The sequence below is a fragment of the Vibrio superstes genome (assembly GCF_003569005.1).
In the GTDB taxonomy this organism is placed as follows: Bacteria; Pseudomonadota; Gammaproteobacteria; order Enterobacterales; family Vibrionaceae; genus Vibrio; species Vibrio superstes.
Map to the genome: position 1 here is coordinate 288,358 of NZ_BCUR01000004.1, position 56,189 is coordinate 344,546.

At 45.8% G+C, this 56,189-nt stretch carries 61 protein-coding genes (2 of these 61 only partly in view); 38 read left to right on the forward strand and 23 right to left on the reverse strand.

The annotated features are described in order from the left end of the window. The 14 genes from rpsN to rplQ all read left to right on the forward strand — a co-directional run. Positions 1–80, forward strand: partial view of a 30S ribosomal protein S14 gene (rpsN, locus tag D5I41_RS09345; protein ID WP_017029090.1) — the 3' end only. It extends 226 nt beyond the left edge of the window; only the last 80 of its 306 coding nucleotides appear in the window; the start codon falls outside the window, past its left edge; the stop codon is at positions 78–80. Between the two features lie 29 nt (positions 81–109). Further along, positions 110–502, forward strand: a complete 393-nt coding sequence (rpsH, locus tag D5I41_RS09350) for a 30S ribosomal protein S8 (protein WP_017029089.1) — start codon at positions 110–112, stop codon at positions 500–502. Positions 503–512: 10 nt separating this feature from the next. Then, the gene (gene rplF, locus D5I41_RS09355; RefSeq protein WP_017029088.1) at positions 513–1,046 is read left to right on the forward strand and encodes a 50S ribosomal protein L6; all 534 of its coding nucleotides are present in this window, start codon (positions 513–515) and stop codon (positions 1,044–1,046) included. Positions 1,047–1,055: 9 nt separating this feature from the next. Next, a complete protein-coding gene (gene rplR / locus D5I41_RS09360; RefSeq protein ID WP_017029087.1) occupies positions 1,056–1,409 on the forward strand; it encodes a 50S ribosomal protein L18 in 354 nt (117 codons plus the stop codon). A gap of 14 nt (positions 1,410–1,423) precedes the next feature. After that, positions 1,424–1,924, forward strand: a complete 501-nt coding sequence (gene rpsE / locus D5I41_RS09365; protein ID WP_017029086.1) for a 30S ribosomal protein S5 — start codon at positions 1,424–1,426, stop codon at positions 1,922–1,924. A 5-nt stretch (positions 1,925–1,929) separates the two neighbouring features. After that, entirely contained in the window at positions 1,930–2,106 is a 177-nt protein-coding gene (rpmD, locus tag D5I41_RS09370; RefSeq protein WP_017029085.1) for a 50S ribosomal protein L30, read from the forward strand. Positions 2,107–2,112: 6 nt separating this feature from the next. After that, the gene (rplO, locus tag D5I41_RS09375) at positions 2,113–2,547 is read left to right on the forward strand and encodes a 50S ribosomal protein L15 (protein ID WP_119009568.1); all 435 of its coding nucleotides are present in this window, start codon (positions 2,113–2,115) and stop codon (positions 2,545–2,547) included. A gap of 20 nt (positions 2,548–2,567) precedes the next feature. Then, positions 2,568–3,902 (forward strand): preprotein translocase subunit SecY, encoded by a 1,335-nt coding sequence (secY, locus tag D5I41_RS09380; RefSeq protein WP_017029082.1) that lies wholly within the window; start codon positions 2,568–2,570, stop codon positions 3,900–3,902. A gap of 39 nt (positions 3,903–3,941) precedes the next feature. Beyond that, complete coding sequence (rpmJ, locus tag D5I41_RS09385; protein WP_000868186.1) at positions 3,942–4,055, forward strand: 50S ribosomal protein L36; 114 nt, start codon at positions 3,942–3,944, stop codon at positions 4,053–4,055. A 147-nt stretch (positions 4,056–4,202) separates the two neighbouring features. After that, complete coding sequence (rpsM, locus tag D5I41_RS09390; RefSeq protein ID WP_017029081.1) at positions 4,203–4,559, forward strand: 30S ribosomal protein S13; 357 nt, start codon at positions 4,203–4,205, stop codon at positions 4,557–4,559. A 21-nt stretch (positions 4,560–4,580) separates the two neighbouring features. Then, on the forward strand, positions 4,581–4,970 hold the full coding sequence (gene rpsK, locus D5I41_RS09395; RefSeq protein ID WP_004398450.1) for a 30S ribosomal protein S11: 390 nt from the start codon (positions 4,581–4,583) through the stop codon (positions 4,968–4,970). Between the two features lie 31 nt (positions 4,971–5,001). Then, positions 5,002–5,622: a 30S ribosomal protein S4 gene (gene rpsD / locus D5I41_RS09400; RefSeq protein WP_119009569.1), complete on the forward strand. Its 621-nt coding sequence runs from the start codon at positions 5,002–5,004 to the stop codon at positions 5,620–5,622. A gap of 24 nt (positions 5,623–5,646) precedes the next feature. Further along, positions 5,647–6,639, forward strand: coding sequence for a DNA-directed RNA polymerase subunit alpha (locus tag D5I41_RS09405; protein ID WP_017029079.1), 993 nt, complete (start codon positions 5,647–5,649; stop codon positions 6,637–6,639). 26 nt (positions 6,640–6,665) lie between these two features. Continuing rightward, complete coding sequence (gene rplQ / locus D5I41_RS09410; protein ID WP_017029078.1) at positions 6,666–7,046, forward strand: 50S ribosomal protein L17; 381 nt, start codon at positions 6,666–6,668, stop codon at positions 7,044–7,046. A gap of 303 nt (positions 7,047–7,349) precedes the next feature. Here the strand turns inward: rplQ and D5I41_RS09415 are convergent, their stop codons facing one another. The 3 genes from D5I41_RS09415 to bamJ form a co-directional block, all read right to left on the reverse strand. Beyond that, complete coding sequence (locus tag D5I41_RS09415; protein ID WP_119009570.1) at positions 7,350–7,844, reverse strand: DUF2780 domain-containing protein; 495 nt, start codon at positions 7,842–7,844, stop codon at positions 7,350–7,352. A gap of 132 nt (positions 7,845–7,976) precedes the next feature. Further along, positions 7,977–9,245 carry an O-acetylhomoserine aminocarboxypropyltransferase/cysteine synthase family protein gene (locus D5I41_RS09420; protein WP_119009571.1) on the reverse strand — a complete coding sequence of 423 codons (1,269 nt, stop codon included), beginning with the start codon at positions 9,243–9,245 and terminating at the stop codon, positions 7,977–7,979. Between the two features lie 151 nt (positions 9,246–9,396). Beyond that, positions 9,397–10,017, reverse strand: a complete 621-nt coding sequence (gene bamJ / locus D5I41_RS09425; RefSeq protein ID WP_119009572.1) for a BamJ family beta-barrel-assembly machinery protein — start codon at positions 10,015–10,017, stop codon at positions 9,397–9,399. Between the two features lie 281 nt (positions 10,018–10,298). Between bamJ and D5I41_RS09430 the strand changes: the two genes are divergently transcribed. Continuing rightward, positions 10,299–10,886 carry a LysM-like peptidoglycan-binding domain-containing protein gene (locus D5I41_RS09430; RefSeq protein ID WP_119009573.1) on the forward strand — a complete coding sequence of 196 codons (588 nt, stop codon included), beginning with the start codon at positions 10,299–10,301 and terminating at the stop codon, positions 10,884–10,886. A 7-nt stretch (positions 10,887–10,893) separates the two neighbouring features. Here D5I41_RS09430 and D5I41_RS09435 read toward each other — a convergent pair whose 3' ends face one another. After that, positions 10,894–11,346, reverse strand: coding sequence for a GNAT family N-acetyltransferase (locus D5I41_RS09435; protein ID WP_119009574.1), 453 nt, complete (start codon positions 11,344–11,346; stop codon positions 10,894–10,896). A 351-nt stretch (positions 11,347–11,697) separates the two neighbouring features. On the opposite strand from D5I41_RS09435, the gene cobA reads away from it, so the two are divergent. Continuing rightward, on the forward strand, positions 11,698–12,534 hold the full coding sequence (cobA, locus tag D5I41_RS09440; protein WP_119009575.1) for a uroporphyrinogen-III C-methyltransferase: 837 nt from the start codon (positions 11,698–11,700) through the stop codon (positions 12,532–12,534). 51 nt (positions 12,535–12,585) lie between these two features. Here the strand turns inward: cobA and D5I41_RS09445 are convergent, their stop codons facing one another. From D5I41_RS09445 to msrA, 6 genes are all read right to left on the reverse strand, one after another. After that, positions 12,586–13,080, reverse strand: a complete 495-nt coding sequence (locus D5I41_RS09445) for a DUF3299 domain-containing protein (RefSeq protein WP_119009576.1) — start codon at positions 13,078–13,080, stop codon at positions 12,586–12,588. Positions 13,081–13,090: 10 nt separating this feature from the next. Then, positions 13,091–14,350: an ABC transporter permease gene (locus tag D5I41_RS09450; protein ID WP_119009577.1), complete on the reverse strand. Its 1,260-nt coding sequence runs from the start codon at positions 14,348–14,350 to the stop codon at positions 13,091–13,093. Then, positions 14,350–15,066: an ABC transporter ATP-binding protein gene (locus D5I41_RS09455; protein ID WP_119009578.1), complete on the reverse strand. Its 717-nt coding sequence runs from the start codon at positions 15,064–15,066 to the stop codon at positions 14,350–14,352. The genes D5I41_RS09450 and D5I41_RS09455 overlap by 1 nt, the downstream gene beginning before the upstream one ends. A 71-nt stretch (positions 15,067–15,137) precedes the next feature. Continuing rightward, positions 15,138–15,839, reverse strand: a complete 702-nt coding sequence (gene zrgA, locus D5I41_RS09460; protein WP_119009579.1) for a zinc uptake protein ZrgA — start codon at positions 15,837–15,839, stop codon at positions 15,138–15,140. A gap of 146 nt (positions 15,840–15,985) precedes the next feature. Continuing rightward, positions 15,986–16,537, reverse strand: coding sequence for a YtfJ family protein (locus D5I41_RS09465; protein WP_119009580.1), 552 nt, complete (start codon positions 16,535–16,537; stop codon positions 15,986–15,988). Positions 16,538–16,611: 74 nt separating this feature from the next. Then, positions 16,612–17,247, reverse strand: coding sequence for a peptide-methionine (S)-S-oxide reductase MsrA (msrA, locus tag D5I41_RS09470; protein WP_119009581.1), 636 nt, complete (start codon positions 17,245–17,247; stop codon positions 16,612–16,614). 140 nt (positions 17,248–17,387) lie between these two features. Between msrA and tamA the strand changes: the two genes are divergently transcribed. From tamA to D5I41_RS09490, 4 genes are read left to right on the forward strand one after another with little or no spacing between them, the layout of a single operon-like run. Continuing rightward, on the forward strand, positions 17,388–19,112 hold the full coding sequence (gene tamA / locus D5I41_RS09475) for an autotransporter assembly complex protein TamA (RefSeq protein ID WP_119009582.1): 1,725 nt from the start codon (positions 17,388–17,390) through the stop codon (positions 19,110–19,112). After that, positions 19,112–22,951 (forward strand): autotransporter assembly complex protein TamB, encoded by a 3,840-nt coding sequence (gene tamB, locus D5I41_RS09480; RefSeq protein WP_119009583.1) that lies wholly within the window; start codon positions 19,112–19,114, stop codon positions 22,949–22,951. The genes tamA and tamB overlap by 1 nt, the downstream gene beginning before the upstream one ends. Before the next feature lie 15 nt (positions 22,952–22,966). Continuing rightward, positions 22,967–23,311 carry a gamma-glutamylcyclotransferase family protein gene (locus D5I41_RS09485; protein WP_119009584.1) on the forward strand — a complete coding sequence of 115 codons (345 nt, stop codon included), beginning with the start codon at positions 22,967–22,969 and terminating at the stop codon, positions 23,309–23,311. 38 nt (positions 23,312–23,349) lie between these two features. Next, the gene (locus D5I41_RS09490) at positions 23,350–23,871 is read left to right on the forward strand and encodes a lipocalin family protein (protein ID WP_119009585.1); all 522 of its coding nucleotides are present in this window, start codon (positions 23,350–23,352) and stop codon (positions 23,869–23,871) included. Here the strand turns inward: D5I41_RS09490 and fbp are convergent. Continuing rightward, positions 23,868–24,884, reverse strand: coding sequence for a class 1 fructose-bisphosphatase (fbp, locus tag D5I41_RS09495; protein WP_119009586.1), 1,017 nt, complete (start codon positions 24,882–24,884; stop codon positions 23,868–23,870). The two genes, D5I41_RS09490 and fbp, sit on opposite strands and share 4 nt — an antisense overlap. Before the next feature lie 218 nt (positions 24,885–25,102). Between fbp and mpl the strand changes: the two genes are divergently transcribed. After that, positions 25,103–26,443, forward strand: a complete 1,341-nt coding sequence (gene mpl, locus D5I41_RS09500) for a UDP-N-acetylmuramate:L-alanyl-gamma-D-glutamyl-meso-diaminopimelate ligase (RefSeq protein WP_119009587.1) — start codon at positions 25,103–25,105, stop codon at positions 26,441–26,443. Between the two features lie 14 nt (positions 26,444–26,457). Next, positions 26,458–27,087: a flavin prenyltransferase UbiX gene (locus D5I41_RS09505; RefSeq protein ID WP_119009588.1), complete on the forward strand. Its 630-nt coding sequence runs from the start codon at positions 26,458–26,460 to the stop codon at positions 27,085–27,087. A 60-nt stretch (positions 27,088–27,147) separates the two neighbouring features. Here the strand turns inward: D5I41_RS09505 and D5I41_RS09510 are convergent, their stop codons facing one another. Continuing rightward, positions 27,148–28,524: a PhoH family protein gene (locus D5I41_RS09510; protein ID WP_119009589.1), complete on the reverse strand. Its 1,377-nt coding sequence runs from the start codon at positions 28,522–28,524 to the stop codon at positions 27,148–27,150. Positions 28,525–28,822: 298 nt separating this feature from the next. Here D5I41_RS09510 and rapA point away from each other — a divergent pair, with 298 nt between their 5' ends. From rapA to D5I41_RS09525, 3 genes are read left to right on the forward strand one after another with little or no spacing between them, the layout of a single operon-like run. After that, complete coding sequence (gene rapA, locus D5I41_RS09515) at positions 28,823–31,729, forward strand: RNA polymerase-associated protein RapA (RefSeq protein WP_119009590.1); 2,907 nt, start codon at positions 28,823–28,825, stop codon at positions 31,727–31,729. Positions 31,730–31,744: 15 nt separating this feature from the next. Continuing rightward, the gene (gene rluA / locus D5I41_RS09520) at positions 31,745–32,482 is read left to right on the forward strand and encodes a bifunctional tRNA pseudouridine(32) synthase/23S rRNA pseudouridine(746) synthase RluA (protein ID WP_119009591.1); all 738 of its coding nucleotides are present in this window, start codon (positions 31,745–31,747) and stop codon (positions 32,480–32,482) included. A gap of 9 nt (positions 32,483–32,491) precedes the next feature. Beyond that, entirely contained in the window at positions 32,492–33,460 is a 969-nt protein-coding gene (locus tag D5I41_RS09525; RefSeq protein WP_119009592.1) for a D-2-hydroxyacid dehydrogenase, read from the forward strand. A gap of 42 nt (positions 33,461–33,502) precedes the next feature. On the opposite strand, the gene D5I41_RS09530 is transcribed toward D5I41_RS09525, so the two are convergent. The 4 genes from D5I41_RS09530 to argR form a co-directional block, all read right to left on the reverse strand. Beyond that, a complete protein-coding gene (locus D5I41_RS09530; protein WP_119009593.1) occupies positions 33,503–33,952 on the reverse strand; it encodes a universal stress protein in 450 nt (149 codons plus the stop codon). A gap of 72 nt (positions 33,953–34,024) precedes the next feature. Continuing rightward, entirely contained in the window at positions 34,025–36,598 is a 2,574-nt protein-coding gene (locus D5I41_RS09535; protein ID WP_119009594.1) for a TRAP transporter permease, read from the reverse strand. Positions 36,599–36,847: 249 nt separating this feature from the next. After that, positions 36,848–37,816: a TAXI family TRAP transporter solute-binding subunit gene (locus tag D5I41_RS09540; RefSeq protein ID WP_017242773.1), complete on the reverse strand. Its 969-nt coding sequence runs from the start codon at positions 37,814–37,816 to the stop codon at positions 36,848–36,850. A 433-nt stretch (positions 37,817–38,249) separates the two neighbouring features. Beyond that, complete coding sequence (argR, locus tag D5I41_RS09545) at positions 38,250–38,720, reverse strand: transcriptional regulator ArgR (RefSeq protein WP_017029051.1); 471 nt, start codon at positions 38,718–38,720, stop codon at positions 38,250–38,252. Between the two features lie 297 nt (positions 38,721–39,017). Here argR and mdh point away from each other — a divergent pair, with 297 nt between their 5' ends. Further along, positions 39,018–39,953, forward strand: a complete 936-nt coding sequence (gene mdh / locus D5I41_RS09550; RefSeq protein WP_119009595.1) for a malate dehydrogenase — start codon at positions 39,018–39,020, stop codon at positions 39,951–39,953. A gap of 117 nt (positions 39,954–40,070) precedes the next feature. Next, positions 40,071–40,259 carry a hypothetical protein gene (locus tag D5I41_RS09555; RefSeq protein WP_119009596.1) on the forward strand — a complete coding sequence of 63 codons (189 nt, stop codon included), beginning with the start codon at positions 40,071–40,073 and terminating at the stop codon, positions 40,257–40,259. A gap of 53 nt (positions 40,260–40,312) precedes the next feature. On the opposite strand, the gene ispB is transcribed toward D5I41_RS09555, so the two are convergent. Next, the gene (gene ispB, locus D5I41_RS09560) at positions 40,313–41,284 is read right to left on the reverse strand and encodes an octaprenyl diphosphate synthase (protein ID WP_119009597.1); all 972 of its coding nucleotides are present in this window, start codon (positions 41,282–41,284) and stop codon (positions 40,313–40,315) included. 268 nt (positions 41,285–41,552) lie between these two features. Here ispB and rplU point away from each other — a divergent pair, with 268 nt between their 5' ends. The 9 genes from rplU to D5I41_RS09605 all read left to right on the forward strand — a co-directional run bounded on the left by rplU (position 41,553) and on the right by D5I41_RS09605 (position 48,140). Continuing rightward, positions 41,553–41,864: a 50S ribosomal protein L21 gene (gene rplU / locus D5I41_RS09565; RefSeq protein WP_017029047.1), complete on the forward strand. Its 312-nt coding sequence runs from the start codon at positions 41,553–41,555 to the stop codon at positions 41,862–41,864. A 19-nt stretch (positions 41,865–41,883) separates the two neighbouring features. Beyond that, positions 41,884–42,141, forward strand: a complete 258-nt coding sequence (gene rpmA / locus D5I41_RS09570; RefSeq protein WP_017029046.1) for a 50S ribosomal protein L27 — start codon at positions 41,884–41,886, stop codon at positions 42,139–42,141. 199 nt (positions 42,142–42,340) lie between these two features. Further along, positions 42,341–43,507, forward strand: coding sequence for an Obg family GTPase CgtA (gene cgtA, locus D5I41_RS09575; protein WP_017029045.1), 1,167 nt, complete (start codon positions 42,341–42,343; stop codon positions 43,505–43,507). Positions 43,508–43,619: 112 nt separating this feature from the next. After that, on the forward strand, positions 43,620–44,678 hold the full coding sequence (locus tag D5I41_RS09580; protein ID WP_119009598.1) for an FUSC family protein: 1,059 nt from the start codon (positions 43,620–43,622) through the stop codon (positions 44,676–44,678). 121 nt (positions 44,679–44,799) lie between these two features. Further along, the gene (locus D5I41_RS09585) at positions 44,800–45,567 is read left to right on the forward strand and encodes a threonine/serine exporter family protein (RefSeq protein ID WP_119009599.1); all 768 of its coding nucleotides are present in this window, start codon (positions 44,800–44,802) and stop codon (positions 45,565–45,567) included. Continuing rightward, positions 45,564–46,040: a threonine/serine exporter family protein gene (locus D5I41_RS09590; RefSeq protein WP_119009600.1), complete on the forward strand. Its 477-nt coding sequence runs from the start codon at positions 45,564–45,566 to the stop codon at positions 46,038–46,040. Before D5I41_RS09585 ends, D5I41_RS09590 begins: the two co-directional genes overlap by 4 nt. A 12-nt stretch (positions 46,041–46,052) precedes the next feature. Next, positions 46,053–46,538, forward strand: a complete 486-nt coding sequence (gene folA / locus D5I41_RS09595) for a type 3 dihydrofolate reductase (protein WP_119009601.1) — start codon at positions 46,053–46,055, stop codon at positions 46,536–46,538. Between the two features lie 5 nt (positions 46,539–46,543). After that, complete coding sequence (locus D5I41_RS09600) at positions 46,544–47,491, forward strand: LysR family transcriptional regulator (protein WP_119009602.1); 948 nt, start codon at positions 46,544–46,546, stop codon at positions 47,489–47,491. 109 nt (positions 47,492–47,600) lie between these two features. Beyond that, the gene (locus D5I41_RS09605) at positions 47,601–48,140 is read left to right on the forward strand and encodes a porin family protein (RefSeq protein ID WP_119009603.1); all 540 of its coding nucleotides are present in this window, start codon (positions 47,601–47,603) and stop codon (positions 48,138–48,140) included. Between the two features lie 17 nt (positions 48,141–48,157). Here D5I41_RS09605 and apaH read toward each other — a convergent pair whose 3' ends face one another. From apaH to lptD, 6 genes are read right to left on the reverse strand one after another with little or no spacing between them, the layout of a single operon-like run. Next, positions 48,158–48,961, reverse strand: a complete 804-nt coding sequence (apaH, locus tag D5I41_RS09610; protein WP_119009604.1) for a bis(5'-nucleosyl)-tetraphosphatase (symmetrical) ApaH — start codon at positions 48,959–48,961, stop codon at positions 48,158–48,160. 12 nt (positions 48,962–48,973) lie between these two features. Beyond that, positions 48,974–49,354, reverse strand: coding sequence for a Co2+/Mg2+ efflux facilitator ApaG/CorD (apaG, locus tag D5I41_RS09615; protein WP_119009605.1), 381 nt, complete (start codon positions 49,352–49,354; stop codon positions 48,974–48,976). Between the two features lie 28 nt (positions 49,355–49,382). Beyond that, entirely contained in the window at positions 49,383–50,186 is an 804-nt protein-coding gene (gene rsmA, locus D5I41_RS09620; RefSeq protein WP_017029038.1) for a 16S rRNA (adenine(1518)-N(6)/adenine(1519)-N(6))-dimethyltransferase RsmA, read from the reverse strand. Next, complete coding sequence (pdxA, locus tag D5I41_RS09625) at positions 50,183–51,169, reverse strand: 4-hydroxythreonine-4-phosphate dehydrogenase PdxA (protein WP_119009606.1); 987 nt, start codon at positions 51,167–51,169, stop codon at positions 50,183–50,185. The genes rsmA and pdxA overlap by 4 nt, the downstream gene beginning before the upstream one ends. Then, entirely contained in the window at positions 51,159–52,469 is a 1,311-nt protein-coding gene (gene surA, locus D5I41_RS09630) for a peptidylprolyl isomerase SurA (protein ID WP_119009607.1), read from the reverse strand. The genes pdxA and surA overlap by 11 nt, the downstream gene beginning before the upstream one ends. A 53-nt stretch (positions 52,470–52,522) precedes the next feature. Further along, on the reverse strand, positions 52,523–54,982 hold the full coding sequence (lptD, locus tag D5I41_RS09635; RefSeq protein WP_119009608.1) for an LPS assembly protein LptD: 2,460 nt from the start codon (positions 54,980–54,982) through the stop codon (positions 52,523–52,525). A 150-nt stretch (positions 54,983–55,132) separates the two neighbouring features. Here lptD and djlA point away from each other — a divergent pair, with 150 nt between their 5' ends. Continuing rightward, positions 55,133–55,978, forward strand: coding sequence for a co-chaperone DjlA (djlA, locus tag D5I41_RS09640; protein WP_119009609.1), 846 nt, complete (start codon positions 55,133–55,135; stop codon positions 55,976–55,978). 9 nt (positions 55,979–55,987) lie between these two features. Next, a protein-coding gene (locus tag D5I41_RS09645; RefSeq protein WP_119009610.1) for a DUF924 family protein crosses the window boundary here: on the forward strand, positions 55,988–56,189 show its 5' portion. The gene runs 344 nt beyond the window's last position; the window shows 202 of its 546 coding nt (coding positions 1–202); the start codon lies at positions 55,988–55,990; the stop codon falls past the right edge of the window.

The window sequence follows — 56,189 nt, forward strand, 5'->3', positions numbered from 1 at the left end:
AGTTCGGTCTTAGCCGTATTAAGGTTCGTGAAGCTTGCATGAAAGGCGAGATTCCGGGTCTTCGTAAGGCTAGCTGGTAAGTGCCACTTAATCATTTGGAGTATAACGTATGAGCATGCAAGATCCGATTTCGGATATGCTGACCCGCATTCGTAACGGTCAGGCAGCAAACAAAGTTGCTGTAAAAATGCCTTCTTCAAAGCTTAAAGTTGCAATTGCTACTTTGCTGAAAAACGAAGGTTACATCACAGACTTCGCTGTAGAAAGCGGAGCAAAACCAGAGCTAGAAGTTACTCTTAAGTACTTCCAAGCAAAACCAGTAATCGAGCAAATCCAACGTGTTTCTCGTCCAGGTCTGCGTGTCTATAAGAATAAAGACAGCCTTCCTTCAGTGATGGGTGGTTTGGGTATTGCTGTAGTGTCCACTTCCAAAGGTCTTATGTCTGACCGCGCCGCTCGTAAAGCGGGTCTTGGTGGTGAGATCATCTGCTACGTAGCTTAAGGAGTAGAATATGTCTCGTGTTGCTAAAGCACCTGTCGCTATTCCAGCTGGAGTAGAGGTGAAGATTAACGGTCAAGAAGTTACTGTGAAAGGCCCTAAGGGTGAACTTTCTCGCGTTTTCAACAACGCAGTAGTAGTTTCTCAGGAAGATAACAACCTAACTTTCGGTCCACGTGAAGGTGTAGCTGGTGCTTGGGCACAAGCTGGTACTGCTCGTGCACTTGTAAACAACATGGTTGTTGGTGTTACTGAAGGCTTTACAAAGAAACTGATTCTTAAGGGTGTTGGTTACCGTGCTGCTATTAAAGGCAACGCTGTAAACCTAACTCTAGGTTTCTCTCACCCAGTTGAGCACGCTGTGCCAGCGGGTATTAAAGCTGAATGTCCTAGCCAAACTGAAATCGTACTAACTGGTGCTGATAAGCAACTAGTTGGTCAGGTTGCGGCTGACATTCGTTCTTACCGTGAGCCTGAGCCTTATAAAGGTAAAGGTGTTCGTTACGCAGATGAATATGTGCGTACCAAAGAAGCTAAGAAGAAGTAAGGTAACACTATGGATAAGAAAGCATCTCGCATCCGTCGTGCTACACGTGCACGTCGTAAGATTGCTGAACTTCGTGTGAACCGTCTAGTAGTACACCGTACTCCTCGTCATGTGTATGCACAGGTTATTGCACCAAACGGCTCTGAGGTTATCGCAGCGGCTTCTACTGTAGAAAAAGCGATCCGTGAGCAAGTTAAGAGCACTGGTAACGTTGACGCTGCTAAAGCTGTAGGTAAAGCTATTGCTGAGCGCGCTATCGAAAAAGGCATTTCAAATGTTGCTTTCGATCGTTCTGGTTTTCAATACCACGGTCGAGTAGCGGCGCTAGCAGATTCTGCTCGCGAAGCTGGTCTGAAATTCTAAGGTAGGGTTGATCGATGGCTAAAGAACAACAACAAGCTTCAGATTTGGCAGAAAAACTAATCGCCGTTAACCGCGTTGCTAAGACGGTTAAAGGTGGTCGAATCTTTAGTTTCACTGCACTAACAGTAGTTGGTGACGGTAACGGTCGCGTAGGTTTCGGTTACGGCAAAGCTCGTGAAGTACCTGCAGCGATTCAAAAAGCAATGGAAAAAGCACGTCGTAACATGGTTACTATCGCGCTTAATGAGGGTACTCTTCACCACGCGGTGAAAGGTCGTCATACTGGCTCTAAAGTTTACATGCAGCCAGCTGCGGAAGGTACTGGTATCATCGCCGGCGGTGCGATGCGTGCAGTACTTGAAGTTGTAGGTGTTCACAACGTACTAGCGAAAGCGTACGGTTCAACGAACCCTATCAACGTAGTTCGCGCGACTATTGATGGTTTGAGCGGCATGAAATCTCCAGAGATGATAGCTGCTAAACGTGGTCTAACTGTTGAAAATATTTCGGAGTAAGCACCATGGCAACTATTAAAGTAACTCAAACTAAAAGCTCAATTGGTCGTCTACCTAAGCACAAACTGTGCTTACGTGGTCTTGGCCTTCGTCGCATCAACCACACAGTAGAACTTGAAGACACGCCTGCAGTACGCGGCATGATCAACAAGGTTTACTACATGGTTAAAGTTGAGGAGTAATCAGAAATGCGTTTGAATACTCTATCACCGGCTGCGGGTTCTAAGCCTTCTAAGAAGCGCGTAGGTCGTGGTATCGGTTCTGGCCTTGGCAAAACAGCCGGCCGTGGCCATAAAGGTCAAAAGTCTCGCTCTGGCGGCAGTGTTCGTCCAGGTTTTGAAGGCGGTCAAATGCCTTTGAAACAGCGTCTACCTAAGTTCGGTTTCACTTCTCGTAAGAGCCTAGTGACTGCTGAAGTTCGTCTAGCTGAGCTAGCGAAAGTAACTGGTGACGTTGTAGATCTTAACAGCCTTAAAGCTGCTAACGTAATCACTAAGAACATCGAATTTGTAAAAGTTGTTCTTTCTGGTGAAATTAACAAAGCTGTGACTGTTAAAGGTCTTCGCGTAACTAAAGGCGCTAAAGCTGCTATTGAAGCTGCCGGCGGTAAAATCGAAGAATAATCTTCGAGGGAAAGGTACAGATGGCTAAAAAACCAGGACAAGATTTTAGTAGTGCAAAAAGTGGCGTAGCGGAACTGAAAACACGCCTTCTATTCGTATTAGGCGCGTTGTTAGTGTTTCGTGCGGGCTCTTTTGTGCCGATCCCTGGTATTGACGCGGCTGTACTTGCCCAACTGTTAGAACAGCAGCAGGGCACCATCGTTGAAATGTTTAACATGTTCTCCGGTGGTGCACTTGAGCGTGCATCTATCTTGGCCCTTGGTATCATGCCGTATATTTCGGCATCGATTGTGGTCCAATTGCTAACTGTGGTTCATCCCGCTCTAGCCGAGCTTAAAAAAGAGGGTGAAGCTGGCCGACGTAAAATCAGTCAGTACACACGTTATGGCACGCTTGTACTTGCAACATTCCAAGCTATCGGTATAGCAACAGGCTTACCGAACATGGTCGACAATCTGGTTGTTATCAACCAAACCATGTTCACCCTGATTGCAACCGTGAGTTTAGTAACCGGTACCATGTTCTTGATGTGGTTAGGTGAACAAATTACAGAGCGCGGAATTGGTAACGGTATATCGTTAATCATCTTTGCAGGTATTGTTGCAGGATTGCCTTCGGCAATTGGTTCGACAATTGAGCAGGCGCGTCAAGGTGAATTGCACGTACTTCTTCTATTGTTGATTGCAGTTTTAGCATTTGCTGTTATCTACTTTGTTGTATTCATGGAACGTGGTCAGCGTCGTATCGTCGTTAACTACGCCAAGCGTCAACAAGGTCGTAAGGTATTTGCAGCGCAGAGCTCTCACTTGCCATTGAAAATAAACATGGCTGGTGTTATCCCTGCGATATTTGCATCAAGTATTATTTTGTTCCCAGGAACATTAGCACAGTGGTTCGGTCAGAACGGCGAAAGTGCGACATTCGGTTGGTTAACTGATGTGTCATTAGCTCTTAGCCCAGGTCAACCTTTGTACGTAATGCTTTATGCATCAGCAATCATCTTTTTCTGCTTCTTCTACACGGCGTTGGTATTCAACCCGCGTGAAACAGCAGATAATTTGAAGAAGTCTGGTGCTTTCGTACCCGGCATCCGCCCAGGAGAGCAGACAGCAAGATACATCGATAAAGTAATGACTAGACTAACCTTAGCGGGTGCTCTATATATTACCTTTATCTGTCTGATTCCCGAGTTCATGATGGTCATGTGGAACGTACGTTTCTACTTTGGCGGCACATCACTACTAATCGTAGTTGTTGTAATCATGGATTTCATGGCACAGGTACAGACTCATCTGATGTCACAACAGTATGATTCTGTGTTGAAGAAAGCAAATCTGAAGGGCTACGGCCGTTAATTCGGTCTTAGTTCCAGATTTCATTTACGGAGTTTAGCAATGAAAGTTCGTGCTTCCGTTAAAAAAATCTGCCGTAACTGTAAGGTTATCAAGCGCAACGGTGTTGTGCGTGTAATCTGCAGTGAGCCAAAGCACAAACAGCGCCAAGGCTAATTAGCAGAATTTTTTACTTGAAAAACAGGGTAGGTTCGAGTATATTCCTCGGCCTACCTTTTGCGTGCAAAAGAAGTAGTATGCCGCAGCGTATCCTCGACGGGCTTTGCTGCGGATAATTCTTTACATAAGTACTAGGAGTGAATAGTGGCCCGTATAGCAGGCATTAACATTCCTGATCATAAGCATTCTGTAATTGCACTAACTGCAATCTACGGTATTGGTAAAACCCGTTCTCAAGCTATCCTAGCTGAAGTGGGTATTGCTGAAAATGCTAAGATCAGTGAACTAACTGAAGAGCAGATCGATCAACTGCGTGATGGTGTAGCTAAATACACTGTAGAAGGTGATCTACGTCGTGAAGTATCGATGAACATCAAGCGTCTTATGGACCTTGGCTGTTACCGCGGTCTTCGTCATCGTCGCAGTCTACCACTACGTGGACAGCGTACTAAAACCAACGCTCGCACCCGTAAGGGTCCGCGCAAGCCGATCAAAAAATAATCGGATAAGGTAGAGAGTACAATGGCAAAACAACCAACTCGCGCACGTAAACGCGTTCGCAAGCAAGTAGCTGATGGCGTAGCGCACATTCATGCTTCTTTCAACAACACAATCGTAACCATCACTGACCGTCAAGGTAACGCACTAGCTTGGGCTACTGCAGGTGGTTCAGGTTTCCGTGGTTCTCGTAAGTCAACTCCGTTCGCAGCTCAGGTTGCAGCAGAGCGCGCTGGCGAAATGGCTAAAGAATATGGCCTAAAGAACTTGGAAGTTATGGTTAAGGGCCCTGGTCCTGGTCGTGAGTCAACTATCCGTGCACTAAACGCTGCTGGATACCGCATCACTAACATCGTTGATGCAACTCCGATCCCTCATAACGGTTGTCGTCCACCTAAGAAACGTCGCGTTTAAGTTTCGTTTCTAGGAATATTGGAGAAAGAACATGGCTAGATATTTGGGTCCTAAGCTGAAGCTTAGCCGTCGCGAAGGTACTGACTTATTCCTTAAGTCTGGTGTCCGTGCGATCGATACCAAGTGTAAAATTGATAACGCACCAGGTGTACACGGCGCTCGTCGCGGTCGTCTATCTGAATATGGCGTTCAGCTTCGTGAGAAGCAAAAAGTTCGTCGTACATACGGCGTTCTAGAAAAACAATTCCGTAACTACTACAAAGAAGCTGCACGCCTTAAAGGCAACACAGGTGAAAACCTGCTTCAGCTTCTTGAAGGTCGTCTTGATAACGTAGTTTACCGCATGGGCTTTGGCGCAACTCGCGCAGAAGCACGTCAGCTAGTTAGCCACAAAGCTATCTTAGTTAACGGTAAAGTTGTAAACGTTCCTTCATTCAAAGTAGCGGCAAATGACGTTGTTTCTATCCGTGAGAAAGCTAAACAGCAATCTCGCATTAAAGCGGCTCTAGAAGTTGCTGAACAACGCGAAAAGCCAACTTGGATTGAAGTAGATGGCAGCAAAATGGAAGGCACGTTCAAGCGTTTACCAGAACGTTCTGATCTGTCTGCTGACATCAACGAACACCTGATCGTCGAACTTTACTCTAAGTAAGGTTTAAACTAAAGAGAGGACACAATGCAGGGTTCTGTAACAGAATTTCTTAAGCCACGTCTCGTTGATATCGAACAGATTAACACGACACACGCAAAAGTAACTCTTGAGCCATTAGAGCGTGGTTTCGGCCATACTCTTGGTAATGCACTTCGCCGTATTCTTCTATCTTCTATGCCGGGTTGTGCCGTAACAGAAGTAGAGATTGAAGGTGTGCTACACGAATACAGCACTAAAGAAGGCGTTCAAGAAGACATTCTTGAGATCCTACTAAACCTTAAAGGTTTGGCTGTACGCGTAGCGGAAGGCAAAGATGAAGTGTTTATTACACTGAACAAATCAGGCTCAGGCCCTGTGGTTGCAGGTGACATCACCCATGATGGTGATGTAGAGATCGCTAACCCTGAGCACGTTATTTGTCACCTAACGGATGACAACGCTGAGATCGCTATGCGTATCAAAGTTGAACGTGGTCGTGGTTATGTTCCAGCTTCAGCTCGCATCCATACCGAAGAAGATGAGCGCCCAATCGGTCGCCTACTTGTTGATGCTACATACAGCCCAGTAGACAAAATTGCCTACTCTGTAGAAGCAGCACGTGTAGAGCAACGTACTGATTTGGACAAGCTTGTTATCGATATGGAAACGAACGGCACTCTTGAACCGGAAGAAGCTATCCGTCGTGCAGCAACTATTCTTGCTGAACAATTGGATGCGTTCGTAGATCTTCGTGATGTACGAGTTCCAGAGAAAGAAGAAGAGAAGCCGGAGTTCGATCCTATCCTACTTCGTCCTGTAGACGATCTTGAGCTAACAGTTCGCTCTGCCAACTGTCTAAAAGCAGAAGCGATTCACTACATTGGTGATCTTGTTCAGCGTACTGAAGTGGAGCTTCTTAAAACCCCTAACCTTGGTAAGAAATCACTTACTGAGATTAAGGATGTGCTTGCTTCTCGCGGCTTGTCTCTAGGTATGCGCCTAGAAAACTGGCCACCAGCGTCAATCGCTGAAGATTAATCAATATTAGTTAGAAGGATTAGGTCATGCGCCATCGTAAGAGTGGTCGTCAACTCAACCGCAACAGCTCACATCGCAAAGCGATGTTCAGCAATATGGCTAGCTCTCTTGTACGTCATGAAGTTATCAAGACTACATTGCCAAAAGCAAAAGAGCTACGTCGCGTAGTTGAGCCTTTGATTACATTAGCTAAGACTGACAGTGTTGCTAACCGTCGTCTAGCATTTGCTCGCACTCGTGATAACGAAGTTGTGGCAAAACTATTTAACGAACTAGGTCCACGTTTCGCTACCCGTCAGGGTGGTTACACACGTATCCTAAAAGCTGGCTTCCGTGCTGGTGATAAAGCTCCAATGGCTTACATTGAGCTTGTAGATCGCCCAGCTGCTGAAGAAGCTGCTGAGTAATAGTTCAGTTAGAACTGAAAAGCCGGGCATCTGCCCGGCTTTTTTGTGTCTGCAATTTAAGAATGAATATTAGTTTGCCTTAATACCAATCGTAGTAAGTAACTGATCATCCTAGCTTGTTAAAACACTCGATAACGGCGTTAGAATTTTTGATTGTAGAATAACTACTTATCAAAAAGTTCTGCCTTGTTATCCAGCGTTTTTCCTACGCTACTTCTGAACACTTACCTACTGTGATTGGTATAACTATAGTCGAATTGCCCATTCATATAAGTTTTAGCGGCAAGGCTAATAAGATAGCCTCTATCCCCACAAACTAGTTAATGAACCTAATAACCCACTGCTTGCGCCCTCAGAGGTCAGGTACTGTATGATAATGGGTGCAAATTGCGATACCAAGGCCGGATCTATTCCCAACCCTTCAAAGGTACTCTTCACTGAATCCATATCGGTGATCATCGACGTCAAGCCGGTTGATCCGGTGAAACTGTTTAGGCCTGGAATTAAAGAGCTTAATTCACTGGAGTTTTCATCCGATAGTTGCGTTTGAGCTAGAGAAAGTAAAGCACCCGCACCACCTGCTGCTTGAGTTGCTGTGACATCCAATTCACTAGAAAGTAGATCTGCCAAGGGGGTACTTTGCGCGGTATTGAGCTGCTCGCCTATCTGAGTGGTAAGCGCTGACATATCTGGTTGTTTCTCTTCATCATCATCTGAACCAAATAGTCCAAATAAAGCATAACTTGGGGTACTTAATACCAAGGCACCAATTAAGGTAGATACAGCTAGTCCCTTCATTCCGTATTCCTCTTTGTTTTAGGTTTCTTAAGTCTAGGTAAGGAATGAGCGCTTTGCTCAGTTTGCTTAAACGAATTGGCAATAAAAAACGGCGTTTAGTAGGCCGTTTTTTATAGTCTCATTAAGTTGAAATTATTGATTTAGTGCTTGCTCTAGGTCGGCGAGGATATCGTCAATATGCTCGATACCAACAGATAAACGAATCATCTCAGGGCTTACACCTGCATTTTTTTGTTCAACCTCTGTCAACTGTCGGTGTGTTGTCGAGGCAGGGTGGCAAGCAAGGGACTTCGCATCGCCAATGTTGACCAGGCGCTTGAAGATCTGTAGTGCGTCATAGAACTTAACACCTGCCTCGTAACCATCTTTCAAGCCAAATGAAAGTATACTTGATGGCTTACCTTGCATGTATTTCTGAGATAAAGAGTAAAACTCTGAATTGGTAAGTCCTGCGTAGCTCACCCAACTTACTTTAGGATGCTGTTGTAGGTAGTTTGCAACCTTAATAGCGTTCTCACAATGACGCTCCATGCGCAAAGAGAGTGTCTCGAGACCCTGCATCAGCATGAAGGCATTCATAGGCGACAAGGCAGAACCAGTATTTCGTAGTGGAACCGTACGTGCGCGACCAATAAATGCCGCTTCACCAAAGGCTTCTGCATAAACCACACCGTGGTAAGAAGGCTCTGGTTGGTTGAATACTGGGAATCTGTCTTTGTGTTGCGCCCAAGGGAACTTCCCTGAGTCGATGATCATGCCGCCCAAAGTGGTGCCGTGACCACCTACGTATTTAGTCAATGAATGAACTACGATATCGGCGCCATGCTCGATCGGTTTGCATATTGCAGGAGTCGCAACAGTATTATCTACGATGACAGGAACACCTTGTTGGTGTGCTAGCGTGGAGATGCCTTCAAGATCGGCGATGTTACCTGCTGGGTTACCGATGGACTCACAGTAAACTGCTTTGGTTTTTCCGTCTATTAGCGCCGCTAGTGTTTCTGGCTTGTCATCTGCTGCGAATCTGACCTCAATACCTAAGCTTGGGAACATGTGGGCAAACAGGGTATAGGTGCCACCGTACAATTGTGGCGTCGATACGATATTATCGCCTGCTTGTGCCAAGGTAAGCACGGCGTAATGTATTGCAGAGCTTCCCGCACTCACTGCTAGACCAGCGATCCCGCCTTCTAGGGCCGCCATACGTTTTTCTAATACATCATTAGTTGGGTTCATGATTCGGGTATAGATATTACCCGGGACGGCTAGATCAAAGAGATCTGCGCCATGCTGAGCATCATCGAATTCATAGGCCACGGTTTGATAAATCGGGGTAGCACAAGATTTAGTGGTTGGGTCGGTTTCGTATCCATGATGGATCGCTAGAGTTTCGTCTTTCATCTGCTTATTCCTATCCTTGTGGAAGAAATAAGATGCCACGTTTTAATGGGGTTCTACAAGAGGGGCTGTGTCGCGTTTTTGAATATAGAGTTTGCACAAAAAAAGGCTTTCCCGTGAGGAAAAGCCTTTTTAAACATAGTCTTTGTAAGAATTACAGGATAGCCAGTAGTTCTACTTCAAATACTAGTGCAGCGAACGGAGGGATTGCAGCGCCAGCGCCACGCTCACCGTATGCAAGATCTTGAGGAATGTATAGCTTCCACTTAGAACCAACAGGCATTAGTTGAAGAGCTTCAACCCAACCTTTGATAACGCCAGTTACTGGGAACTCAGCAGGTTGGCCGCGAGATACAGAGCTGTCGAATACAGTGCCGTCAGTTAGCTCACCGTGGTAGTGAACACGTACTTGTGCGTCAGAAGTTGGAACTTCACCAGTACCTTCAGTCAGTACTTCGTATTGAAGACCAGACTCAAGAACGGTTACTTCAGAACGAAGAGCGTTGTCTTTAAGGAACGCTTCACCGTCTGCAGCTGCAACTTTAGCTTGCTCTGCACGTGCAGATTCAACACGTGTGTGAAGCTCTTGAAGTGCGTTGTTGATCTCGTCAACTTCGATTGCTGGCATGCCGCCAGTCAAAGCTGTTGCGATACCTGCAGCGATAGCGTCAACGTTAAGGCCTTCAAGACCGCTGCCAGCTAGTTGCTGACCCATTTGTAGACCGATACCGTAGCTTGCTTTTTGCTCTACAGTTTCGAATTGAACTTCAGACATAATTGTCACTCTCAGTTTTTTGATATAAAGGCGCAAGCATACCAGTTCTGACCTGCGTTGAAAATTGCTCCTATAAATGCGGGTCAAATTTTATATAAATATTTCAGGCTCTCTTGATCATTTGGAAACCAAGTGTGTAAAAATCAAGTCAGCCAACACTGGAGTAGCTCTCAATTTCAGTTAAATTTCGTTCAATTCTGTTTCATAGAGAGAGTCGGGTGTGTTCATTGAGCGGTTTTTTTTATATCCTGATAGAAATGGATAAGTCGGAGTGATATGGGATGAATCGACGTACCCGCTCTAAGAGACACACAGAAGTATTATTAGACACGTGGAACCAAATAGAGTGGAAAGCACTGCCTTCAAAGATTAAAGGCGGCGTGACTTCGTTACCGAAATTACATCGCAGGGCGTTGATGATCATTGTACCTGTTACCTTGATCCTTGTTTTTATGCCAACCCCAAAGATCACTTCAGGGATTGAAGCTGGCACACCCATCAACGAGAGAGTATCAGTACCCATTAACACCCGTGGTTTGAGTGAGCAATCAGTCAGCACAACAACGACCACAACAAGCGTTGCCGTGGCAGGTGAAGAACCCGTCAAAGAGCAATGGATCGAGTATGAGGTGAAAGCAGGCGACACCTTGGCCAATGTGTTTCGTGAAAACAGTCTTGCAATGACTGATTTGAATGCCTTGGCAAAGATTGAGGGAATCGATAAGCCCCTTAGTCAGATTAAGCAGGGGCAACTTGTACGATTCAAGCGAGATGCAGACGGTCGCTTGGACATCCTTCAGCTTGAGCGTTCTGGTGATTCAGTGATGTTCTTCAGATTATCGGATGGTGGATTCGGTCGTAGTAAGTAACTACTTACTACGCTTTTCTTCGCATATCTATATGCGGGATACCATCTTCAAGGTAAGGGGCTGAGAAAGCCTCAAAACCATGTCTTTTGTAAAACTGCTCTAAATGCGCTTGAGCGCCAATTTCAATGGCTTGATTGGGCCACAGGTGTAGACACTCTGCTACCGCCTTCTCCATCAAGCTGTGCCCCAGCTTTAACTCTCTCACGGATGGGCAAACTACCACTCTACCTATGCTTGTCGCTGGATAAGATAATCCAGCAGGAATGAGGCGAGCGCCAGCAACCACACGGTCGTCAATGAGACCGATGAGATGCTTAACTCCATCAAGTAAATCTTTATTGTCTAGCTCTGGGTAAGCACACTCTTGCTCGACAACAAAGACATCGACACGAAGCTTCAATACTTGGTAGAGAAGTCGGTTGTCCATCTCGTCAAACGAAAGTCGTTTCCATTCAATCATGTAAGTAAGTACCCATTTACTAAAAGTGTGGCTATTCCGAATAGGTTATCACAACTTATACCAATCGTAGTAAATAGCTGGTCATCCTAGCTTGTTAAAACACTCGATAACGGCGTTAGAATTTTTGATTGTAGAATAACGACTTATCAAAAAGTTCTTCCTTGTTATCCAGCATTTTCCCTACGCTATTTCTAACCACTTACTTACTGTGATTGGTATTATCAATCAATTGAGATAGAGTCGGCATGCCTATTTTTAAGTCAATTAAGTAATAACAGATAAAAATATAGAATTTCCAGTTATAAATTGAACGCTGCATAATCGTCCTAACCTCATTAACAGGATGTTAGTATGCTCGACACAGTTGTTCCTCTTACCCCGCGCTCGGCGATTGACTCTAAATTGCCTTATACCACCCTGAAAAAAGGGGAGGTTGCATTAGTTGGAGCAGGTCCTGGTGACCCAGAACTATTAACTATTAAAGCGCTTAATATGCTGAGACAGGCCGAGGTTATCTTGTACGACTATCTCGTATCCGATGAGATCATGTCTCTGGTCTCTAGCGATGCGATCCTTGTTTGTGTCGGTAAGCGAGCGGGCGCTCACAGTGTTCCACAGCATAAAACCAATCAACTGCTCGTCGACTTTGCCAAACAAGGCTATCGTGTTGTGAGGATTAAAGGTGGCGATCCCTTTGTCTTTGGCCGAGGTGCAGAGGAGCTTGAGATCTTGGTGGACAACGGTGTGAGCTTTCAAGTGGTGCCTGGTATTACTGCGGCGTCTGGAGCCACCGCTTATGCGGGTATCCCTCTTACGCATAGAGATTACGCGCAGTCAGCTCTGTTTGTCACAGGCCACCTTAAAGATGAGGACTTTAGTGTTGACTGGTCTACTTTAGCGAGAAAGAACCAAACCCTAGTCATCTACATGGGGTTGATGAAGTCTGGTTTTATTGAAAAGCAGCTTCAGCAACATGGCAGGGCAGAAGATACCCCTATCGCGATTATTGAACGTGGTACACAGTCTTCTCAGAAGGTCATCTATGGCAAGCTTTCGGAGTTAAGTCAGCTGTCTATGCAGGCCGCATCGCCAGCGCTTATTGTTGTAGGAGAGGTGGTTGCTCTAGGGAAGAAATTAGAGTGGTTTAATAAAGACAGTGAGCACAGCCAAGAGTTGGCCTATGTATAACAAAAAGGCCTGAGTAGTAACGACTCAGGCCCTTAAAATTGGTTAGCAGATTTAGTCTTCGTAAGCCTCTAATGAGACCCCATTAAGTAGATAGCCAGTTTGAGCTAATTCACTTTCTATGGTTTGTGCTTTTAGTTCACCAACCACATACACTACGTCCCACAGCTGTTGTACAGGAGCCCCACTAGGGAATTTCACATAGATGATTTGGTTTGGTGGTGGTGGTGGTACGTGAATACAAGCACCAAAGTAGGGTACCAGCAGAAACTCAGTAACCTGATTCGCATCACCTTCGAGTGGGATGACAAATCCCGGGATCTTGACTTGGCTACCATCAAGCTCTGTACGCACCGAACCCACCATAGATTGCGCTTCAGCAGTAGTCCCGTCGTGATTTGAGGCAGATGGCATTCCCTGAATATCAAACTGAGCGCGCTCACTTTCAGGAACCAGATCAATCCAGTTCAGCTGAAGTGGTTCAGCATGGGCCGCAATGTTAAACATTGCTAGCACTGCAGTAGCAAGCCATAGGGCTATTTTTCTCATAACTTCTCTCTTAAATTCGAATTGTCATGCCATCAGCAAGAGACTGACGATATGCCCTAAATGCTGGAATAAATCCGATGACGACTCCGGCGCCTAGTACTAGGCCAATCAATGTCCACTCATGAGTGGTCAGCATATTCAACTCAATACTTATACCATAAAGTTTCTGAACTATGGGTTGTAGTATTAATAACAAGGCGTAAAGTCCTACGACACCCGTCGCAATACCGGCCATGGTTAGCGCAGTAGCTTCACTGACTAGCAAGACAAAGATATGTCTAGGTCTTGCGCCCATGGCTCTTAATATAGCCATTTCTCTACGGCGTTCTTGTAAGCTGGTTAACAAGCTACTTAGCATACCAAGTAGACCTGCGATAACCACAAAGCCTGATACCGCCAGTAACGCTTGCTCTGCAACAGACATCATGCCCCACAGCTCATGCAAAGCAATTCCAGGGAGTATCGCACTTAGAGGCTCTTTATTGTACGTGTTAATTTGTCGCTGCAGAGTAAAGGTTTGTATCTTAGATTTTAACCCCAGCATGAAGGCGGTGATTTCTTTAGGCTGAAAATCAATCTTCTCTAGCACTTCAGCTCCGGGGTTACCCCCCATGTTAGTGCCTGATTCCCACCCCACATGAATCGCTTCAATAGCCTCTAAAGAGACATGTACCGTTTTATCTACAGGTGTACCTGTCGGCGCTAAGATGCCGACGACTTTGAACGGTAGGTTATCGTGTCTTGCAAAGCCAACATCGGCGATGCCGTGAGCGATGATGATCTCTGTTCCTACTTTGTAGCCTAGAGTCTTAGCAACATCTGCTCCGATGGTCGCTTCAAAAAGACCATTGAATGGCTTACCCGCACTGAGCTCTAGATGCTGTTTCTTGCCGTATTTGTAGTGATCAAAATAGGCTTGGGTGGTGCCCATTACCCTAAAGCCCTTATGAGAGTCCCCAAGGGAGATAGGGATAGCCCAGTCTACGGCAGGATTGTTGCTGAATTCTTCATAGCTCTTCCAATCGATATTATTGGTGGCGTTACCAATACGGAAGACGGAGTAGAGTAATAGGTTTACTTGTCCTGAGCGAGCACCCACTATCAAGTCAGTGCCAGAGATAGTGTTAGCAAAGCTGTTTTTAGCTTGGGTACGAATACGTTCTACGCCCAGGAGCAATATGACGGAGATAGCCACTGTTAAAATGGTGAGAAAAGCAGTGGTCTTTCGGTTTGAAAGGCTTTTCCAAGCTAAATGCGCGGTCGCGTTCATTAATTTAAGGCTCCGGTTTTAACTAGGTTGATATCTTGCAGGTTGATACCTGTCTCGAACAGTTTTTCAAGTGTTGGGTCATGGCTAACAAAGACTAACGTAGAGTTTGCTTGCTCTGCCTGCTCCATAAGTAGCTCGATAAAAGCGGTTCGGTTTGCATAATCGAGAGCTGAGGTTGGTTCATCGGCAATGATCAGCTGTGGCTTGCCAATGAGTGCACGCGCTGCCGCGACACGTTGCTGCTGGCCGATACTTAATTCAATCACCGGCTTATTTAATAGGTCTTCGGTAAGGTGAAGTCGCAACAATAGCTCGCGGCCCTGCTGTTTGAGATCGCCGTCGACAGCATTTTTCCTTTGCTTAGAAAAATGGCAAGGAAGCACTACATTATCAATCACAGATAAGTAAGGCAGTAGGTTAAATTGCTGGAAAATATAACCAATGTGATCAGCGCGAAATCTATCCCTTTGAGTTTGAGATAGTGAAGATAATTCAGTGTCTAATACTTTGAGAGAACCGCTTTCACAAGAGGCAATACCTGTCAGGAGACTTAGCAGTGTCGATTTACCGCAACCACTTGGACCCTTGATAAACACATGCTCCCCTCTATTTACCTTGAGTTTCGGTATATCTAGGGTAGGTGTTGGGTTATCTGGCCATGAAAATCGAACATCTTGCAGTTCGATAACGGTGTCTATTTGAGAGTGTTCGGTCACTATGTTTCCTATATCAATATGTTGAAAAGTGACAGGAGATGGCCACTACCTGAGTAGCGGCCATTTTTTGATTAAAGCTTGATAACAGTGTTGCCTTTGGTGAGCTCCGTAGCAATCTGTGAAGAGTCGGTTAGAAGGTTAACTCGAATCGTCTGTGTGCCACTGAATAGCTGGAACCAGTCGCTATCAATCTCGGTAAGTTTGCTGACATCTTTACATTGGTACTGATACGCAATGTTGAACTCACCGTGGCCACCACTATGGTCATGATCGTGTGCGTCATGGTCATGCTCGTCCGCATGATCGTGATGATCGTGAGCGTCATGGTCATGCTTGTCCGCATGATCGTCGTGGTCGTGCGCGTCATGGTCATGCTTATCTGCATGATCATGCCCATCATGATCGTCATGATCAGAGTGGTCATGACCTTCATCACCGCCGAGTGTATGTGAAACTTGTGCAGTGGATAGCTCACAGCCTGCTGCTGAGCTCATTTTTAAGATAGAGTCAGCTGCATTTAGTTGAGCAAGTGCTTTTTCCAGTGCCTGGTGCTGTTCATCGTTGGTTGGTGCGTGCTCAAATCCAACTACGTCTGCACCTGGAGCAAGAATTTCAACAAGAAGGTCTTGGCCATCTTGAGCAATGTTAAACTCAACACTGCCGTGAACGTGAGCACTATGTTGACGGAAGTTTTCTTCAGCATGAACTGAAACGGAGGCTACCGCTAGCGTTACAGCGCTTAGGGTGAATAGTGGCTTAACAGCTTTTATCATTGTTCTAATTACCTAAAGAAGTAGAAACGACGCATTCTAGCGTCGAAATCTTTCAATCATATTTCTCTGCTATCTCTAGTCCCAACCAATTGCGTTGGAACTAGTTAACAGAACTCAGACAGTCAAGCTTCTAAAAAGTTTGAGTTTTATAGGTTTTCTCTAACTAAAGAGATTACTTGTTGTATCTCTTCAGCGGTTAACTCACCCTCTTTAGCCCAAAGGATATTGCCGTTGTTATCTTGAACCGCAATCAACGAGGTTTTTGGTTCAAGATCCCAGGCTTTAGCCACTTCGCCATTTTCATCTAACACGATTGAGGAGTGCGGGAACTCAATTTTGCTGTCCTCTGCACTCGACTTTACAAATGAGCTAGTACCCCAAATAGCATCGTCTTGATTGACTATGGTTGTGGTTTGGTACTTATCCTGCGGGAAGTCGGCTTGGACGATTGCATCTATCATTGGCTTATTTAAAGCCTTAGCTGCAGAGCGACCGGCAATAGCTTGTATTACGCGTGTCTTACCCACCATGCTTGCTGAATCCCATTCATGATATGTTATATCATCGTTTTTTACCATCGCTTCCCCATGACTAGCAACGCTCACCATTGGGGCTTTCTCTCCGGTGGTTAGATTCAGCGCCCATGAAGACAAAGGTAGAGTCATTCCAAGAACTGCGATTAAATGTTTTGCTTTCATAGATCTTCCGTTGTTGTGCTAAACGCGATAGTTGGCTTTAAGTATATGTTAAATCGATTATTTCACACTTAACACTAGTCGTTTTGTGGTGGGAAACAAACTCCCGTACCACCAATTCCGCAATAACCATTTGGATTTTTGGCTAAATATTGCTGGTGGTATTCTTCCGCAAGGTAGTATGGGCCAGCCGACGCGATCTCTGTGGTAATAAAAGGTTTACCTGATTGAGCCAATAGCTGCTGATAGGCAGTTTGTGACTCTTTTACAGTAATCATTTGCTCATCGCTGTAGGTATAAATAGCAGAGCGATATTGAGTGCCTCTATCATTACCTTGACGCATTCCTTGAGTGGGGTCGTGCTTTTCCCAAAATACTTGCAATATGGCCACTAAAGAAACCTTACTTGGGTCGAAGATGACACGCACGATCTCCGTATGACCCGTTTGTCCAGAACAGACCTCTTCATAGGTTGGATTGGGCGTATAACCGCCGGCATAACCGACGGATGTAGAGACAACCCCTGGAATACTCCAGAAAAGACGCTCTGCTCCCCAAAAACACCCCAAACCGAGTAATATTTGTTGGCAACTTTTTGCTGGTGGCATGGTCAAATCTGTGTGGTTTACAAAGTGTTGCCCTGACTCAAGGATGGGATTATCACGACCGGGTAGTGCTTCTTCCTTTGAAATCATGATTTGTTTGTCAAACATGTGGCCTCCTAGCGAAAGTAAGTGATTTTTTAAATTTTTTATCATGGATCAATCCTTTATACTATTTAGTCGCTCCCTTGGGGAATTTTTCTGGCTACACACCTCTGTTTCGTTACAGGAAGTACAGTAACAATTACATAATGAATCAACGCGTAATACGGATATTTATCGCTTTCGCTTTTTTGGTTTTTAGCCAATTAGGTCGAGCTGAGGCTACTCTCAACGTTAATGGACTTTCAGATAAGGCCGAAGACAACGTTGAGGCATATCTGTCTGCAATTCCTGAGCAAGAGTATTCCACGTCCCTTCGTTTTCAGTCTCGTGTTGAAGAGAGCATAGTTCAAGCGGTTAGGGCTTTGGGCTATTACCATCCTGAACTCACCTTTACGGTCAACGAAGAAGACCAAGAGCTTAATGTCGATGTTAAGTTGGGTGAGCCTGTGATTATCGAAGAGTTGGATATTCAACTTAGTGGTGAAGCAGAAGATGACCCAGCATTTGAGGCTTTAATCAAGGCAAGTCAACTTAAGAAAGGTGCACAGCTCAGTCATGGTGATTATGACGCTCTAAAGTCCGGTCTGCGTAACTTGGCGCTCAAGCGAGGCTATTTTGAGGGAGACTTCAGCGTTGCGCGCCTTGAGGTTGCCCCAGATCTGAATCAGGCTTTTATACACCTCCATTACGAAAGTGGTATTCGTTACACCTTCGGCCCTACTAGCGTATCAGGCTCACAAATAGAGCGAGATAGAGTCTTCTCGCTTATCCCATTTGAGCGAGGTGACCCTTATCTTGCTAGTGATATCGGCCAGCTCAACCAAAACCTATCTAGTACTTCGTGGTTTTCCTCGGTCTATGTGGAACCTGATTTGAGCCAAGTCGGCAATGGAAACCGTGAATTACCGATGGCCATTCGTCTTTCTCCACAGTCGCGCCATCAAGTGGAAACGGGTATCGGTTACTCTACCGATATTGGAGTCAAAGGCTCTCTGAATTGGAAACGCCCATGGTTGAACCCTCAAGGGCATAGTTTTTCCAGTAGCTTTTCTCTGTCTAAACCTGAGCAGGAAATTGTAGCGAGTTATAAAATTCCACTGGAAGATGTGCTTCGCGAATACTATCAAATTCAATATGGTATGAAATACCTAGACAACAACGATACGCAAAGCTTTGAATCGAGCTTGGGTTTAGAGAGGCACTGGCAACTCGAGAGTGGCTGGCACCGCACCGCGTTTATTCGTCTACTCAATGAAGATTTTACCCAGGGTAGTCAGGAAGACCGCTTTACTATGCTATTGCCAGGGATTTCCTATTCCAAAACACGCTCACGCGGTGGCGCTATGCCTACCTGGGGTGATAAGCAGACGATTTCCTTTGAGTATGGCGACCCAGCCGTTTTATCTGAAGCTCGTGTATTACGAGTGCAAGGAAGAACCACATGGATTCGCAGTTATGGTGGCAATCACCGCGGTATCTTCTATATCGGTGGTGGTGCCAACTTTACTGAATCTGTGTTCGACCTACCGCCATCTTTGCGTTTCTTTGCCGGCGGTGATAACAACCTCCGTGGTTATGAATACGAGTCGGTTTCTCCTAAGGATAGTGAGGGTAAGCTAACGGGTGCTAAGTTTATGGCCACGACTAGTCTAGAGTATCAGTATCGAGTGTATGGAAATTGGTGGATGGCCGCCTTTGTGGATTATGGTGACGCATGGAATGAAACACCCGAGGGGAAAACTGGTACCGGTGTTGGCATAAGATGGGCGTCACCTGTGGGGCCCGTTAGGCTTGATTTTGCCTTTGGTTTGGATGCAGAAGAGGGTACAGATAAGTTCCAGCTTCACTTTGGTTTGGGGCCTGAGTTGTAATGACGCAAGAATCACAACAAAACGAACAGCAAGCAACAGCGGTAGTTCCGCCGGTTGCTAAGAAAAAACGCTCCTTATGGCGTCGTTTCTTGCGTGCGATTGCTCATCTATCGCTGGGTATGCTCGCTCTGATTTTGCTCGTCATCATTACGTTATGGGTACTGCTTTTCACTAACCCAGGGCTTAATGGCATTATTTGGACAGCGGAAAAGTTTGTTCCTGAGTTAAAGGTAGAGGACACAGAAGGCTCTCTACTTAACGACTTTCAGCTTTACGGCATTGAATATAACAACCCTGACCTGTTTGTCGCATTGCAGGCAGAAAAGCTTGCGCTAGATATACAGCTACGCTGCATTCCCAAGGTTGAGCTATGTATTAAAACCTTAGGCATAGAAGGGGCCAACTTTGCCCTCACCGATATCGCTCCAAGTGAAGAGGTGGCGCAGCAGGAACCCAGTGAGCCTATTACCAGTGTCTCTCTTCCTTTCGGTCTGGGCGTAAAAATTGAGCGCCTGTATCTGAATAGAATCGATCTGGATATCTTGGGTAATAAGATCGCATGGAGAGAGTTCGAGACTGGAGCGCAAATGCGCTTTGATAGCCTTACCTTGAATCCGACGCGCCTTGATGGCGGCCGACTAACACTTGCTACAAGCGAAGGTGAGCCTGAGGTGGCACAAGAGGCCAGCACTGACTCGTCAAAGTCAAAGATTGTTTTACCTGAGGTATGGATCCCTCTTAGCGCCAAGATTGAAGATATTACCGTCACCGACTTTAAAATGACGTCGCCAGAGGTAGAGATAGACCGAGCACATTTGGTTGGTTCTGCTGAAGGAAATAACGTTACCGTTCAAACCTTTGAATTGGCTATGCCACTTGTCGATTTAAATCTAGATGGCGAAGTCGAACTCAAAGAAGACTACCCACTCACTATCAATACAGATGCAAAAATAAAGCAAACCACTCTTGCAGGTCAGACTTTGTCATTAAATGCCGAGGGCAGTGTGGCTGACTTAGCACTAAGTGCAGGGTTGAGAAAACTCATTGTTGCGGATATCGATGCCAAACTAGAGCCCCTAGATCCCGATATTCCATTTGATATCGATTTAAGGCAAGGGCAAGTGCAGTGGCCGTTGCAAGGCGAGGCCGACTACAAGGCTCAAATAGCCTCTCTTCAAGCCAAGGGTATTTTAGACAAGTACACCCTCGACTTAATGGGCGCAGTGCAAGGCAAGACGATTCCTGATGTGGATCTTACTGTGGATGGAGAAGGTAGCCTAGAGCACATAGATCTAGAAAGTATCGATGTCAAAACGCTGCAAGGCGTTATTGAAGGTAGTGTAATGGCGAATTGGGCTAGCCCTATCAATTGGGCCGCTAATCTTCAATTACAGCATATTCAACCTGGGAGTTATTGGCCGGAGGCTGAAGGCGATATCAGCGGGAGTTTAGTAACAACCGGTCGATTGCCAGAGAAAGGCGGTTGGGAGGTTGAGCTTTCTGAGCTTGATATTGACGGCATATTCCGTGATTACCCACTCAATATTAACGGTGTACTTGACGCCAAAGACGCGACAGGTAAGGGAGACTATCGATTTGATACTCCGGGTTTGGTTGTGGCGCATGGGCAGAACAATATCCGTATTTCAGGGGGCCTTGATCAGAACTGGAATCTGGATACCAAACTCGATATTCCAGTAATAAAGCATACAGTGCCAGATTTAGACGGCTCCGCCATTGGATTAATCGAACTTCGAGGGCCCTTCGCTACGCCTGAGGTCATTGCTGATGTCACTGCGAACAAGATTGCTTGGCAAGAACAGCTGACGATTGAGTCCATAACCCTGAAAGGAGATGTTGAGCCATTGCCGACTCCGGGAGGAAAGCTCAACTTGGTTGTTCAAGGCTTGCAGCACCTCGAACAGAAAGTAACGCGCAGTGAGTTTAGTTTTAATGGAACTCAAGAGCAGCACAGAGCGTCATTTAGCATTGACTCAGAGATGGTTAAGGGCGGAGTGAGCGTATCAGGTAGCCTAGAAACCAAGCCTGGTATTAAGTGGAGGGGTGAACTGCAAGATGCCAGCCTGACCACTGTACAAGGTGAATGGAAGTTAGATCATAGTCCAAAGCTTTCCTATGACGTTGATACACAAGTGGCGTTTGTTGAGGCTCACTGTTGGCTGCAGGCCGACTCTAAGCTGTGTCTTGATAAGGATGTGCAAGCTGGCCAATCTGGCGAGGTGTTTGCTAGCGTTCAGAATTTCAATTTCTCCCAGGTAGCATCACTACTGCCAAAAGAGCTTACCTTAGTGGGTAAGGTTGATGCCAATGCCCGTGCAAAATGGTCACCAACAGCCTTGCCTGAGGTTGAGGTTAAGGTTGACCTTCCTAAGGGAAGTGTTACACAACAGCTGGATCGCCCAGTGACAGTTGGGTGGAATAAAGCCAACCTTAAGGCGAGCCTAGTTAAAGACGACCTCAAGGCTGAATGGTTAATTGATCTGACCGACAACGGTGATATCAAAGGGCGCGTTGATTTAGACAAGGTATCCAAAGAAAACAAACAGATAGATGCACGCTTGCAACTCCAGCAGATCACTTTGGATATGCTAGAGCCCCTGTTCGGCGAATTCAGCAAGGTGGGAGCGGATATTAACTCTGACATTCAATTACAAGGCCCTGTTGAACAGCCTAAGATCTTTGGCGACTTTAGAATTGAGAACATTGTCGCCACCGGTGATATCAGCCCTATTGACGTGACCTCTGGTCAAGTAATAGCGAAATTCTCCGGTTATCAAGGTGACTTCGATGCCAAAATCAAGACCGAAGAGGGGGAGCTCTTGATCACCGGTAACAATGATTGGCAAGACATGACAGATTGGCGAGCTAACTACAATATTTCCGCCAACCAATTGCTAGTGGATGTTCCCCCTGTAGTGAAGGCGAAAATTGAACCTGATATTGATGTCGCTATCTCTCCTGGCCTCATTGACGTGAAAGGAGAGGTGAGATTACCTTGGGGAAGAATTACCGTTGAGGAACTTCCACCGTCAGCAATTTCAGTGTCTTCGGATGAGGTGATTTTAGATAAAGACCTAAAACCATTAGAGAAAAGCTCTGATTTCCCATTTGCGATTAAGACGGATATCAAGGTCATTATTGGCAATGACTTTTTGCTAAATGCTTTCGGCTTGAAAGGTGGCCTTGTCGGTGAAATCAATGTCACTCAAAAGAATGAGGCTCCGTTCATTCTTGGAGAGGTAAATATTGTCGATGGTAAATATCGCTCCTTTGGTCAAGACTTAATTATTGATGAGGGTAAGGTCCAGTTTAATGGGCCTGCAGATCAACCGTATCTGTCGATTAAAGCGATTCGAAACCCAGACAATACTGAGGACGACGTCGTAGCAGGTATCCAAGTTACAGGCCCTGCCGATGAACCTAGCATCGAAGTGTTCTCCGAACCCTCTATGCCTCAAGCGAATGCCTTATCGTATATTTTGCGAGGGCAGGATATAGATAGCGACTCTGGCGGTAATGCCATGACGACAGCGCTTATCGGTTTGAGTTTGGCTCGAAGTGGACGTGTCGTCGGTGAGATCGGCGAAGCCTTTGGGGTGAGCGATCTGCAATTAGATACGACAGGTACCGGAGATGATTCTCAGGTCACGGTAAGTGGCTACATTCTCCCTGGCTTACAGGTCAAATACGGTGTGGGTATTTTTGAACCCGTTGGTGAGTTCACATTCCGCTATCGATTGATGAAAGACCTGTATTTAGAAGTGATGTCAGGCACAGATAGCGCCGTAGATTTATTGTATCAGTTTGAATTCGATTAAGCATAGGGTGAAGGTATGCAGCATTTAGTTTTTGTTTATGGAACCTTGAGACGAGATGAAGCGAATCATTACCTTCTACAAGGAAGTGAGTTGCTAGGCGTGTTTGAGACGCCACCACAGTACGCACTTTATGACTTCAGCACGCTACCAGGCATTGTTGAGGGCCACGAGGTCATCACCGGAGAGGTCTATAGGATCAGTGATGAGGTGCTTGCCAAGCTGGATATTTTTGAAGATGTGCCAATTGAGTACAGAAGAGAAACCATCGATACTCCCTTCGGTGAGGCATGGATCTATATTTACCAAGGAACTGAATCAGGCAAAGCGATAGAGTCAGGAGATTGGAACTTACGTAATTAGGCCAATAGGCTCTAATCATATTAAACAAGGAAGTATGCATGAAATGGATGTTAACGGCGTTGAGTTGCGTGTTGCTATGGGGCTGTGTGGGTAAACCGGATCAGATCACTCCGGTAAACAACTTTGAGTTAGAAAGGTATCTTGGCAAGTGGTATGAGATCGCTCGTCTTGATCATTCCTTTGAGCGGGGCATGAATCAAGTCTCCGCGGAATACTCGATGCGCGAAGATGGCGGCGTTAAAGTGTTAAACAGTGGCTATTCCACAGAAGACAAAGAGTGGAACAGTGCTGAGGGTAAGGCCTATTTCGTTGAGTCTGAAGACTTGGGATATTTGAAGGTTTCCTTCTTTGGACCTTTTTACGGCTCCTACATCGTCTTTGACTTAGAAAAGCAAAACTATGATTATGCCTTTGTCTCTGGACCAAATCATTCCTACCTTTGGCTACTTTCGAGAACGCCGCAGATAAGCGATGACATAAAGCAGAAATTTAAAAGCCAAGCTAAAGAGCTTGGCTTTGATACTAGCGAATTAATCTGGGTCGAACAGACGGCAGATTAGTACTGGTCAGGATTATCGCGCATGAAACCGTGCAAGGTTTCTACCATGTCGGTCGAGCCTGCGAAGAATGGAACACGTTGGTGCAATTCTTCAGGCTTGATCTCCATAATGCGACGCTCGCCATCGGTAGCTTCACCACCAGCTTGCTCTGCTAGGAAAGCGATTGGGTTGCACTCATAAAGAAGACGCAGTTTGCCGGTTGGGTAAGCGCGGGTGCTAGGGTAAAGGAAGATACCACCTAACAGTAGGTTACGGTGGAAATCTGATACCAAAGAACCAATGTAGCGAGACGTGTAAGGGCGCTTACCTGCTTCATCTTCTTCCTGACAGTATTTGATGTACTTCTTCACTCCCGCAGGGAAGTTAATGTAGTTACCCTCGTTGATAGAGTAGATAAAGCCCTGCTTAGGAATACGCATGTCTTCGTGCGACAGACAGAAAGAACCGATAGACGGATCGTAAGTGAAGCCGTGAACGCCTTTACCCGTTGTGTAAACTAGCATGGTTGAAGAACCATAGATCACGTAACCAGAGGCTACTTGCTCTGTACCTGGTTGTAGGAAATCACGAGCTTCTGTTGGGCCACCAATCGGAGATAAGCGACGGTAGATAGAGAAGATAGTACCTACAGATACGTTTACATCGATGTTGCTAGAACCATCTAGAGGATCCATCAATACCACGTATTTTGCTTGTTTGTTTATCTCACTGTCGAAAGAAACGAAGTCGTCTTCTTCTTCACTCGCAATACCACAAACTTGGTCACGGTTTTCAAGAGCAGCTTTGAAGGTATCGTTTGCTAATACATCCAGTTTTTGTTGTGCTTCGCCTTGAATGTTTTCTGCACCGGCTGCACCTGTAATATCAACAAGGCCTGCCTTGTTGATTTCACGGTGTACCACTTTAGCCGCCAGATTAATTGACGACAACAGAGACGAGAGATCACCGCTAGCATGGGGGAAGTCATGCTGCTTCTCGATAATAAATTCACCTAACGTTCTTAAATTGGACATGGGGGGTTCCGTTTATTTGTATGACAAGTTCTTTTTTTAGCCAAATATACAGCACAAAACATATTACGACACGCGAAGTAACTGATCTATTTCACAGTTTTCTGACTTTCATCACTCGCAATGCTATGGGTTAGTGTCCAGAATCTGGTTAGAATCAAGTATAAGGCTTATTGGCTCACCTTGGGATAGAGCCACCTCTCAAAGCAAATGGAAACTTTATGCATATTCATATACTCGGAATTTGCGGCACCTTTATGGGTGGCGCTGCAGTACTAGCAAAGCAGCTTGGTCACAAAGTGACGGGGAGTGATGCAAATGTTTATCCTCCAATGAGCACACTGCTTGAGTCGGAAGGGGTTGAGATAATCCAAGGCTACGACCCAGAGCAACTGGAGCCTCGTCCAGATCTAGTGGTTATCGGTAATGCAATGAGTCGCGGTAACCCTTGCGTTGAATATGTGTTGGACAACAATCTTAAATACACCTCAGGCCCGCAGTGGTTACAAGAATTCCTTTTACACGATCGCTGGGTGCTGGCTGTGGCGGGCACTCATGGTAAAACGACCACTTCAAGTATGCTGGCTTGGATATTGGAAGACTGTGGCTATGAGCCAGGGTTTCTTGTGGGCGGTGTGCTGGGCAACTTTGAACAATCTGCTCGCCTCGGCGGCAGTATGTTTTTTGTGGTAGAGGCTGACGAATACGACAGTGCCTTTTTTGACAAGCGCTCTAAGTTTGTTCATTACCACCCTCGTACTCTAGTGATGAATAATCTCGAGTTTGACCACGCAGATATCTTTGATGACCTAGAAGCCATCAAGCGCCAGTTTCATCATTTAGTCAGAACCGTTCCGAGTAACGGGCGCATTTTATCTCCTGCCGACGATGAAGCCTTGAGTGATGTGCTGTCGCGCGGATGCTGGAGTGAAACCGAATTCTCCAGCAAAGACTGGCAAGTGAAAAAACAAAAAGCAGACGGTAGCCACTTTGAGGTGCATTTGAAGCAACAGAAAGTCGGTGAGGTGAAGTGGGACCTAGTAGGCGACCACAATGTAAATAACGCCTTGATGGCAATAGCGGCGGCGAGACACGTGGGCGTTGTTCCTGATTTGGCTTGCGAGTCTTTGGGCCGATTTATTAATACCAAGCGTCGCTTAGAACTGAAAGGGGAAGTTAATGGTATCACCGTTTACGATGACTTTGCCCATCACCCAACAGCGGTTGAACTCACCTTAGATGGTTTGCGTAATAAAGTCGGAGAGCAAAGAATATTTGCGGTGCTAGAGCCAAGATCAAGCACTATGAAGATGGGTGTTCACAAAGATACTCTTGCGGCGTCCCTAGGCTTGGCTGATAAGGTATTTCTTTATCAGCCTGACAGCATAGAATGGTCAGTGGAGGATATTGCACAGCAGTGCTCTCAGCCAGCGCAAGCATCTAACTCAGTGGATGATATTGTCAAATCTTTAGTCGAAGAGACGAGACCCGGCGATCATATATTGGTCATGAGCAATGGTGGCTTTGAGGGAATCCATACTAAGCTTCTACAAGCACTATAGGTAGCGGAACATTAATGCAGCGTAACCAACAACAAAAAAGCATCACACTGGCGATGACTGGAGCCTCTGGGGCTCCTTACGGCCTAGCATTGCTCAAGAAACTGCTAGAGGCGGATTATAAGGTTTTCTTTCTTGTCTCTTCTGCGGCCCGTGTAGTGTTAGCCACTGAGCATAATCTTAAGCTTCCTAGCGGTCCTGATGCTATTAAAGCAGCACTGGTGAAGCATTTGGGTTGTGATGACACCAAGCTGGTGGTGTGTGGTAAAGAAGACTGGTTCTCTCCAGTGGCATCAGGTTCAGCCGCGCCTAAGCAGATGATCGTGTGTCCTTGCTCTGCAGGAAGCCTTGCCTCGATTGCTCATGGTATCTCTGACAATCTTATTGAGCGCGCTGCAGACGTGGTGCTTAAAGAGCGTGGTCAGTTGATCTTGGTGGTGCGTGAGACACCATTCTCAACGTTACACCTAGAGAATATGCTTAAGCTGTCCAAGATAGGGGCGACGATTATGCCAGCTGCACCGGGCTTTTATCATCAACCGCAGTCTATTGAAGATCTGGTTAACTTCATGGTGGCACGAGTACTCGACCATATCGGTGTGAACCAAGATTTGGTTCAGCCCTGGGGCTACGATAGGCGTGAGTAATGGGTTCAAAAGAGTAACGCCTGCGATAAGCTGGCGTTACTCTTTCTATACTCCTGTGAATTAAAGATTCTCCTCGGCAAATTCTGCTAGTCGGCTTCGCACAACACCGTTGAGGTGAATGTTTGCCGAGCCTTCAAAATTCTTGAAGCGCTCCACCATGTAGGTTAAGCCTGAAGTAACAGGGGTCAAATAAGCGGAGTCTATCTGTGCAAGGTTACCAGAGCAGACAATCTTAGTGCCCTCACCACAGCGAGTAATAATGGTCTTGATCTGCGAAGCAGTAAGGTTTTGGCACTCATCCAATAAAACAAAAGCGTTTTGAATGGAGCGTCCGCGCATAAAGTTAATAGATTTAAACTGAATGTTGGCCTTCTCGCAAATATAACGCAGTGACCCTTCCGTACAATGGTCGTTCTTGTGTAGGGCCTCTAGGGTATCGGTGACTGCAGCAAGCCAAGGCAACATTTTTTCTTCCTCGTTACCAGGTAAGAAACCGATGGATTCTCCGATCTCCGGAGTATTGCGAGTCACGATGATCTTATCGAACATGTTTTGTTCAACGCTTTGTTCAAGAGCGGCGGCCATGGCTAGCAAGGTTTTACCACTGCCTGCTGCACCCGTTAATATCACCAAGTCGATATCAGGATCCATGAGAGCATCGAGTGCCATCCCTTGATACACATTCTTCGGTCTAATATCCCAAGCGCGACGACTCATGATCTTGTCTCGACTTAGATCTTTTAGAGTGACTGACTCCGAGTCTATCTCGGTTACACGGGCGGCAAAGTCGCTGTCAGAATCTAAAATGTATTGGTTTATGTAGGGCTGTTCGATACTGGATTGGCTAATTAGGTGGTGGGTTTTTCCGGCTAGGGCGATTGAGTTGACTTCGCTTATTTTGTCCCAAAATGTGCCTTCATATTGAACAAATCCTTTGGTCAGGTACTGCACGTCGTCAATGAGTTGGTCGGTGCGATAGTCCTCTACGTGCCGGACGCCTGCACCTTTGGCGCGTAGCCGCATATTGATGTCTTTGGTGACGAGCACTACATCACGTGGTGAGCGTTTGTTTTGTAGGTAGATAACGGCATTGAGTATTCGATTATCCCCCGCCTTATCCGCGAAGGCTCTTACCGTTTCTTGCAGTTCAAAATCAGCCAGTATCGAAAGCGTGCCTGTCGATTTTGAGTCATTGTTAAAACGGATACCCTCAGATATCTGATCGGGAGTCGCTTCGCGAAATAAATCCTCCAGAGTACGAATCGCAACGCGCGCATCACGAGCTACATCTCGTTTGCTGTCTTTGATTCGGTCTAGTTCTTCTAACACCGTCATGGGAATGACGACGTCGTGTTCTTGAAAGGAAAAAATGGCGTGTGGTTCGTGAAGTAGGATGTTGGTGTCGAGTACGAAAATCTTGCGTTCGCTATCACCCATAAGCGTCTCCTTTGCTTATCTGACGTTGTGTATCCAAGCGATCTCAAAACCCAGTTTGTAGACTGGTGAAGAGAGTCCAGTTAGATATCGAATACCTCTTCTATTTTGAGTGTAGTTTGGTTTCATTTGTTTGACAGTTTGATTGCATAATTTATATCCAGTGAAATTAAGGTTTTACGTGCCCCCCTTGCATCGATGTACTATGATGGCGCCCTTTTTCTGATAGGAAACTTAGCCAGATCTGCTCGGTTTTCTTCTACTATTGTTAGAGTCAAATTTATAAAAGGGTTTTAGCTGAATGGCATTTGCGATTGGTCAACGTTGGATTAGTGATACAGAGAGTGATTTAGGTCTTGGAACGATAGTTGCCATTGATGCGAGAACGGTAACCTTGATGTTTGCCGCCTCAGAAGAAGAGCGACTGTATGCTATCAGTGATGCCCCGATTACTCGTGTTACCTTTGCTGCTGGCGATACCATCGAAGCGCATGAAGGCTGGTCACTGAACGTTGAACAGGTCATTGAAGAGAAAGAGGTGCTTTGCTACGTAGGCACGCGTGAAGATACCGGTGAGCAAGGCGTGGAGCTTCGAGAGATTTTCCTAAGTCACCAGATCCGTTTCAACAAGCCACAAGACAAGCTGTTTACCGGACAAATTGACCGCATGGACAATTTTGTATTGCGTTATCAGGCTTTGAATAACCAATACCAGCAGCATAGAAGCCCACTTCGAGGGTTGACGGGTATGCGTGCTGGTTTGATTCCTCATCAGCTGTTCATTGCTCAAGAAGTCGGGCGTCGATACGCACCGCGTGTTTTACTGGCCGATGAAGTAGGTCTAGGTAAAACCATTGAAGCCGGCATGATCATCCATCAGCAAGTACTGGCGGGTCGTGCTGAACGAATTCTTATCGTGGTGCCTGAGACGCTGACACATCAATGGCTGGTGGAAATGATGCGTCGCTTCAACTTGCATTTCTCTGTATTTGACGAAGAGCGCTGTGTTGAGGCTTTTGCAGAAGCAGCCAACCCATTTGATACACAGCAGTTGGTGCTTTGCTCGCTGGATTTCCTTAAGAGCAGCCCTAAGCGCCATCAACAGGCGTTAGAAGCCGAGTGGGACTTGTTGGTTGTCGATGAGGCTCATCACCTTGAGTGGAGTCTTGAGGCGCCAAGCCCTGAGTATATGGCTGTCGAATCGCTAGCATCAAAGATTCCTGCTGTACTGCTGCTAACCGCAACGCCAGAGCAATTAGGTCGTGAAAGCCACTTTGCGAGGCTACGCCTATTAGATCCAGACCGCTTCTATGATTACCAGGCCTTTGTTAGTGAAGAAGAAAATTACGCTCCTGTGGCAGAGGCCGTAAGCCAGTTGCTTTCAGGTCAAGCGCTACCTAATGATGCTAAGAATCAAATTACAGAGCTGTTATCCGAGCAAGACGTAGAGCCAATATTTAAGGCTATCTCTGATGAGCAGCACCCTGAACAGCAGGCATCGGCAAGACAAGAGCTGATTGATAACCTGATGGATCGCCATGGTACGGGACGGGTGTTGTTCCGAAATACTCGTGCTGCGATTAAGGGATTCCCTGAACGCCGAGTGCACCTGCTCCCTATGCCTTTGCCAGAGCAATACGCCCGCGCTATTAAAGTGTCAAAGATGTTCAATGTTGACCTGCCAATAGAAAAACAAGCAGGCATCATGCTTTACCCTGAAGAGGTCTTCCAAGAGCTAGGAGATACTGGCTCGTGGTGGCAATTTGATAGCCGAGTAGATTGGCTGATCGAGAAGGTGAAAGAAAAGCGCTCTGAAAAGGTACTGGTTATTGCATCAAGAGCCACGACAGCATTGCAACTTGAACAAGCATTGCGTGAGCGTGAAGGCATTCGAGCTACTGTGTTCCATGAAGGCATGTCGATTATAGAGCGTGATAAAGCGGCCGCTTACTTTGCTCAAGAAGAGGGCGGCGCGCAAGTACTGATCTGTTCAGAGATTGGCTCAGAGGGACGTAACTTCCAGTTTGCTAATCAGTTAGTGATGTTTGACCTGCCATTTAACCCAGACTTACTAGAGCAGCGTATTGGTCGCTTGGATCGTATTGGTCAGAATTCTGATATTGATGTATTCGTACCTTACTTAGAGGGCAGCTCTCAAGGCGTGCTGGCGCATTGGTACAATGAAGGCCTTAACGCCTTTGCTGAAACCTGCCCAACGGGTCGTACTGTGTATGAGAAGTTCTCTTATGAGTTAACGGAGATGATCGCGACTGGTGATAGCTCAGCGCTTCCAGATGTGATTGCTCAATCGGCAAAGATTAACCAACAGCTTAAACAAGATTTAGAGCAAGGCCGTGACCGACTATTAGAGATGCACTCTAATGGCGGTGAGCGAGCGCAGGACTTGGTTCATGAAATTGCCTCTAAAGACAATGATACCCAGTTCGTTAGTTTTGCCCTTAGCCTATTTGATTGTATTGGGCTAAACCAAGACGATAAAGGAGAGAATGCACTGGTCGTAACTCCTTCTGAGCACATGCTAGTGCCGAGTTATCCAGGGCTTCCATATGATGGTGCAACCATCACCTTTGATCGTGATACGGCGCTTTCCCGCGAAGATATGAACTTCATGTCTTGGGAGCACCCAATGATTCAAGGCGGTATTGATTTACTGCTGAGTGAAGGAGTGGGGGCGTCAGCGGTTTCTTTATTAAAAAACAAAGCCTTGCCAGTGGGTACTATGCTTTTAGAGTTGGTGTATCTGGTCGATGCACAAGCGCCTAAACGCAGTGGTATTTCCCGCTTCTTACCGCAAACGCCAATTCGCTTGATGCTAGACGGTAAAGGCAACGATCTCTCTGAGCAGGTTGAGTTTGATAGCTTTAATCGCCAGTTGAGCCCGATTAATCGTCATATGGCCAGCAAGTTAGTTACCTCTGTTCAAACGCAGGTTCAGGCCTTGATTGCTAAGGGTGATGAGAAAGTATTGCCAAAGCATGAGCAAGTTAAGCAACAAGCTAAGGCTGAAATGCAAGCGAGCTTAAGTGCTGAGCTAGAACGTCTACTTGCCCTTAAAGCGGTTAACCCTAACATTCGAGACGAGGAAGTATCGGCAATCGAAGAGCAAATTAGCGAGCTCGGTGGCTTTATTTCTCAAGCGCAGATTCAATTAGATTCATTACGCTTGATCGTTGTTTCCCATAACTAACACTGGAGTGAACATATGGCCATGACTGAGTACCATCCTCCAGTAGACCCGTGGATAGATATCATTTATCAAGATGAGCACATCTTGGTGGCCAATAAGCCTGCTGGCTTGTTGTCTGTTCCTGGTAGGGAAGAGCGCCACTACGATAGTCTATGGAGTCGTCTTGTCGAGGAGTATCCTGAGATCCAAGTGGTGCATCGCTTGGACATGGCCACTTCTGGCTTAATGTTATTTGCCCTCAACAAAGAGGCCGAGCGTCACCTTAAAAAGCAATTTCAATATCGCTTAACGCACAAGGTGTATTATGCGCGAGTTTGGGGTGAGCTTGAGGAGAAAGAGGGGATCGTCGATCTCCCTCTGATCTGCGATTGGCCAAACAGACCTAGACAAAAGGTATGCACCCACGATGGCAAACCTTCAAGAACGGATTATCAAAAGGTAGAGCAGGAAGAGAAGACCTGCATTGTGCGCCTTTTGCCTATTACCGGACGATCACACCAACTGCGTGTACATATGAATGAAATGGGGCACTCCATTGTCGGTGATGAGTTTTATTCTGAAGGAGAGGCAAGGGCTTACTCTGAACGCTTGCAACTGCACTCTACGGAACTGAGCTTTTATCACCCAAAAGATGGCAAATTAGTCAGTATGTTTGTGCCATGCGACTTTTATCCTGAGGCAGAACCTTTAGTATTGAAACTCTACTCTGCGGAGCCTGAGTTACCCGATTATAAAACCTTGCCCAAGCATTAAGGATTACGCATGCCACAATCGTTACCTAAGGTTGTCTTTTTAGATAAGGCGACTATTCCAGCACACGCTTTATTTCGTGAATTGAGCTTTCCTCATCAGTGGGTGGAGTATGATTTTACCTCTCCTGAGCAGTTAGAAGAGCGCTTGGTTGGAGCTGAGATTGTCATTAGTAATAAGGTTGTGCTAAGCGGGGAAACGTTAAGGCAGTTTCCTGATATTAAGTTGATTGCGGTCTCGGCCACTGGAACCAACACTATTGATTTGGATTATTGTGCTGAGAATCAAATAGCGGTATGTAATATTCAAGGGTATGCCACTCGATCTGTACCCGAGCATGTGATCGGGATGATCTTTGCTTTGAAGCGTAACTTGTTTGCTTATCATCAAGATATAGAGAAAGGTGTGTGGCAAAAAGATAAACAGTTTTGTTTCTTCACACACCCGATATCGGATGTAGCAGGGTCTACGATAGCGATTATTGGCAGTGGTAGCTTAGGGCAAGCGGTAGCGACTCTTGCTAGTGCTCTTAGCATGAAGCCCATCTTCGTTGAACGCAAAGGTGCGACGCAGGTGAGAGAGGGCTATGTTAGCTTTGAAGAGGCTCTACAGCAGGCAGATATTGTGACCTTGCATTGCCCACTAACCCAGAGTACAACCCATCTGATCGCTCGTGACGAGCTTGCTCTAATGAAGTCGACCTCGGTTTTGATTAACACGGGCAGGGGTGGCTTAGTGGATGAAACTCATCTGGTAGAAGCCCTTAAATCGGGTGATATTGCGGGTGCGGGAGTCGATGTGTTTACTCAAGAGCCTGCCGATACATCCAACCCTTTGCTTGCCAATATGTCGCTACCGAACCTATTGCTTACCCCGCACGTTGCTTGGGGCAGTGACTCTGCATTGCAAAGTCTGGTCGATATTTTACTGAATAATATCGATGATTTTGTGGCAGGAAAGCACTCAAATAGGGTTGTTTAATGCAAATAAAAACGGTCACCCAAATAGGTGACCGTTTTGCATTTATACGTTGTCGTAGCCTTGTGGCTTAATCACTAGCACGTTGACAGGTGAGTTATGTACGACCTTACTCGCCACTGAGCCCAAAACAACATTATCTATTCGAGAGCGCTTGTGACTTGGCATAACAATTAAGTCAGCGCCGAGTTTCTCTGCATAATCGATAATGGTAGCGTAAGGCTTACCTTCTGCGATGTGCACCTGATAGACCAGTTCAGGGTCTACAAAGCTATCTGCGAAGCTACGAAGTTGAGCTTCCACATCTTTCTTCATGTCTCGAACTGCATCCTTAGGGAAGTAGGTTGCCACCATGGACATGTGAATCCCTGGTAATACGTTCAGAAGGTGCAGTTGTGCATTGCTTTGCTTGGCATGCCAAATGGCAGCCTTTAGGGCTTTATCACTGAAGCCTTTCTCGTTCAGGTCAACGGGGACTAAGATCTGTTTGTACATGGAAAACGCTCTTGAATTTTTGTCATGCTATTGCCCCATAGTGTAGACCATGGGGCATTGAGCGAAATCAAACTATGCGTTGATAGACTCTCTAGCTCGACGTCGTTTTTGATTTAGCGCCATTAGTAACACTAAAATCAATGCAGGAAGGAACACCCACTCCTTCATTGGTCGCTCTGCCTTTTGAATGATGTGTTTGATTTCCCAGTCAAAATCTATGCCTGCAGCTTCTGCTGGGCTACCGAATTCCACCATATCCACAATCACGTTATCGTCATTTTGAGAGAGCATTAATCCCATTGAAGAAATACGGTCCTCTGCGGTGCTAGTATTGTCATCAAACGGCAATCTAACGGTTTTACTGATGAACTTACCTTCAAGGTTTTCACCCTCTACAACCATTTGCAGAGCCTTGCCTATTGGCATTTGCTCAACAACGGTGGATATTTCAGTCGCAGGAACTTCCAATTGAGCGGGATAAATTTGATCCCACCAAAAGCCGGGACGGAAGAAGGTAAAGGTCAGCACGAGCAGGGCAATGGTTTCCCACCATTTATTTCGAGTGAACCACCACCCCTGAGTTGCGGCAGAAAACAGCAACATTGCAGCCGTCGCAGAGAGTATGGTGAGCATCAGGTGCCACCAGCTGTCTATTCCCATCATTAGAAGCTGAGTGTTGAAGACAAACATGAACGGCAGGATGGCCGTACGTATGTCATAGGTAAAGCCTTGGATACCCGTACGAATAGGGTCGGACTTTGCAATTGCTGCGGCAGCAAAAGCAGCCAAGCCTACCGGTGGTGTATCATCGGCAAGGATACCGAAATAAAACACAAACAGGTGTACGGCAATCAGAGGGATGATGAGTCCGTGCGCCGCACCTAAGGTGACAATAACCGGAGCCATCAAGGTAGAGACAACAATATAGTTAGCGGTGGTCGGCAGTCCCATACCTAGGATAAGACTGATAACTGCAGTAAACAGCAACATCATGATGACGCTACCGCCGGAGATGAACTCGACAAAGTCCGTCATCACCAATCCAATACCAGTAAGCGTTACTACGCCAACTACGGTGCCTGCCGCCGCTGTCGCGACACCGATGCCTATCATGTTACGCGCGCCTGAAACCAGCGCTTCTAGCAAGTCATGAAAACCGATCTTAACGGCTTTAGCAATTTCATGATCCTTATTAAAAAAGCTCATTAAAGGGCGCTGTGTGATCAGAATGAAAATCATGAACACCGTAGCCCAGAAAGCAGATAGACCCGGTGAGAAACGTTCTACTGTCAAACACCAAACCAACACTACTATAGGCAGCAAAAAGTGCAGACCAGATTTAACGGTTGGACCTACATCTGGAATCTCTGTTAGATCTGGATCCATCTCAGCATGGTCTTGATATTGGGAGGAGATCCGCACAAGCCCAACATAAGCGATGAGCAATGCCACAGCCACAATCGGAGTCGCAGCTGCGCCAAATACGTCTTTGGTCCAGCCAATACCGTAGTACACCGCAGCACTAATCACGCACAGGCCAAGGATGGTGCCAGTGAAAGAAAGTAAGCTCTGCAGTTTGGTAGGCGTATGGCGACGAGGTAAGCCTTCCATGCCTGCTTTGCAGGCCTCTAAGTGCACAATATAGATAAGGGCAACATAAGAGATGAGCGCCGGTAATAGAGCGGCTTTAATCACCTCTACATAGGATATACCCACATATTCAACCATCAAGAACGCAGCTGCCCCCATGATAGGAGGGGTTAACTGGCCATTGGTGGAAGCAGCAACCTCAACTGCCCCTGCTTTAGTGCCAGGGAAACCAACGCGTTTCATCAGCGGGATGGTAAAGGTACCAGTAGTTACTACGTTGGCGATAGATGAGCCCGATACTAGGCCAGATAGCCCAGAGGCAACAACCGCAGCTTTAGCGGGGCCACCACGCATATGACCCAGTAAAGAGAAAGCAACCTTAATAAAGTAAGCACCGGCACCGGCTCTTTCTAACATAGCGCCAAACAGTACAAACAAGAATACAAAAGAAGTAGAAACCCCAAGAGCAACACCGAATACACCCTCAGTAGTCAGCCACAAGTGAGACATAGCCTTGTTCAAGCTTGCACCTTTGTGGGCAATGACATCGGGCATATGAGGGCCACCAAAGGTGTAAAGAAGGAACACTGCTGCTACTACCATCAGTGGTGGACCCAGCGCGCGACGAGTTGCTTCTAGAAGCAGGACCATACCGATAACCGAAGCCACAATATCCATCGTGGTTGGCGCACCAGAGCGCTCAGCTAATTGGGTATAAAAGAGATAAATGTAGCCAGCTGCTAAACTGCCCAGCAATGCCAATATCCAATCTACAGCAGGAATTCTATCTCGTGGTGAGCCCTTTAATGCTGGATAGGCAGTAAAGGCTAAAAATATGGCAAAAGTGAGATGGATAGAACGAGCTTCAGTATCGTTGAGGATAGCGAAATTGAATATGAACGGCAGTGGTGAAGCGTACCAAAGCTGAAACAGTGACCAGCATAGTGGCACAAACCATAAGATTCGCCCTGGAATACCGGAAGGGTTTCTTGCCCCAGTATCTGCTTGTGCGACGATCTCTTGTGCCTCTTGAGAGGGAGTCGTTGAATGTGTCATTAGTGTGTCCTAATTCTGTTGACGCGAGGGTTGGCTAGGCGCGCACCTTTAGGTACTCAATAACCTTAGACCAAGCCCAAATACTAGCCAATAAATTGCAATATAAAGAGAGGGGGTTGCCAAATGGAGGCAAACAGAAAGCCCCAGTCAAGAATGGGACATTGGCTAGTAAACGTAAGGGGATGCTGTGCTATCCCCTATTTTCACCTAACAAAAGTAAGGAGGCTTTAGCCTCCTTATCTTATCGGGTTACTTGATAAGGCCTACTTCTTTGTAGTACTTCTCTGCACCAGGGTGAAGAGGGATAGATAGGCCGTCTTTCACCATGTTCTCTTTCTTGAGATTTGAGAATGCTGGGTGTAGACGTTTAAAGGTGTCGAAGTTTTCAAATACGGCTTTAGCGACTGTGTAAGCTACTTCGTCTGAAACGTCAGAAGTCGTTACCATAGTTGCTGCTACACCGAAGCTGTTAACGTCTTGGTCGGTACCACGGTACATGCCAGCAGGTACTGTGCTAAATGCATAGTAAGGGTTATCAGCGACGATCTTATCGATCTCTGGGCCCGTTGCTGGAACTAGCTTCGCGTTACAAGAGGTTGTTGCTTCTTTGATTGATCCATTTGGGTGACCAACCATGTAGATAAAGGCATCAATCTTGTTATCACAAAGTGCTTGAGAACGCTCAGAGCCTTTTAGCTCAGAGGCAAGTTTGAAGCTGTCGTTAGTCCAACCCATAGCGTCCATGACTACGCCCATTGTCGCGCGGTCACCAGAACCAGGGTTACCAATGTTGACACGCTTGCCAGCTAGATCAGAAACGTTATTAATACCAGAGTCTTCGCGTGCAATGATGTTAAAAGGTTCTGTATGAAGAGAGAATACAGCACGAAGCTTTTTGTAAGGACCTTGGTCAGAGAATTTGCTGGTTCCGTTGTAGCCATGGTACTGCCAATCTGACTGAACGATACCAAAGTCTAATTCGCCAGAGCGCATAGTGTTTACGTTGTAGATAGAGCCGCCAGTAGACTCCACTGAACAGCGTACATTGTGGTCATTGCGGTCTTTATTAACAAGCTTACAGATTGCACCGCCAGTAGGGTAGTAAACACCCGTTACTGAACCAGTACCAATAGTAATGAACTCTTGCGCTGAAACTACGCCTGCGCCCATAACTGCTGCAGCAATCGCACCAAGCTTAATCGCTTTCTTAAATGCCATGATGTTTCTTCCTTATATCCATGATCATACCAACAGCCTTCTATGTGCTGTTGAAGTTTCCTGTATGGAAACGGCATCTTTTTCAATCCCAATTGAGCCAACAGCACTTGTTGTAATGTTAAATATTCGATCCAACCGAATCTTCTTAGTTTAGATCGACTTTAGAAGAAACGTTCAACATAACAGCAATTACAGAAGGTAAATCGTTGAAAAAGTGGCTGCATCATAGCAAAAAATAAGCAGAAAGAGAGTGAGCAGGATGATGGAGAATAGAAAATCGGTTGCTTATGCGAGGAGTTAAAGGTGTTAATTTCGTGAAATAACCTTTAAAAACAATGATTTATTATTGAATGGTTAATAGATTGTAATTTTAATGAGATGTGATCGACTTCACAGCCTAATAACTAAGCTGTGAAGGTAAATAAAGAGGGTTTTATCCAGCGTATTCAAAGAGTTCGCAAACAGAGTCGAACAGTTGTTTAGTGCTGATTTCAAGAGTTGGGGTGATGAAAATAGTGTCATCGCCGGCAACAACGCCAAGAATGCCTTCAGACTTTCCAAGAGAGTCGAGTAAGCGAGCAATCAGCTGAGCACCAGCTGGCCCTGTATGAATGACGACTAATGCATTGTTGTAGTCAATATCCAGTACCAGTTCACGCAAAGAGCTAGATACCGTAGGAACGCCAAGCTCTGCCGGTAAACAGTAAACCATCTCCATTTTCGCGTTTCGTGTACGAACAGCGCCAAACTTGGTCAGCATACGAGAGACCTTAGATTGGTTTATGTTGTCAAAGCCTTCAAGTTTAAGTGCTTCTACAATCTCGCTTTGCGAGCCGAAACGTTCTTCTTTTAAAAGGGATTTGAACTCGCGGACTAAACGGTCCTGTTTTTCGCTGTTTCGCATTCGTTGTTCCACATATTATTGGTTTTATTAGTCTCATGAGGGGAAACCCTCAAGTTAGTTAGTGTCTCACAGAACTGTAATATACCCAAGTAATGGGTTAGATGTCTCATGAAAACTGGTTACTTACTTTTCCAATACGTGAGAAGAGTCTTTTAATACTAAAATTGCCGCTTTGATGAGTGAGTAAGGTCGCAAAGGTGTCGTTACGTGTTTGTAAAGGTAAAGTAAATATTATAGTTTCGAGGCTATATAAGAACTAAAACAACAATTACCTCTATCTTACCCAAGGAGAACACAATGAAAGTCGCTGTTATCGGAGCTGCTGGTGGTATTGGACAAGCACTGGCACTTCTACTAAAAAATAATCTTCCTGCTGGCTCAGATCTCGCTCTATACGATATTGCACCGGTTACTCCTGGTGTTGCAGCCGATCTTAGTCATATCCCTACTCCAGTATCAGTCGTTGGTTTTTCAGGGCAAGATCCAACTCCGGCTCTAGAGGGAGCTGACGTGGTATTGATCTCTGCGGGTGTTGCTCGTAAACCTGGTATGGATCGTGCAGATCTCTTTAATGTGAACGCGGGCATTGTTAAGTCTCTTGCGGAAAAGATTGCCGTTGTATGTCCAAAAGCGTGTGTGGGTATCATTACTAACCCGGTGAACACAACGGTTGCTATTGCTGCTGATGTACTGAAAAAAGCCGGCGTTTATGATAAGCGTCGTTTATTCGGTGTAACAACACTTGACGTTATTCGCTCTGAAACCTTTGTTGGACAACTAAAGGGTCTAGATCCTACTAAGTTAGATGTGCCAGTTATCGGTGGCCACTCAGGCGTCACAATTCTTCCGCTCTTGTCTCAAGTGAAAGGCGTTAAATTTACTAGCGAAGAGATCGCATCATTGACCACTCGTATCCAAAACGCAGGTACGGAGGTTGTTGAAGCGAAAGCGGGTGGCGGTAGTGCAACATTATCTATGGGTCAAGCAGCATGCCGCTTTGGTCTGTCACTCGTTCGTGCCCTACAAGGCGAAGCTAACGTGGTTGAGTGTGCGTATGTCGAAGGTAGCGGTGAACATACTCGCTTCTTTGCTCAGCCAGTTAAACTGGGTGCAGAAGGCATTGAAGAGGTATTGGATTATGGCGTGCTAAGTGAGTTTGAACGAGCTTCTCTCGATGACATGCTTGAAACTCTATCTGGCGATATTGCTAAGGGTGAAGAGTTCGCTAAATAAGCTGCCTCTGACAACCGAGTAATAATGACTGGAAGCGGATCTTTAGATCCGCTTTTTTGATCCTGCCGCAGATGCACAGCGTAAGAGTCTGTATTCATCAAGAGTGAGGCTAGCGCTATGGAACTGGATAAAATCGCGACAGGAATGTGGGTAGAGTCTTCAGAAGGGCTAGGGAGAGTCTTAGCCGTAGACAAGAGAGACGAAATGGTTCTTGTCGAGGGCTTGCATGATGAGCAGTGGGCAGTGCCAGCAAGCTCAGTGAATCAAGATGATCAGTTGCATCCAGGCTGCGACAAATACTATTAGGGTAGAACAAGCCGTTGAGAGCCACTCTCGTGAGTGGCTTTTCTGTGTCTAGCTTATTTGTTACGCTTAACAGCTAGATGTGCTAACGCTTCAAGAGCTTCTTTTTCAATAGAGTCAGGCAAGGTAGCCAGAGCTGCAATCGCTTTATCAGCCTCTTCATTAGCGACCTTAGTGGTGTACTCCAAAGAGCCGGTGTCATGCATAACCTGCATAATCTCGTCCAAGCGCTCCATACCATTGGCGTGTTCTATTGCTTCAACAATCATCTCGCGCTGTGCGTCTGACCCATTTTGCATGGCGTAGAGAAGCGGTAGGGTAGGCTTTCCTTCTGCAAGGTCGTCTCCTACGTTTTTACCCATCTCTTTGCCGTCTGCGGTGTAATCTAATACATCATCGATAAGCTGAAACGCTGTACCTAGGTGGCGGCCATAATTTTGCATAGCGGTTTCTAGCTCTGGAGTAGAGTTAGTTAATATTGCTGCAATTTGCGAAGCTGATTCAAATAAGCGTGCGGTTTTTGAGTAGATCACCTGCATGTAGCTTTCTTCGGTTGTAGAAGCATCATTGCAGTTCATCAATTGCTGAACTTCACCTTCAGCAATCACATTAACCGCTTCACTCATCAATTCGAGGATCCTCAAAGATCCTAGGCTTGTCATCATTTGGAAAGAGCGGGTGTAGATGTAATCACCCACCAAAACACTGGCCGCATTACCAAAAGCGGCGTTGGCGGTTTCTTTTCCTCGGCGCATATCTGATTCATCAACCACGTCATCGTGCAACAGCGTTGCTGTGTGAATGAATTCAATGAACGCAGCAGCGGTGATATGCCCTTCACCTTCATACCCCAAAGCACGAGCCGATAAGAGCGTGATAAGCGGGCGTAAACGCTTTCCACCACCGCTAACAATGTAGTGCCCTAATTGATTGATTAGAGCGACTTCTGAGGTCAGCTGAGCGTGAATTGTTTGGTCTACTTTTACCATGTCGTCGGCATTGAGGGCCTGAATAGCGCTAAAGTCCATTGTACTTCCGGTTTTGAGTCGCTACGGGGAGTAGCTGGGATGATAATTAATGTTGAATTTTACACTAAAAAACGTTGCCAAATACACCCGTAAAAGGCATCATTCTCGCACTTTTATGTGGCGATTATCTTTTCGCCAATTTTTTTAAAATATGGCTTGTTTTATGTGATGCGTTCACGTAGAATCTGCGCCCTATTGATGAATTAGTTAGCGCACACCCAAACTACTTAATTAGGTTAAAGGCTGTGCGGAAAAAGCGGAGTAAAATATGTACGCTGTTTTCCAATCTGGTGGTAAACAACACCGTGTAAGCGAAGGCCAAACTCTTCGTTTAGAGAAATTGGACGTTGAAACTGGTGCAACTGTTGAGTTTGACTCAGTTCTTATGATCGCTAACGGTGAAGAAATCACTGTTGGTGCACCTCTTGTTGAAGGTGGCAAAGTTGTAGCTGAAGTGGTTAAGCACGGTCGTGGCGATAAAGTAAAAATCGTTAAGTTCCGTCGTCGTAAGCACTCTCGTAAGCAACAAGGTCATCGTCAGTGGTTCACTGAAGTGAAGATCACTGGCATCAACGCTTAAGTTATAGGAGAGTTTAACAATGGCACACAAAAAAGCTGGCGGTTCTACTCGTAACGGTCGCGATTCAGAAAGCAAACGTCTTGGCGTTAAGCGTTTTGGTGGCGAATCAGTTCTAGCGGGTAACATCATCGTTCGTCAACGTGGTACTAAATTCCACGCTGGTAACAACGTTGGTATCGGTAAAGACCACACTCTTTTCGCTCTTACTGAAGGTAAAGTGAAATTTGAAGTTAAAGGTCCTAAGAACCGTAAATTCGTTAGCATCGACTCTGAGTAAATACTACTTAGTTTCAAGCTGAATTCAAAAGCCCTGCCGATTCGGCGGGGTTTTTTATTTGTAGGATACTAGGTTTCTTGGCTCTGAGTCCTAGGTTACATGTAGCCTAGGGCCTATAGCCCAGACCCCTAGTCCCTAATTAGGTATGGATCTGCTAAAGTTGATCCAGCAAGATATTCACACCAATACGGAGTGAGAAATGAAATTCGTAGATGAAGCAACTGTAAAGGTAGAAGCAGGCGATGGCGGTAACGGCATTGTTAGTTTCTGGCGTGAAAAGTTTATAACTAAAGGTGGCCCCGATGGCGGCGACGGCGGTGACGGTGGTGATATCTACCTTGAAGCTGACGAAAACCTGAATACGCTGATCGATTACCGTTTCCAACGCTTTTATGCAGCAGATCGTGGCGCGAATGGCCGTGGCGGTAACTGTACTGGTAAGCGTGGTAATGACCTGACACTTAAGGTGCCTGTAGGTACGCGTGCTGTAGACATCCATACCAACGAGGTTGTGGGTGAAGTTGCAGAGCACGGCAAGAAGGTAATGATCGCAAAAGGTGGTTGGCACGGGCTAGGTAACACCCGTTTTAAATCATCAGTGAACCGAGCACCTCGTCAAAAGACCATGGGTACTAAAGGAGAGGTTCGTGAACTTCGCCTAGAGCTACTGCTGTTGGCTGACGTGGGTATGCTTGGCCTGCCAAATGCAGGTAAGTCGACCTTTATTCGTTCAGTTTCTGCAGCTAAACCAAAGGTAGCTGACTACCCGTTTACGACTCTTATCCCAAGCTTGGGTGTAGTGAGTGTGGTTCCAGAAAAGAGCTTTGTAGTTGCTGATATCCCTGGTTTGATCGAGGGTGCTGCAGATGGTGCTGGCCTTGGTATTCGCTTCTTGAAGCACCTAGAGCGTTGCCGTGTGTTACTGCATATGATCGATATTATGCCGGTTGATCAAAGCGATCCTGTACAAAATGCTCTGACCATCATTGATGAACTTGAGCAGTACAGTGAGAAGCTAGCCGATAAACCTCGTTGGTTGGTATTCAACAAGACTGATCTTATGCCTGAAGAAGAAGCGAATGAAACGATCCAAGAGATCTTGGACGCGCTTGGCTGGGAAGAGCAGTACTTCAAGATTTCAGCAATCAATAAACACGGCACTAAAGAGCTGTGTTACAAACTCGCTGACTTTATGGAAACACTTCCTCGTCAAGCGGAAGAAATTTCAGAAGAAGACAAAGTTGACTTTATGTGGGATGACTACCACAAAGATGCGATGTCAGGCAGCAACGTGGTTACTGAAGACGACGATGACTGGGATGACGACGAAGAAGATGACGGTCATGTTATCTACGTTCGTGACTAGTATCTTTTGTAGACAATAGTCTGAACAATAAACATAATAAAAAGAGCCTGGATACTATCCTGGCTCTTTTTTTGTCTGTGCGAAACAGAATTTATCTCAAGGATCTGAGATCATGCACCTAAACCAGAAAATCTCCAATCTCGATGCGTTTATCTTTACCCATTACCGCATCGTCCATGGGGTTCGCATTGCTGTAGCCTTTGTACTCACCTTAATTGCAGCGACGTATTTTGAGGTTCCGGAGCGAACTTGGATCCTAATTACGTTATTTGTGGTGATAGGACCAATCTCCTATCTTGGTAACGTTTTGCCAAGGGCTTGGCATCGTGTCTTGGGTACTTCTCTTGGGGCAATGTCAGGAATCATCGGCATTGCTATCAGCCAATACTCTATGGCGCTGATGTATCTTTGGTGTGCGGTAATTATCTTTCTGAGCGCCTACTTTGCACTTGGAAAGCGACCGTACGTGGGGATATTGATAGGTATTACCTTAGCAGTCACCCTAGGGGCAGCCAATGCCGATGTAGATGTGGCGATGTGGCGGGGCGTTGATGTGACATTAGGCTGCATTATTGCGGTACTGTTTTGCCTTATCTATCCACAACGTGCATTCATCCATTGGCGCTTGCGCATCGCAAACACTTTAAAAACCCTTTCTAAGGTTTACCATCTCTCCTATTCTCCCAACGTGATAGAAAAGCCTAATCTTGAGCCGTTTCAAAATACGCTTGTTAAAGAGATGACCACTATTACTACTCTTACCTCACCATCGATCAAAGAAACCAAACTCAAGCGTCAGTTACTCGATGCCATTCAGATTCAATTGCGCAATTTGCTGAGTACTATTGAGCTCCTTAACCATTCCTATTGGAGTGACAGAGAAAGTCATTTGAATATGCTGTGGTCGAAATCACTAAAACAATGTCAGCAACAAGTGGAGCAAGAGCTTGAAGATCTGGCTTATCTAGTCGAAAAGGGCGAGGTTCGAGGTGGTATTCGTATTGAAGAAACGGATGAAATTATTCGTGAATTAAAAGACATTATTGCTGAACTAGGGGGTGAAAAGTCCAATATCTATGGCTACGTTTGGCTTAACCTGAAGCTTATTGAGGATCTTGGAAATCTTAAGAAGTTACTGATCTTGGCCCTTAATCTCTCCCAAAAATCATAAGTTCGTTTTGGCCTTCAATTTTGGTTGTTCTTAATCAATTAAATTTGAATTATCAGTATTGTTTTATATGCAAACCCAATAGAATGTTGTTTTTATTTTAAGCAACTCTCAAAGAGATAGAATGGAATCTAAACAACGCGCTGTTTCTCGCCTTATCGCTCAAGCGGGACAGATGTTGCATGCTCATGGAGCTGAAAGCGCGCTTATCGGCGGCATAATGGAGCGTATTGGCCTTGCCTGTGGTATGGATGAGGTCGAGGTATCACTTTCTGCAAGTTCACTGGTTGTGACCACGGTGACCCATGAGCATTGCATGACCACCACTCGACGCTGCCCCGATAGGGGAATCAACATGCGCGCGGTGACAGAAGTACAACGTATCTGCATCATGCTAGAAAAAGGTATCCTAGACTACGATCTTGCCCAGCAGAAGCTGAATAAAATCACCCCGGAGCGTTACAATCGCTGGCTAGTGGTGTTTATGATTGGCTTGTCTTGTGCCTCGTTCAGTCACCTTGCCGGAGGTGATAACGCCGTATTTGCGATGACCTTTGTGGCTTCTGCTATCGGTATGATTGTCAGGCAAGAGATTGGGCATCGTCACTTTAACCCCCTACTCAACTTTGCGACCACAGCTTTCGTTACCACCTTCATTTCGGCGCAAGCGGTCGTGTTTGAGATTGGTAATAGTCCCAATGTCGTAATGGCATCGTCAGTTCTTATGCTGGTTCCCGGCTTCCCCCTAATTAATTCTGTTGCTGATGTCTTGAAGGGGTATATCAATATGGGCATTGCTCGATTTGTTATGGGCAGTCTACTTACACTGGCCACCTGTTTAGGTATTGTCGCAGTGAGCGGTGTATTAGGTCTATTTGGGGTGACACTATGAGTGATTTGTTTGTTTTATTCTTGGGGCTTATTGACGACATGTTCTTTGCCGCAATTCCTGCAGTCGGCTTTGCACTGGTTTTCAATGTGCCTAAGAGTGCGCTTTTCTATTGCGCGCTAGGCGGCGCTATTGGTCACGGCTCGCGCTACTTGATGATGCAGTTTTGCATGCCAATAGAATGGGCTACTTTGTTTGCTGCTACTATTGTTGGCTTTATCGGAGTCGCGTGGTCGCATCGATTTTTAGCTCACCCAAAGGTGTTTACCGTTGCTGCAATGATACCTATGGTTCCAGGGGTATATGCCTTCAATGCGATGATTGCCATGGTAGAAATTAACCAATCAGGCTACACCCACGAATTATTTGCTGGCCTAATAGAGAATTTCCTCACTGCAATGTTTATCATTGCAGGACTTGCAGTTGGGCTCGCTATGCCTGGCTTATTTATTTATCGTCGTCGCCCTATTGTTTAGAGGAATACCTCAATGATCATCAGCATGATTGCCGCTATGGCAAATAACCGTATTATCGGTAAAGACAACCAAATGCCGTGGCATCTGCCTGCCGATTTTATCTGGTTTAAGAAGTGCACCATGGGTAAGCCTGTGGTCATGGGAAGAAAGACGTATGAATCTATCGGTCGCCCTTTGCCTGGTAGGCACAATATTGTTATTAGCCGCGACGCCGAGCTAACGATTGAAGGCGTGACAACCGTTACCTCTATTGAATCAGCATTAGAGGTGGTCTCGGATGAGTCTGAGGTGATGATTATTGGCGGTGGATCTATCTATGAGCACTGCCTACCAATGGCAGACAAGCTGTACTTGACCTACATTGACCTAGAGGTAGACGGAGATACCCAATTCCCAGACTGGGGAGAAGGCTGGCAGCAAACCCATTCTGAGCAGTACCTCTCTGATGAGAAGAATGCCCATGATATGCAGTTTGTGATCTTACAGAAGGATGTTTAGAAAATATGGCTAAGGATCGCTTTGCTAATCTTGATCTTAATTTGTTGAGAACATTTTTGGTGCTCTCGCAAGAGCTCAATATGCGCAAAGCCTCCACTAGGCTCCATGTTACACAACCGGCAATTAGCCAAGCATTGCAAAAACTTCGTCGACACTTTGATGATGAACTGTTTGTTAAGGTGCGCTCAGGGCTAGAAGCCACTCCTTATGCTATCGAATTAGCAGCCACGATTGCCCCATTTCTGGATGGTATCGCCGACGCTGTTAATCAGTTGGAGGAGTTCAGCGCGGATGAGGTAGAACACGTATTACCTATATCGCTGATACCAGTCCTGGAATCGGCGTTAGCCGGACGGATGTATCATGCAATTCAATCGAGTGCACCCAAGGCCAAATTAGAACTTAAAAGCTGGAATGGACAAATTTATCAACAATTGATCGCGGGTCAGGTGTTGATTGCTGTTGGCTATGAGCAACATGGCTCGAAAGAAATTTATAGTGAACAGGTAGCTGAGCTCGAAGGGAAGATAATCGCTCGTCGAGGGCACCCTCTGTCGAACAAACGGTTGAAGGTTGAAGATCTAGAGGGCGCTACTGTTGCCAACTTCGTCACTCAAGGTTGGAACGACAATCATAGTCACCTGGTCGAGGTGTTCAAACGGCACGGTGTAAACCTGAATGTAGGTATTCGCTCTGAACTAATCATGCCTCTACTCGATATCCTTCATCATACCGATATGATCTTGGCGCACTCAAACTTGTTCCCTCTTCAGCAGTATTCCCAGTTAGTAGCTCTCGACATTGATATGGATATACCAGAGAGAAAGGTGATTGTGTATATTCATTATCATGTTAGATACCGCAATAGCCCTATGATTCAATGGCTTAAGTTGTTGATTGAACAACAAATTGAACAACAGATTAATGATAACCATAGCTTATATGCTAAATAAGAGCTGTTAATTTCTAATTATCACAACTCATCATTATACTCTCTCGCAATTCAGCGCAAGGTGCGTACTTTTGACTACGGATGGTTTACCTTTGAGTGAGAGAGATATCATGAAAAAGTTAATCGCTATAATTGCACCTCTATGTTTGGTTCCTACATTTGTATCTGCCGAAGAAGTTACAGAGCAGGCTCAAGCAAAGGGACATCGTATTGGTGTTGGCTTTTCAAAGACCACCGATGTGACGTTTGATGATGTAGATTTAGGAACAGGTATCAAGCTGGAATATGGCTACGAGTTCAACAATATCGTTGGAATCAATGTTTCGTATGCAGGTTTTAGTGATGATGCTTATAGTGGAGCGATTAAGGTCGATGGTTCTACGTTCAAAGTCGATACAGATTTAGGCTATACCTTTCACTTTGAGCAGTTCTCCATAAAGCCTTACGGTGCTATTGGCCTTGTGCGATTAGACGAAGAATGGACCCTATTTGGTAGCAAAGATAGCTATGATGAAACAACAGTGTTTGTCGGTATCGGTGCTAGAGCGACTATCTTGAACCACTATTACACGGATATGCGTTTTGAAGGGTTTGCTACCGATTATTCTGATTACGCGCAATTCTCAATGACATTTGGTTATCGCTTCTAGTTGTTGCAGAACCTAAATTATAGCGCTGCTTGAGTAAAGTAGCGCTTGTCCTCCCAGCGAAGCATAGTCATATGATTGCCCCATACGCAGCCGGTATCTAAGCCGATAACATTGTGTGAATCAGTGCCCATCAGTGCTGCCCAGTGTCCAAATATGGATTTTTTTGGTAGCGACACTCTCTGTTCTAGTTCAAACCATGGTATCAGTTCGTTTTTATCTACCTCTTCTGGTGGCAGTTTGCTGTCCATATCCAGGCGTCCATCATGGTAGCAGTAGCGCATACGCGTCATGGCATTGATGGTAAACCTTAGGCGGGGCATCCCCTCTAGTGCAGGATCCCAGATGTCGGGAGAGTTTCCGTACATCTTTTTAATCAGCTTTTTCCAGTTATCCCCAGATAGTACCTGTTCTACTTCTTGAGTGGCTTGACGTGCTTCATCGAGCGTCCAAAGCGGATAGATACCAGCATGACTCATCACAAACTCTGGGTGCTCCACGAGTAATGGCTGGTGACGAAGCCAGTTTATTAACTCAGAGCAATCATCCGCATCAAAGATAGGCAAGGTATTGTCTTTTGGCTTGGCCTTATGAACCCCTAATGAAATGGCAATAAGGTGCAGGTCGTGGTTACCCAAGACCACTTTTGCTGAATGACCCAGTGAGCGAATAAATCGCAGCGTCTCTAGTGATTTCGGGCCGCGTGCGACTAGGTCTCCGGCAACCCAAAGCGTGTCTTGTTGTGGGTCGAAGTTGACTTTTTCTAGCAGTATCAGGAGCTCATCCAAACAACCTTGGATGTCTCCAACAAGATAGTTGGACAAGAGAACCTCTAATTAATTGATGACATTTGGAACGGAAAGGTTGAAAGGAGCTATCTGAGCTTTAAAGGTATCACCGTCGTCAGATTGCATAATATAGTGCCCCTGCATAACACCTACTGGTGTTTCTAGAGCGGTACCGCTGGTATAGGTGTAATCGTCATGTGACGCAATGACAGGCTGCTCTCCAACGACACCATCACCTTCTACGGTGATTTGTTTACCATTGCCATCGGTAATTAACCAGCGACGAGAGAGAAGTTGTACGGAATGAGGGCTGAGATTTTTTATGGTGATCATGTATGCAAACACATAGCGGTCATTATCGGGCTCCGATTGTTCCGCTATGTATTTGGTGTGTACATGACATTTGATACAAGGTTGACTGACGTCCATGTGGCCTCCTTGTTAGAGCGTGTTCGCTCTAGTGGTTGTCGGCAAGCCAGTTAGCCATATCGACAAATTGTTCCAGAGTTAAGTTCTCTGGACGCATGCCTGGGTTGATCCCCAGTTGTTCCATCACTTCTGCGCTAACCAGTGATTTATAGCAGTTGCGAATAGTCTTACGGCGCTGGTTGAAGCCTTCACGGCATACTCTATCTAGCCATTTTAGGTCTTTCGCTGGATATGGCAGTGTCTCATATGGCATCAATCGAATAACCGCAGAGTCAACCTTTGGTGGCGGAACAAATGCGGTAGGCGGCACCTCTAAAACGGGCATCACCTTACAGAAGTATTGAGCCATAACGGTCAATCGGCCATAGGCTTTACTGCCAGGGCCTGCAGCCAAGCGATTAACCACTTCTTTTTGTAGCATAAAGTGCATATCTTCGATGTCTTTATGGAACTCAAAAAGGTGGAACATCAATGGAGTCGAGATGTTGTACGGCAGATTACCAAAAATGCGTAGTTTATTGTTTGGCTTTACCAATTGAGTAAAGTCGAAACGCATCGCATCACCTTCGTGAATGGTCAGTTTTTCACTCAAGTCAGGGTGGTTGCGTAGACGCTCTGCAAGGTCTCTATCTAGCTCAATCACTGTTAGCTTATCAACTAACTTACCAACAGGCTCGGTAATTGCACCAAGGCCTGGGCCAATCTCGACTAGGTTTTGACCTGGTCTTGGATTGATGGATGATACGATACCGTCAATGATGTAGGGATCGTTTAGAAAGTTTTGACCAAAACGTTTACGCGCTTTGTGTCCTAAGTGGACATCATTTCTCATTGTTTTTTCTCAACTAATTCTATCGCGTGGGAAAGTGCAGTTTGGAAACTTCCTGTATCCGCGTTACCTGTGCCGGCCAAATCCAAGGCTGTGCCATGGTCGACAGAGGTTCTAATAAAGGGTAGACCTAAAGTGATATTCACTGAACTACCAAAGCCTTTGTATTTTAGCACTGGAAGCACTTGGTCGTGGTACATACCCAAAACCACATCAGCATCTTGTAGATACTTGTGATTAAAAATGGTGTCAGCAGGCAACGGACCTACAATGTCCATGCCTTGCTCTCTAAGCTTATCTAGGGTTGGCGAAATCGTTTCAATTTCCTCTTGCCCTAGACAACCATCTTCCCCTGCATGAGGGTTTAAGCCGCAAACGTAGATTCGAGGCTTAGGAAGGCCAAATTTAGTGACCATATCCTTATGCAGTATCTGCATGATTTGCTCAATTCTTTCTTTAGTTACCGCTTTTGACACGTAGGCTAACGGTATATGCGTGGTAACGAGTGCAACTCTTAACCCTTCTGTTGCCAACATCATTACGACCATAGGCGTATCGGATTGCTCAGCAAAGAACTCGGTATGCCCACTAAAGGCCACTCCCGCTCGGTTAATTACCCCCTTATGTACAGGGCCGGTCACTATAGCGGCAAATTCATCATTCATACAGCCTTGAGCTGCTCTTTCTAGTGTTTTTAACACATAGTGGCCGTTAGCCTCATTCAGTTGACCAATTACGGCTTCTTTGGCCATCGGAATATGCTCAACGGTCAGAGTTCCTTTACGTTGAGGTGACGGGGCTTGTTTTGCATCGTAGTCGAGCAAGTCAACGTCTATACCTAGGTGCTGAGCACGCTGCTGCAACATGCTTTTGTCGGCGCACACCACTAATTGGTGTGGGTAATCACTGTCTACTAGAGATAAGACTAAATCAGGGCCAATGCCGGCAGGCTCACCTGCGGTAATAATAACGCGATTACAGCTCATTGCTGACCTCTTCGCCATCTTGGTTTTGTACCATTTCGATAAAGGCACTCGCTCTAAGCTCTTGCATCCAAGCAGAAGCTTCTTCGTTAAATTTACGATTGAACAAGATTCTATAGGCTTTATTGTTCATAGCACTGTCAGTGCGGTCCACTTCACGGCGATCAATCACCTCTACAATGTGCCAACCATGCACCGTCTGGAATGGCTCACTAATTTGACCTACAGGTAATGTTTCTACTTGGTGTTTAAATTCAGGCACGTATAGGTCTGGAGTTTGGTAGCCAAGCTCACCATCACGAGCGGCAGAGCCAGGGTCTGCACTGTATTGCTGTGCTAGTTCACCAAAGGTTGCTTCGCCCGCTCTGATTTGGCGAATAAAGCCATAAAGTTCTTTCTGTGCCCCCTCATCACTCAAGATTACAGAGGTCTTAATTAGGATATGACGAGCATTAACTTCTGTTACAGCTACAGTTTCAAGGCCTTGTACATCTTCAATTTTCAGAATGTGAAAGCCAATACCGCTGCGGAACGGACCTATGATGGCATCTTTGCCTTGGGTCGTGATTTGGTCGGCAAAAATTGTTGGCATTTCTTCTTTGCGCATCCACCCCCAGTCACCACCTTCTAGGGCTTTAGGTCCTTTGGAGTAGGCGATCGCAAGGTCTGAAAATTTTTCTCCCTTGCTCAAGCGCTCAATTAACTCGTTGGCCTGTTCCTCAACCTCAGTCTTTGATTGATCATCATTGAATCTAAGCTGGATATGACCCACGCGATAGTTAACGCTCTTATTGGTTTCTTGCGCCAACATACCTGCCATTGACTCGACTTCGGCAGGAAGGATGTTAATTCGACGACGAACTAAGGCATTACGTGCCTCTGAGATAGCTACCTCTTTACGAATTTGCTCACGGAACTCAGTGTAGGTTAAGCCTTGCGCTTGAACGCTCGCAATCAACTGTGCTTGGGATTGCTTATTGCCTTCAGCAATGCTTTGCACTGCGTCATCAAGACGATTGTCGTCAATTCTTACGCCAATTCGCTCAGCTTCTTGCGACTGTAGTTCATCCATGATCAACTTGTCGATCACTTGCTCATTAAGCACGTCCGCTTCAGGAAGTGTCTGCTGGTTTTCTTGAGCATTGAACTTAAGTGTCTTCATCGCACTATCAATGTCGCTCTGCAAAATTACGCCATCGTTAACGATTACAACTACTCTGTCCATTTCTACTGGGGCAGCTAGGCTAATAGCGGGCAGTAGCATTAGAAGCATAGTCGTAACGAGTCGTTTAAACTTATTCATTATTTTTCCAATACATCTTCTTTGTGGTCATCGGCATGTTGCCAATGAGAGTTTTAATTATTCAGGTAGAAAGGACGACCGTAACCTAGAGCGTTACCTCCGTCACCAACATCCGTACCAAAGTTAGTGCCAAATCCGATAATGCCGATATTAAAGCTAATATTCTCTTCATATTCAGGACCAGGGTTAGGTGTACCGACACCTCCTGGCCAAGAACGAAGTTGGTCAGTGTAGGTAATACCTACATACCAACAATCGGAGGTGTAGGTGACTCGTGCTAGGGCCTCTAGCATAATGTCTTCGGTAGTATCATAGAAATATTGAGCATTAAAGTTCCAATTTCTACTGAGTTTGTAGCCACCTAATAAACCGATCTGCGAAATACCGTCGGTGGTGATTGAATCTAGGTTGATAGAATTACCTACAGTTTTATCTAGATAACTTCTAGTGACATAGCGATAATTGGTTTGGATATAGCCTGGGCCTTGACGATACTCAATAGTACTGTTGGCTAACTGTACCTCTGCGTCACTGATGTCATATTGAATGCCACCATGATAGAAGAGATAGTCATTGAAGTTAAAGTCGCTCTCAATAGCCCAGGCTGAATAATTCGAGTCAGCAGGGTCGGTTTCGCTCGTGTCATCCGTGTTCAGGTAGTAGATCTGACCAAACGCCAGATTCATACGCTCTCTGTAGTTAGAGTCGTAAAAGCGGGTTGTTGCGCCATAACTGATCTGATTAGCTGCCGCTATTTTGTCAACGCCACTGTATTTACGAGTCCTAAACAAGCCGTAATAGTCCGTTTGCATAAGGGTCGTATCATAATCATAGATGTTGCTTTGATCTTCATATGGTACGTACAAGTATTGAACTTTCGGCTCTAGCGTCTGTGTATAACCATCAAAAAAGCTTGTTCCGCGCTCTAAATAGAGAGTACCTGTACTGCGAAACTCAGGAATGATCCGCGCGACATTTGAGTCTAGGTTTCGGGTATCCTCTAAAGAGAGATCTAAACCATCAAGGTTTTGGTGGTAGTAGGTACCCAGTACTCTGCCTTCAGTTTCCCAGCTGCCCCAAGTAGTATGCAGTGGTATGGTTAGCCCTGGTTCTATATGCAGTCTTGTCGCTTGGCTTGGCTTAGCATTGCGTTCGTCATCGGTATCAAAGTGGGTCGCGTGACTGACCATGTCAAAATCGAGATACGGCAAAAGATCAGGGTAAAAATACTTAGCGCTCAACTGTGGGACCATGCGGTAGGGCAGGTCTGTAGTATCAGATAGTAACTGGAAGTCACGAAGCAACAAGCTCGTATCCCAGTGGTCACTCCGATAAGAGACCTTGCCTTGTTGTAGTAGTTGCCCGTCTTCACGCTCACCAATGCTAGACGAGACATCTCTGAAGAAGTAAATATCACTCACTTTGGCGTAATCAACTTCTAGCTTCCAGTTACGGTCAAACACACCGTAGTGGGTATAGCCTACCCCCCAACGATCGCCTTCTTCTGGGTATTTTTGGTCATCAGCAAGAAATTGACCTTCGATCTGGCCACGTCCCCAACCACTTAAATACCGAAACTTACCATCAGTCTGCAGACCACGTTCAGACATGTATTTGAATGTGGTTTCTAAATCGTAGTTTGGTGCAAGGTTCCAATACACTGGTACTTCAAGTTCAAAGCCATCACTCGTTCCGTAAGCAACGGTAGGGTAAAGGAAACCGGTTTTACGTGTGTCACCAATAGGTACCGTCAGCCATGGCAGATAGAAAACAGGCACATTCTGAATCTCGAATCGAGGATTATAGAGCGTGGCTTCTTCAGCTTCTTGGTCAATCTGGATAGATGAGGAAACTAAGCGCCATGAATTATCATCTTCAGGACAAGAGGTGATAGAGCCATCTTCTAACTCGTAATAAAGTTTGCCTTCAACGCGAATCACCTTGGCGTCGCCACGTCCGTTTTGACACAGCAAGTTATAGTTTGCCATTTCTAGAGTGGTGACATCAGTGTCTAAATTGGAGGTTGCTGTTTCTGATACAGTCTTAATCTGACCGTCAGACATTTCCACGTTGCCTCTTGCAACTATGGTGTTTTCAGCTTGATAAAGGGTTACGGTATCCGCATTAACTCGTTTTGTTCCCTGGGTAACCTTTACATTACCTCGGTAAGTGGCTTCTTTACCGTTGATACCATCGAGAGAATCTGCCTCTACGTGAGTGGGTAGTTCCTCGTCTTCTTCGGATTTTTCCGGAATAAGACATTGCGAGGTGAGGTCAAAGGTCTGGTCTTCGGCTGCAGAAACGATTGCCGTCAGCTCAGCTGCTGGCTCTGCATTTTGTTGTGCCGTTGAACTATCCGTGAGTTCTGTTTGGGAGTCGCTAAGATCAACTTGTGAAAGTGAGCCTTGATCTTCTTGTGAGTTCTCCTGCACACTAGTTTCTGCCTGCGCATTTGTAACACACAATGCTGTGGTTATTGAAAGAGCGAGCCAGGTGCGGGGAAATTTTGACATCGAATTAGAAACTTCCTTGATGATGAATAAGTCCGTAGACTGTAATTGACCGTTTACTTGGTCGAATGTTCCTTATGATAATAGAATTTGGAGCGTCAGGCACTAAAAGAGCACATTACTCTATAAAAATTAGTAGATTGAGAAAAAAGCATGTATTTTTTTGGCAAAATTTTAGGCGCATTCTTTGGTTTTCTGTTTGGTGGGCCCATTGGCGCATTCATCGGATTGTATATTGGACACCGATTTGATCGAGCAAAAGCGATTAACCAAGCTCGTCAGGGAGGTTTCTCTGGATACCAGAGAACCGTGAATCCAGCGCAGCAGATAGAGTTTTTTAAAGCAGCGTTTTCGGTGATGGGCCATGTAGCAAAAGCAAAAGGGCAGGTAACCGAGAGCGAGATTCAGCTTGCAAGCGTCATGATGCAACGCATGAACCTGAATGAAGAGCAGAGACGCATTGCTCAAGAAGCATTTCGTGAAGGCAAGTCATCGTCTTTTCCATTGCGAGAGGTACTTAGCCGCGTTCGTGAAGTGAGTGGGCGCAGGCATGATCTGATGCAGTTCTTCCTTGAACTTCAGATTTCCGCAGCCTTTGCCGATGGAAGTATCCACCCAAATGAGCGCGATGTACTGCATATCGTGGCTGAAGTATTGGGCTTTAGCGCTGCGCAACTTGAGCGCCGATTAAAGATGCAAGAGGCCGCTTATCGCTTCCAACAAAGCGGTGGCTATGGCGGACAGTACTCAGGTGGTGGTTATCAGCAGCAAGCTACGACTCAAGACCAGCTTGCAGCCGCTTATGAAATCCTTGGGGTCGAAGCCTCTGCTGAGCCTAAGGAAATTAAGCGTGCTTATCGCAAATTAATGAATGAGCATCACCCGGATAAGTTGTCGGCAAAAGGGTTGCCGCCTGAGATGCTTGAAGTGGCAAAAGAAAAGGCGCAAGAGATCCAGAATGCCTATGATGTAGTTAAGAAAGAACGAGGCTTTAAGTAGGGGCATTTTATGACGCCAAATTACAATGATGTGCTGACCTTTTGGTTCGAAGAGCTGCAGCCAAGCGATTGGTTTCGCTCCAGTGCTGAGCTTGATCAACAGATTAAACGGCGATTTGGTGAGCTGCACTGTAAAGCCTGTCAATGTGAGTTGGCCAGTTGGCGCCAATCTCCGCAGGGGAGGTTGGCTGAAATCATCATATTGGATCAGT

Bases quoted from the DNA above. Each gene is read 5' to 3' on its own strand.
- rpsH (WP_017029089.1), top strand. From the start codon at position 110: ATGAGCATGCAAGATCCGATTTCGGATATGCTGACCCGCATTCGTAAC.
- rplF (WP_017029088.1), top strand. From the start codon at position 513: ATGTCTCGTGTTGCTAAAGCACCTGTCGCTATTCCAGCTGGAGTAGAG.
- rplR (WP_017029087.1), top strand. From the start codon at position 1,056: ATGGATAAGAAAGCATCTCGCATCCGTCGTGCTACACGTGCACGTCGT.
- rpsE (WP_017029086.1), top strand. From the start codon at position 1,424: ATGGCTAAAGAACAACAACAAGCTTCAGATTTGGCAGAAAAACTAATC.
- rpmD (WP_017029085.1), top strand. From the start codon at position 1,930: ATGGCAACTATTAAAGTAACTCAAACTAAAAGCTCAATTGGTCGTCTA.
- rplO (WP_119009568.1), top strand. From the start codon at position 2,113: ATGCGTTTGAATACTCTATCACCGGCTGCGGGTTCTAAGCCTTCTAAG.
- secY (WP_017029082.1), top strand. From the start codon at position 2,568: ATGGCTAAAAAACCAGGACAAGATTTTAGTAGTGCAAAAAGTGGCGTA.
- rpmJ (WP_000868186.1), top strand. From the start codon at position 3,942: ATGAAAGTTCGTGCTTCCGTTAAAAAAATCTGCCGTAACTGTAAGGTT.
- rpsK (WP_004398450.1), top strand. From the start codon at position 4,581: ATGGCAAAACAACCAACTCGCGCACGTAAACGCGTTCGCAAGCAAGTA.
- rpsD (WP_119009569.1), top strand. From the start codon at position 5,002: ATGGCTAGATATTTGGGTCCTAAGCTGAAGCTTAGCCGTCGCGAAGGT.
- D5I41_RS09405 (WP_017029079.1), top strand. From the start codon at position 5,647: ATGCAGGGTTCTGTAACAGAATTTCTTAAGCCACGTCTCGTTGATATC.
- rplQ (WP_017029078.1), top strand. From the start codon at position 6,666: ATGCGCCATCGTAAGAGTGGTCGTCAACTCAACCGCAACAGCTCACAT.
- D5I41_RS09415 (WP_119009570.1), bottom strand. From the start codon at position 7,844: ATGAAGGGACTAGCTGTATCTACCTTAATTGGTGCCTTGGTATTAAGT.
- D5I41_RS09420 (WP_119009571.1), bottom strand. From the start codon at position 9,245: ATGAAAGACGAAACTCTAGCGATCCATCATGGATACGAAACCGACCCA.
- bamJ (WP_119009572.1), bottom strand. From the start codon at position 10,017: ATGTCTGAAGTTCAATTCGAAACTGTAGAGCAAAAAGCAAGCTACGGT.
- D5I41_RS09430 (WP_119009573.1), top strand. From the start codon at position 10,299: ATGAATCGACGTACCCGCTCTAAGAGACACACAGAAGTATTATTAGAC.
- D5I41_RS09435 (WP_119009574.1), bottom strand. From the start codon at position 11,346: ATGATTGAATGGAAACGACTTTCGTTTGACGAGATGGACAACCGACTT.
- cobA (WP_119009575.1), top strand. From the start codon at position 11,698: ATGCTCGACACAGTTGTTCCTCTTACCCCGCGCTCGGCGATTGACTCT.
- D5I41_RS09445 (WP_119009576.1), bottom strand. From the start codon at position 13,080: ATGAGAAAAATAGCCCTATGGCTTGCTACTGCAGTGCTAGCAATGTTT.
- D5I41_RS09450 (WP_119009577.1), bottom strand. From the start codon at position 14,350: ATGAACGCGACCGCGCATTTAGCTTGGAAAAGCCTTTCAAACCGAAAG.
- zrgA (WP_119009579.1), bottom strand. From the start codon at position 15,839: ATGATAAAAGCTGTTAAGCCACTATTCACCCTAAGCGCTGTAACGCTA.
- D5I41_RS09465 (WP_119009580.1), bottom strand. From the start codon at position 16,537: ATGAAAGCAAAACATTTAATCGCAGTTCTTGGAATGACTCTACCTTTG.
- msrA (WP_119009581.1), bottom strand. From the start codon at position 17,247: ATGTTTGACAAACAAATCATGATTTCAAAGGAAGAAGCACTACCCGGT.
- tamA (WP_119009582.1), top strand. From the start codon at position 17,388: ATGAATCAACGCGTAATACGGATATTTATCGCTTTCGCTTTTTTGGTT.
- tamB (WP_119009583.1), top strand. From the start codon at position 19,112: ATGACGCAAGAATCACAACAAAACGAACAGCAAGCAACAGCGGTAGTT.
- D5I41_RS09485 (WP_119009584.1), top strand. From the start codon at position 22,967: ATGCAGCATTTAGTTTTTGTTTATGGAACCTTGAGACGAGATGAAGCG.
- D5I41_RS09490 (WP_119009585.1), top strand. From the start codon at position 23,350: ATGAAATGGATGTTAACGGCGTTGAGTTGCGTGTTGCTATGGGGCTGT.
- fbp (WP_119009586.1), bottom strand. From the start codon at position 24,884: ATGTCCAATTTAAGAACGTTAGGTGAATTTATTATCGAGAAGCAGCAT.
- mpl (WP_119009587.1), top strand. From the start codon at position 25,103: ATGCATATTCATATACTCGGAATTTGCGGCACCTTTATGGGTGGCGCT.
- D5I41_RS09505 (WP_119009588.1), top strand. From the start codon at position 26,458: ATGCAGCGTAACCAACAACAAAAAAGCATCACACTGGCGATGACTGGA.
- D5I41_RS09510 (WP_119009589.1), bottom strand. From the start codon at position 28,524: ATGGGTGATAGCGAACGCAAGATTTTCGTACTCGACACCAACATCCTA.
- rapA (WP_119009590.1), top strand. From the start codon at position 28,823: ATGGCATTTGCGATTGGTCAACGTTGGATTAGTGATACAGAGAGTGAT.
- rluA (WP_119009591.1), top strand. From the start codon at position 31,745: ATGGCCATGACTGAGTACCATCCTCCAGTAGACCCGTGGATAGATATC.
- D5I41_RS09525 (WP_119009592.1), top strand. From the start codon at position 32,492: ATGCCACAATCGTTACCTAAGGTTGTCTTTTTAGATAAGGCGACTATT.
- D5I41_RS09530 (WP_119009593.1), bottom strand. From the start codon at position 33,952: ATGTACAAACAGATCTTAGTCCCCGTTGACCTGAACGAGAAAGGCTTC.
- D5I41_RS09535 (WP_119009594.1), bottom strand. From the start codon at position 36,598: ATGACACATTCAACGACTCCCTCTCAAGAGGCACAAGAGATCGTCGCA.
- D5I41_RS09540 (WP_017242773.1), bottom strand. From the start codon at position 37,816: ATGGCATTTAAGAAAGCGATTAAGCTTGGTGCGATTGCTGCAGCAGTT.
- argR (WP_017029051.1), bottom strand. From the start codon at position 38,720: ATGCGAAACAGCGAAAAACAGGACCGTTTAGTCCGCGAGTTCAAATCC.
- mdh (WP_119009595.1), top strand. From the start codon at position 39,018: ATGAAAGTCGCTGTTATCGGAGCTGCTGGTGGTATTGGACAAGCACTG.
- D5I41_RS09555 (WP_119009596.1), top strand. From the start codon at position 40,071: ATGGAACTGGATAAAATCGCGACAGGAATGTGGGTAGAGTCTTCAGAA.
- ispB (WP_119009597.1), bottom strand. From the start codon at position 41,284: ATGGACTTTAGCGCTATTCAGGCCCTCAATGCCGACGACATGGTAAAA.
- rplU (WP_017029047.1), top strand. From the start codon at position 41,553: ATGTACGCTGTTTTCCAATCTGGTGGTAAACAACACCGTGTAAGCGAA.
- rpmA (WP_017029046.1), top strand. From the start codon at position 41,884: ATGGCACACAAAAAAGCTGGCGGTTCTACTCGTAACGGTCGCGATTCA.
- cgtA (WP_017029045.1), top strand. From the start codon at position 42,341: ATGAAATTCGTAGATGAAGCAACTGTAAAGGTAGAAGCAGGCGATGGC.
- D5I41_RS09580 (WP_119009598.1), top strand. From the start codon at position 43,620: ATGCACCTAAACCAGAAAATCTCCAATCTCGATGCGTTTATCTTTACC.
- D5I41_RS09585 (WP_119009599.1), top strand. From the start codon at position 44,800: ATGGAATCTAAACAACGCGCTGTTTCTCGCCTTATCGCTCAAGCGGGA.
- D5I41_RS09590 (WP_119009600.1), top strand. From the start codon at position 45,564: ATGAGTGATTTGTTTGTTTTATTCTTGGGGCTTATTGACGACATGTTC.
- folA (WP_119009601.1), top strand. From the start codon at position 46,053: ATGATCATCAGCATGATTGCCGCTATGGCAAATAACCGTATTATCGGT.
- D5I41_RS09600 (WP_119009602.1), top strand. From the start codon at position 46,544: ATGGCTAAGGATCGCTTTGCTAATCTTGATCTTAATTTGTTGAGAACA.
- D5I41_RS09605 (WP_119009603.1), top strand. From the start codon at position 47,601: ATGAAAAAGTTAATCGCTATAATTGCACCTCTATGTTTGGTTCCTACA.
- apaG (WP_119009605.1), bottom strand. From the start codon at position 49,354: ATGGACGTCAGTCAACCTTGTATCAAATGTCATGTACACACCAAATAC.
- rsmA (WP_017029038.1), bottom strand. From the start codon at position 50,186: ATGAGAAATGATGTCCACTTAGGACACAAAGCGCGTAAACGTTTTGGT.
- pdxA (WP_119009606.1), bottom strand. From the start codon at position 51,169: ATGAGCTGTAATCGCGTTATTATTACCGCAGGTGAGCCTGCCGGCATT.
- surA (WP_119009607.1), bottom strand. From the start codon at position 52,469: ATGAATAAGTTTAAACGACTCGTTACGACTATGCTTCTAATGCTACTG.
- lptD (WP_119009608.1), bottom strand. From the start codon at position 54,982: ATGTCAAAATTTCCCCGCACCTGGCTCGCTCTTTCAATAACCACAGCA.
- djlA (WP_119009609.1), top strand. From the start codon at position 55,133: ATGTATTTTTTTGGCAAAATTTTAGGCGCATTCTTTGGTTTTCTGTTT.